Origin of the sequence: Kiritimatiella glycovorans, from assembly GCF_001017655.1 — a bacterium.
Taxonomy (GTDB): domain Bacteria; phylum Verrucomicrobiota; class Kiritimatiellia; order Kiritimatiellales; family Kiritimatiellaceae; genus Kiritimatiella; species Kiritimatiella glycovorans.
The window spans coordinates 1,205,354-1,261,313 of sequence record NZ_CP010904.1 but is presented as its reverse complement, the minus strand read 5'-3'; the positions used below and the strand labels follow the sequence as shown (position 1 = coordinate 1,261,313).

Sequence of the window (55,960 nt, the reverse complement as noted above, 5' to 3'; positions counted from 1 at the left end):
TCATATGCGACCTCCTTTCTTGCGCTCTACTCTAACCCTATAATGACACAAAGCAAGTGTTATTAAGGGCCGGCCCGGATTTCTCCTGGGGGTCATAAGAATCGGCATCCTTCAACTGCGGCGGAAAAGATGCAGCAGGCGATGGACCGCACGCAGCCGGAGGTCGTCCCATCGCAGCAGCAGATCGCCGATCAGGTCCCTGTGCGACCGGCGGTTCGCATTCGGCCGCACGATCCGGTCCTGCACGACAAACACCAATCGCCACATTCCGAGGTAATGGCGGGCCTGGCCGCGATAACGATGCGGTGAGCGTGTCAGATCGACGGTTTGCAAGCGCTGCCGGCTCTTTTCGATCGCGTATCTCCGCCGCCTCCGCAAGCCGAACACGCCCGCCAGCGAACCGCTCATGAGCACCATGCTGCCGGGTTCGGGAACGGTCTGGGTGATCCAGTCGTTATACTGCGTAAGATCCACCGCCTTCTGACCTGTATATCCGAATGTGCCGTCTTCCCGGATCGTGTTGATCCCGGCCAGCTTCCAGGTTCCGGTCACTTCCACGAATAACCCGCCGCCGGAATCGCCGAAGCCTACACCGCATTCATAGTCCGTGTCACTCAGATCAAATCCCATGCGGACCATTTCGTTGGTCCACCCGTCGCTGCCAATGGTGTAACTCACATTGGTTTCCCGTCCTTCAATAATATTGGACCCCCAGCGTTTGGTTCCCGCGGAGCCGGAGGAATTGTAGTAGTCATTGATTAAGGAAGTTACGGTGCCCGTCTGCCCGTAGCCGATCAGTACACCTGTGGGCTGAGATGAAAAGTCGTTCGTATACAGGGGATAATAGCCCGGAAACGCTTTGTCATAGCGGATGAGGGCAAGATCGGCCTGATTATGATAATTGGTCTGAACGGCGGTGTAGTTGGTCCCGCCGATCGTAAGCGCAGCATTCCCGTCATCGGCCACATGCGCGGCCGTCAGCAGCCAGTATTCGTCAATAGCTACCCCGCTGCCCGGCTGATTGACGTTATACACATAGTCCCACTCGATATCCCACGCGGCGCCGGCGTTCGTAGGTGCGGTTTCCGCCGTGGAGTTATCCTCCGTTACGATGGCAATCGCGGAGGACGCGCTCAGAAGAAAAGCCAAGCCGACCCGCAAAAAAGCTTCTGAAGACTTCATTGTAAATCCCCCCATTCGCAGGGGCATTCTAAAGCAAAAAAAACCTCTCGCCAGCGAAAAGAATCTCTTCGTTTCACTTATTCAAACCGCGGTCTGGCGGCCACGGCGGAGTGCAGGTAGAGGGGTTCCGGATCGTCGAAGGGGGCGTTCGCCGCTTTGCGGACGAGTGCCATTTCTCCGAGCGTCTGTGCCGAAGGGAAACGGGGTTGGGGTAACAGCCCCGCGGGCAGCCCGTCGACGGCAAGCCGTTCGAGCCGTGTCCGGTCGGGCGAGACGATCGGCAGATCGGAGTCAATCTGCGAAGCGACGTTTTCGTAGGGCACCAGGGCAGGGGGGGAGACCTCCTCCGGATTCTCGGCAGGACCGGTGTAGACGGCGAACCAGAGATGACCGCGGCGCGCATCTCCGCAGACCCCGACCCGCCCGGCGCCGGTCTCGGCCAGGAGTTCCGCTGCGAGTACGCGCGTGCTGTTCAGAGCAAACAGCGGGCGGTGATCGGGCAGGGCGGCGGACTGGAATACGGCGAAGGAGGTGCGCAGACCGGAAAAGGACCCGGGCCCGCGGCCGACCGTCAGGAAATCGACCCCCTCCAGACGCTTTCCCGTCTCTTCCAGCAGACGGCGGAGCTGATCGAAGAAGAGCCTGGGACCCCGTCTCTCCTCGGTCCAGGTGCGTTCGGCGCGAAAGCCGTCCTCGTCCGCGAGGGCGATGCTGCCATGCGAGGTGGAGCCGTCGGCGGTCAGCGTGAGCATGGCGCGCCTCCGCGGTCAAAACACAGGATCCGTTCTTCGGGTTCCTTCCCGTAATCAAAGCGAATATGGATGGCCGTGCCGGGAAACGCGTCCGCCGCACGTTCGGCCCACTCCACGACCGTGATGCCGTCCGGCTCCATGTACTGCTCCCATCCGAGGTCGCGCAGCTCCTCCGGGTCCGCGATCCGATAGAGATCGATATGGTAGACGCGCCGCCGGCCGCGGTACTCATTGATCAGCGTGAAGGTGGGGCTGGTTACGGGCTGGTCGACGCCGCACGCCCGGGCGAGTCCCTGCACGAAACAGGTCTTGCCCGCCCCGAGATCGCCGTGGAGGGCCAGCACCGCGCCGTCGGACAGTTCGCGCGCCAGTTCCCCCGCGATCTCACGGGTCTCCTCCGGTCCGTACGAGACCGTTCTGCCGACCGTGCGCTCCGCGTTTCCGTTCTTCATGAATCCACCGGTTTTTCTGCGCCTTCCGTCGCGCGGGGGCAGGGCCCCTTAAGCCGTTCCCTGAAGAAATCCGCCAGCAGGCCGATCTCCGGCAGGCGGAAGTCCGCCCGGGTCGTATCCGGGACGCCGATTCTCACGGTCCGGCAGCCGGCGGCGCGTCCGGCGTCGACATCGCTTTCTTTATCGCCGACCATCCAGGATCGGGACAGGTCGAGCTGCAGTTCGCGGGCCGCCCGGAGCAGCAGACCCGGAAGCGGCTTGCGGCAGAAGCAGGTCCCCGCCAGATGAGGACAGTGATAGACGGCGTCCAGTTTCAGCCCGCGCTCGCCCAGCCCGGCATGCATCTTTGCATGGATGCGGTCCAGATCCGCCTCCGTGATGAGGCCTTTACCGATCCCCTGCTGATTGGTCACCACCACGGCCGCAAAACCGCCGTGCCTGACCGCGCGCAGCGCCTGCACGAATCCTTCCTGCAGCCGGAATCCTGCCGGAGATTCCACGTAGCCGTCGCCGGGCGAGACATTGACGATGCCGTCGCGGTCGAAAAAGACACAGGGACGCCGATTATTCATCCGTCCCCCCGCTTTCCTCCTCCGCCGTCCGTTCCGGCTTCGGTTCGGGAAAGGCGATTTCGCACCTGGCCGGCGCGCTTCTGACCTCCGCTCCGTCTTCGAACCGGGCCACCGCCTGCAGAATATGAACCCCTTCACCGACCTCGCGTTCGTTGAACCGGAACTCGTGTTCGCCGCCGCCTTCCCGCTCGTCGAGAAGCAGCGACCCGCGCATAAGACACACCTTCTGCGGCGGCGTGTCCGAGCGCGTTTCGACGGTCACGGCCACCGCGCCGTCTTCCCGGCCCTCGATGGTGCGGATGACGGCCGAGCGCCCCGCGCGGTCGACCATGAACCCGCCGGTGGCCTCTATCGCGTGCACTACGGGTTTTTTGAGCCGCGCCGCGACCCGCAGTGTATGGAACCCGTCATTCAGTTCGCTTACCGGCAGGCGGTACGTCGAATCCGCATCGAAGTCGCGCCGCAGACGCCCGTCGACGTAGAACGCGAATTCGAAGGAGAGTTTCGGGTGCTGCGGGGCCGCCTGCCCGCGGAGCGTCACGTCCCCGTCCAGCGTCTCTCGGGGAAGTCCGGCGACGCCGACGCGGACAGGCAGCCGCCAGGGACGCGCGAACGGTTCGCCGAGGATAAGCGACTGAAAGGGGCACGCAATCGACTGGTAGAGGGCCTCCATCGCGGTGCATCCCCCGGCGTACATCACGAAGAGGCGGGCGTGCGGGAATTTCGTCCATACGTTGTACGGTTCGGTGACCGTACCGGCGGACGCGGTAACGCCGTTGTTGAGCCACGCGGTGAGCTTGGTCTGGGGGCGTTCGAAGACCGCGGCCCAGCTCGTGAGGTGTTCCGCGACAGCCCCCGGGGCGAACGACTCCACCCGGCCGGGATCGACCGTTTTCGCGCCGGTGAGCAGCCCGATCACGTTCTCCTCGCCGGCGGGAAAGTTGGTCGTGGTCGTCGCCTCGATCCCGAACCGAGCCAGTTCCGTCTGGACCGCCGCGTACTGCCACTCGCGCGGTTTGGATCGATGCTCATCATCCGTGCGCACGAAGTAGATGCCGGAGTCGGGACGGGAGCCGTCCGAGCGGGCTCCCCGGCGGAGGGTTTCCATGACCTGCTCCACGGTGCTTCCGCCCGGGCCGAGGTGGCCCAGCATCATGGCGGGCAGCGGCATGCGGTCGCCGAGCCCTGCGGCGGAGCGGGCGAAGGAAAGGGGAGGGCGGGACCGCTCGCCTTTCGGGGTCGGTCCGCAGAAGAGATGCGAGAGATACTGCCCCTTTTTCACCTTTTCACTCGCGGGGAGATCGTTGCGGGCGAAGGTCAGGCCCGTGATGGAGACATCCGGGGAGGCGGTGACCCGGATGGGGAAATCGACCGAGTACACCCAGGCGAGGAGGTGATCGGCGAGGCCGCGCCGGTCTGCCGCCGCGCGGGCGGGGTCCCAGATATGCCGGGTGAATTCTTCGGGGGCTATGGAGTAGGTGCCCTGCACCGCCTCGGCGGGGACGTCCAGGTACACGATGTTTTCGAAGGGCACCTTGCGGGTCCGGGCGAAAAAATGCCCCACCTTCATCGATGCCGCGGAGTTGCGGTTGATCAGCAGCAGGGTTTCCCCGGGCAGCTGGGCCCGGGCCGCGCCCGTGCAGCCGCAGACCAGGAGCACGGCGAACCACTTCAGCGCTGTCTTCTTGTCGGTCATTGGACTCGGTCCTCCGGCGTCCGCCTTTTGTTGCGCGGCGATCCCTTCACGGGTGCTTCAGCCTAGCAGTCGGTCTGCCGCCGATCCAGCCCCCATTGACTCAGAGAATCAGCATGCAGTCGCCGTAACTGTAAAACCGGTACTGCTCGCGAACCGCTTCGCGGTAGGCCGACAGGATGCGCTCACGCCCGGCGAACGCCGCCATCATCATCAGCAGGGTCGAGCGGGGCAGATGAAAATTGGTCAGGATGGCGTCGATCGACCGGAAGGGGTAGGGGGGATAGATAAACAGCCCGCTCCGGCCTTCCAGGTCGCCTCCGGCGGAGCCCTCCGGGCCCGGGTCAAGCCGGTCCGCCTCGCTCTCCAGCGTGCGAACGACCGTCGATCCGACGGCGATCACACGTCGCTGTGCGTTGCGCGCCGCGGCGATCATCGCCCGTGTCTGCGCCGGAATCCGGTAGCGTTCCTCGTCCATCCGATGCCGCTCGATCCGGGACTCCGTAACGGGGCGGAACGTGCCGAGGCCCACGTGGAGCGTAACCATGGCGCGCTGTACGCCGCGGGCCTCGAGCCGGTCGAGCAGTTCCGGCGAGAAGTGGAGCCCCGCCGTAGGGGCCGCGACGGCCCCGGGCTCGGCGGCGTAGACCGTCTGGTAGCGCGCGCGGTCCTGCCGCACCTGTTCCGATGACGCGTCGCTGCGGTCGATGTACGGCGGGAGGGGGGGCAGGCCGTACTCCTCCAGGATCTCCATCAGGGGGCGGCGATGACGGAGGCGGAGGCGTACGCGGCCGCGTTCGCCGTGTTCCAGCACCGCGGCACGGAGTTCGCCCCCGCAGCACTCCACATCCTCTCCCGCGGCGGGCCGCCGGGAGCATTTCAGCAGCGCCTCCCATTCGCCGGACGGCTGTTCCTCGAGCAACAGCAGCTCGACCTGTCCCCCGGTTTTCTTGTGCCCGAAGATGCGGGCGGGAATCACGCGTGTGTCGTTGAACACCAGCAGATCTCCGGCCTCGAGAAGATCGGGGAGGTCGGAGACCCTGCGATGCCTGAACTCGTCGCGGTCGCGGCGGACCTCCATCATCCGCGACTCGTGCCGGACGGGGGACGGATGCTGCGCGATCCGTTCCCGCGGCAGATCGTAATCGTAGGCCTCGAGCCGTCCCGGATCCGGTGTGGAGTCGTGCGATTTCATAGGGCCTGGCTGCGGACGGCGCGGGGGCGGCCGCACATCCGATTACGGGAACGAGGGCGACATCCTTTTGCGGTTCAGGGACGGAGACGGGTTGCCGACGATGGCCCTGAACGACGGGTGTTTGCGGAGCGCCTTGAAGCGCTCGTCCCTGCGGATCTTCTCGCGCGCGAGATCTCCTCCGGCCTGCACCGCACTGCGGAGCGGCTCCAGCACGGCGTTGAGCGGACGGCGGAGCTGCATGCGCAGCGAAGCGAGATCGAGCCAGACGGCCACGTTGCCCGGTTGTTTTTTCAGGTAGTCTGTCACGACTTCTTCGGCGAGATCGTAGCGCTTGATGCGGATCAGGGCTCCGGCCAGCTGGCCGGTCTGTTCCGGCGAGAGGCGGTCCTCTGAGAGCGCGAGGCGGGTCAGGCGGACCACCTCTCCCGTATGGCCGAGCGCCTGTTCGATACGTATGAGTTCGAGCAGGTCCAGCGATTTTCCCGCCTCGAGCCGTTTGCGGAGTTCGCGCCGCCGCGTTTCGAGCTGCTGCATCCGGTCCAGGTGTTCGAGAAACGAACGCGCCTTGTCGTTCAGCCGGTCCTGTTCCAGCAGCTCCGAAACCACCTGTTTGGCGTCCCCGTACCGATCCTGCGACTGGTAGAGATCGGCCAGGCGGAAGACCGCCTCCGGGCTGAGCGGGTAGAGGCGGATCGACTGGCGGAACACGCGTTCGGCCTCCTCGTCCATGCCCCGCGCGTGATACAGGCCGCCGATCGAACCACGCAGCTTCGAAAAACTCTTGCGGGCGACCACGTCGCGTTTGAATTTCGGGTCGGAGAGCAGGCGATCCTCGTACCAGTCCCAGAACACCATATCGTTGTGCACCATCTCCGGCGTCAGTTCCGTGGGCTCCTGGTTCAGTTTCATGATAATGCCGTTCGGGGTGAGGTAGGGATACATCCACGGGATGACGTAGCTCTCCTCGACATAGAAGGTCCGTTTCGGCGGGTGACCGGTTTCGGGGTCGATCCGCGGTTCGTGCGGCACGACGGCCGAACCCACGGGCCGGGTCTTCTCGTGCGTCTTCGCCTCCGTAACGTAAGGGTTATGCTCGAAGATATCCCGGGTCAGGATGCCGTTCACCTTCATCACGCCGCCCACGCCCTCGATGCTCACGCGGCCTCCCTGCACCTGCAGGTCGCCGCCGCTCTGCATTTTACCTTCCCGGACGGCGCGGATGTATTCCTGGAAGGCGAGGTTCGTGTCCTTCGGGGAGGGAATCCAGATCTGGTCGCCGTACAGGTCGCGCATCACCGCCATGTAGGTGTGGTCCGCCAGCGCGTTCTGGGTAATCAGGTAGACATCGGGGCGGACCTTCGCGCAGTAGATCATGTACGTCGGCACGAATCGTCCCGGATCGGTCCCGCCGAAGAAGATCGCGTTGGTGCCCATCGGTTCGGGATACCCCGGCGTGGGGTAGTCTTCCCAGACCCGGCGGAATTCTTCTTCGGGAAGCTCCGCGTTCAGGTCGTCGCGGATGCCCTTCCAGCCGCGCAGCGACCAGTTCCCGAACTGCCAGCCGAAATGGTGACCGTTCTGTTCGCAGCCGCCGACCACGCTGAACTGTTTTTCGCTGTAGTAGTTTTTCCAGATCAGGGAGAAGGGCAGGAGCAGCACGAGGGCGAGGCCGGTATAGCGGAACAGCGGCCGGTTATGGACCAGGGTCTGGAGAAAGGCCATCAGCAGGAGCAGCCCGTAGCCGAGCCAGATGGCGTAGATCGCGTGCGACTGGATGTACTGGACGCGGGCGATAAACAGGGTCTGGATGTCGAGCTTGGGATTCTGCAGGATGATGAACATGATCCCGACGGCGATGAACGCCACGGCGGAGGTGAGCAGCCAGAACGCCCCGGTACGGCCGAACCGGGAATAGACCTTCCACGTCCCGTCGTCGCGGCGGAAGACCGGCAGGGCGAGAAACGGGATCAGGGCGAGCAGGGCGACCGGTGCGAAAAACTGGCTGCGGAGGTCGTGGAGGTAGGCGCGGATCTGGAGCAGGAACTGTTTCGAGAACACGTCGCTCATCGTCACTTTTTCATACTGCCCGCGCGTGATGGCGTGCATGAACCCCTGCCAGGTGCGGGGATAGCCCCAGTTGATGGGCGGGTTCTGGTCGGAGGAGAGCGGCATGTAGAGATAGAACGAGAGCCCCAGAAAGGCCAGCAGGAAGGTGAAGCACACCGCCCGTCCGTTCGGCAGCACGAAGGCCGCGATGACCGGGATGATCAGCGAGTAGGCCGTCCAGAACCAGAAGCCCCATGATCCGGGGCCGCTGGTCCAGAGCATGCTCGCTTCCCCGTAGTTCGCGGCGATCATGTTCAGTGCGTACATCAGCACGAAGCAGAGCCCCGTCAGCAGGAAGTCGCGGAACAGGATCATCTGGCGCAGCATGCCCGCCAGTACGAACGCACCCAGCAGCCCGATCCAGATCAGCGGCTGCACATCGGCCTTGGATGCCCAGATCACTGCGGCGACGGCCGCCGCGGCGCAGATGCCGAGAATGAGGTCGCGGGGGGGGCGGAACCGAAGATCTTTACAGAAGACGGCGAACGCCAGCGCCACGCCCATGAAGATCAGGGTCTGGTGGTTGGTCAGTCCCAGCCCGAAGACGAACGCCATGACGAACAGGTACCGGTAGTCGGAGGGACGGCACATCCAGCGGTAGAGAAAGATCAGCACGAGACTCTGGAACAGGACATTGAGCGTGTAGACCTCGGCGATGACCGCCTGGGACCACATGCCCTGGCTGAAGGCGAGCAGCAGCCCGGCCGAGATTCCCGCGACCATACAGAAGACGCTGCAGGTGCGTTCGCCGAGCGCCCGGCTCTGCTTCTGCAGATGCTGCAGAATGTGGCGGCCGGAACAGCTCACGAGCATGGCGATCACGCCGCAGGCGAGCGCGCCCGCGAACGCGGAGAAGAAGTTCACCGCCCAGGCGGGGTTCGGGTGCCCGTGGAAGCGGACGAAATGAAAGACCCACTGAAAAAGCCAGGTCAGCAGCGACCAGCTCGGGTAGCCGGGCGGATGAGGGACTCCGAGGTAATCCGAAGCCGTGACCAGCTCGCCCGAATCCTCCAGGGTTACCGTCGGCGCCAGGGTGAGGGTGTAGACGGCGAGCGCCGCGACCAAGCCGACCGCCGCCGCAATCCAGTCCCCTCGTGTAAAAAAAGCCCCGCGCCGCGGGTCTGTACCGGTATTTTCCGTGACGTCCATCGCAGTTCCGCCTATACTGAAAAGCGTGATCCGAAAGAAGCGAACATCCGCACAATAAGCCGTTTTCGACTCGGATCGTCAAGCGCCGAACCGGAGGGAGAAAGACGATGAGCCGTATTCTGATCGTGCTGGCCGAAGGCTGCGAGGAAATGGAAGCCGTGATCGCCATGGATGTGCTGCGCCGGGCGGGGCTGGAGACGGTCGCGGCCGGACTCGAACCCGGCGTGGTCACCGCGTCGCGCGGAACCAAGCTCTGTCCGGACTGCGCGTGGAACGAAGCGGACCCCGGCGCGTTCGATATGCTGATTCTGCCCGGCGGGATGGGCGGCGCCGAACGCCTCTGCGGACACGAGGGCGTGCTGGAAACGCTGCGGGCCTTCGACCGCGATGGAACATGGATCGGAGCCATCTGCGCGGCGGCTCTCGTGCTCCATCGCGCGGGCATCCTGACCGGTAAACGGTTCACCTGCTATCCCGGCATCGAGGAGAAGATGAGCGGGGTGACGCGCTCCGCGGAGCCGGTGGTGGTCGACCGGCACCTGATTACGAGCCAGGGGCCCGGGACCGCGTTCGAATTCGCGCTCAGGATCATCGCCGAACTCCACAGCCCCCGGAAGGCGGATGAAGTGCGGCGTGAGTTATTGCTGGGAGGTGCGTTATGAACCCGGGACTTATCGGCGGAGTGGTCGGAACGCTTGTCGGCGTCGCGGGCGGGGCCGTCGGCACGTGGTGCAGCATCAAAAACACGAACGGGCCGCTGGAGCGCACCTTCATGATCCGCGCGTCCGTGATGATGTGGGTTTTCGCGCTCGTTTTTATCGCCCTGCTGTTCCTGATCCCGGCGCCGTACGGGTGGATGGCGACGCTTCCGTTTTCGCTGATGCTGCCTCTTCTGATCGTCTGGGGTAATCGCAAACAACAGCAGATCCGCAGCCTGGAATCGACCCTGCGAAAAGGCGCGGACGAGCCGGGGGAATGAACGCCGCGGCCCGATTCAGCCGAACCGGGGTTTCAACACGTCGTAGGTGCTCTCCAGCGCTTCGGGCACGACGCGCGTATCGCCCAGCACGGGCATGAAATTGGTGTCGCCCGTCCAGCGCGGAACAATGTGCTGATGGATATGACTTTCGAGTCCGGCGCCGCCGGCCGCGCCGAGATTGAATCCGACGTTGAACCCGTCCGGATACATCACGTCGCGAAGGATTCGGATGGCCCTCGCCGACAGGCTTGAAATCTCGGCATGCTCCGCGGCGTCCAGCTCCTCGTAGCCGGCCACGTGCCGGCGCGGGGCGACCAGGAGGTGCCCGCTGTTGTACGGGAAACGGTTGAGCATGATCATGGCGTGTTCCCCCCGGAAGAGTACGAGGTCTTCGCGGCTTTTTTCCGGCGGCGACTCGAGGACGCGGCAGATGAAGCATTCCTCTTCGCGGCTGCCGCGGATGTATTCGATGCGCCAGGGGGCCCAGAGGGGTCGCTGGTTCATAATAAGGTGCTCCGGTGATTTTCCGTGCGTGTCCTGTAAATGCCTTCTTTTGTTGCGGGCGTAAAAATACTAGAACGTTCAGACACAGACTTCAACGAAAGGACAGAGATGACGCCGCCAGCCGATGACGCCTCGGGAACCTCTGCCGTACTGTTCTGCGGCGACGATTACCTGGCCGACCGCGGAGCCCGGGATCTGGTGCATGAGCGCTGTCCTCCGGAGCAGCAGGCGCTCGGCCTCGAAACCGTGAGCGGCGATGTGAACGATTCATCGGAGGCCGTCTCCGCGATCAACGACGCGCTCGAGGCCCTGCACACGGGCGGGCTGCTGGGCGGCGCCAAAGTGGTCTGGATCCGCCGGGCACGGTTTATCGAAAAGAGCTTCCGCGCGTCCGAGGAGTTGAAGAAAAAGCTGTCCGCCCTCAGAGATGAGATCCGCCGGGGGCTGGACCCTCACATGCTCGTGATCAGCGCGGGCGCGGTCGACGGCCGTTCGGCCCTGGTAAAGGCCCTGCGCGAAGCGGAAGGCGTCCGCGATCTCGGACTGCCCGATAAGCCGTATAAGGCCCGGCCGGTCGTCGTAACCCGGGCCCGCGCGGCGGCGAAGAATCTGGGGCTGCGCCTCCCGGAACCGGTGGCGGAGCGGCTGGTCGACCAGGTGGGACTCGATTCGGGCGCCATCTCAAGCGAACTGCAGAAGCTGGACCTCTATCTCGGGGAGCGCCGCGAGGTCCGCACCGAGGATATCGGGGAAATCGTGACGCCCTCCCGCGAACTGCTCGCCTGGGATCTGGAGGACGCGCTCGGCGACCGGCGGCTGGATGCGGCCCTGGCGGTGCTCGACCGGCTGCGGCGGCAGGGGGTTCAGGCCGTGGCGCTGATGATGTCGATCGAGAACCGCCTCCGAATCCTGCGGCGCATGCGCGACTGCCTCGATCAGAAACTCGTGTCCCTGCGACAGTCGGGCCCCAAAATGTTCGTGAACTGGTCGGAGGGCCCGGAGACCGACCGGTTGCTGGGTGCTCTGGCGGAGGACCCGCGCAAAATCCACTGGTTTCGCGCGCAGCTTCTGTTTAAGCAGGCCCGCCATTACCGGACCGGGGAATTGAACGGGGCGATGGAAGACGCCCTGCAGACCCATGAACGACTCGTGATGAGTGGCCGCGCCGATCCCTATACCCTGATCGAACTCCTCCTCGTCCGGATCATGAGCCGCAGGAAAGGAGAAGGTGATGATGCCCGCTGAGGGGGAAACCATCGGAACCCGCATCGATACCGTGCGGCAGCGGATCGCCGAAGCCTGCGACCGGAGCGGACGGGATGTCGCCGGGGTGCGGCTGATGGCGGTGTCGAAAACGCGCACCCCGGAAGAGATCGCGGACGCAGCGGAATGCGGTCTGACGCTGTTCGGGGAAAATAAGGTCCAGGAGGCCGCCTCCAAGATCGTCCGCTGTCCCGGTACGCTCGAGTGGCACCTCGTCGGGCACCTCCAGCGCAACAAGGTCAGGCGCGCGCTGCCGCTGTTCACCTGTATTCAGTCGGTCGATTCCCGGAGGCTGATCGACGAACTGGACAAACACGCCACGGGCACGACCCCCGTTCTTCTGCAGATCAACATCGCGGGCGAGGCGGCCAAGCACGGGGCCGATCCGGCCGAAGCGCGCGAGCTGGTCGACGCCGTCAACGCCACCGCCCGGCTGGAGGTCCACGGACTGATGACCATCCCGCCCTTCGCTCCCGAACCGGAAAAATCGCGCCCGTGGTTCGCGCAGCTTCGGGAGCTGCGGGATCGGCTCACCGCGGAGACCGGCACCCCGCTGCCGGAACTCTCGATGGGCATGTCGAACGATTACGCGGTGGCGATCGAGGAAGGCGCCACGCTGGTGCGCGTGGGCACGGCTATCTTCGGGAAAAGGAAGTAGGGTTAGGGTCAGAGTCAGAGTCAGAATTAGAGTGAGAGTCAGAATCAGAGTCAGAGTGTGAGTCAGAGTCAGAGTTAGACGGGAGAGGTCGGGGTGGAGCTGTCATGAAACTGCAGGATTCGAATATCGCCTTCATCGGGGCGGGCAACATGACCGAGGCGATCGTCCGCGGACTGCTTGACGCCGGGGAAGTGGAAGCCGGGCGGATCTGCGTCAGCGACGTGGATCCCGGTCGCCGTGCATTGTTTTCGGAATCGATCGGGGTTGAGGCGTTGGAGGACAACCGGGCCGCGGCGGAGTCGGCGGACGCCGTACTGCTGGCGGTAAAGCCGCAGATCCTCGGGTCCGTGCTCGAGGAGCTGTCGGGATCTCCGGTCGAGGACAAGCTGGTCATTTCGATCGCGGCGGGGGTGCGCACGCGGACTATTGAAGAGGGCCTGCGCGCCCGCACGCGGGTGGTGCGGGTGATGCCCAACACGCCGGCGCTGATCGGGCGCGGCGCGGCGGCGTATGCGGCGGGACGCGCCGCCACGGAGGCGGACACCGCCTTCGCCGCCGCCGTGATGCAGTCGGTCGGCGTCGCCGTGCCGATGGGGGAAGAGGCGCTGGACGCCGTGACCGCGCTCAGCGGAAGCGGGCCGGCGTATGTGTTTTACCTGCTCGAGGCCATGCTCGACGCGGCGAAGACCATGGGGCTGCCGGACCCGGAATCGAGAAAACTCGCGCTGGCCACGGTCAAAGGCGCCGCCGATCTCATGGGCGAATCCGGCGAGGACGCTGCCGTTCTGCGGGCGCGGGTTACGTCGCCCGGCGGGACCACGGAGGCCGCGCTCGGCGAACTCGAGCGGGCGGGGGTGAAGGACGCCGTGATCAGGGCGATGCACGCGGCAGAGCAGCGTTCAAAGGAGCTGGCCGGTGACGGATAAGAAAAAGGCTTCGAAAAAGACGAAGCGGGAAGGGCCGGGACGCGGATCGGGGGTCGCCGGGGCACTGTTTTTTTTCGCGGCGGTCCTGCTGATCCTGTACATCACCGCACATCTCATGGTGCGCACGGACGGGTTTCGCACGATCGTGACCCGGCGCCTGGCGAAGCGATGTGGAATGCCGGTGCATCTCGACCGCACCCTGCTCACGGCGGATCTTAAACTTAAGATTACGGGGGTTTCAATGACCGCGGAGGGGCAGGGGGCCCAGCCCGCGATCCGGATCAGCGAAGCCACGGTCCGCCCGCGCTGGCTTAACGCATTTCGCAAACGGGACCCGTGGATGCGGACGCTCCGGCTTGACGGAGTCGAGGCTCAGTTCGTGCGGCGTGAGAACGGAACCTGGGCTCCGGACGGGCTGCGGCGCGCCGCGGAGGCGCTGGCCCCCGTATTCGGTCTCCCGGAAACGACCAAACCCGGAACAGAAGGAGCGTTGTTTGATTTCGCTCTGCTGCGCGACGCCCGGGTTGTGATGGAGCGCGGACGGCTGATCTGGAACAATCGCAACAGCGCGGCGGTGGCCTTTGCCGAAGGCGTGCGAGCCGAATGGGTTCCGCTGCAGCTTCCCGGAAGGATGCTCTACGGGCTGCAGCTCGAATCCGGCCGCGTTCAGCTGGCCGGAGGCGGAGTCGTGCGGGGACTGGAGACGGAAATGCTGTGGATGCCCGGGCGCTATGAAGTCCTGCGTTTCGCCGCCCGGAACCGGGAGGGGAACATGGTGGCGATGCGTCCTCCCGAACCTGAACCGCCGCTGAGCGACCGGGTCCGAATCAATCTGCGGGCGCTGGCCCGTGACGGCGAGTGAGCGCCGCATGGGCGTTGCGGTTCGACGGTGACGGGCGACAGACGGCGCGCCGCCGGAGAGAACCCGCTCCTTACTGCCGGCAGGCAGTTCAGGAGTAGAAAAGGCAGGGACCGATTACGCGTACCAGTACGATCTTCCCCCGGGTGTCCCAATGTGGAAATCAGGAAAATTGGTGGAGGCAAGGGGAATCGAACCCCTGACCTTCTGAATGCCATTCAGACGCTCTCCCAACTGAGCTATGCCCCCATGATCCACCGGTCCTCGGCAGCATTAAGGAAAGTCGGTTGCGCGCGTTCAGCTGCGCGCTGTCCGCATCGCACGGCTGCGGGCGCGGGCGGCCTTGCGCCGACGCTTGTCGCTGGGCTTTTCGAAATGACGATGAGCCCGCATGGACTTCATGACGCCTTCCTTGTCCAGCTTCTTCTTCAGGCGGCGAATCGCCTTTTCGACGGACTCGCCGCGGCGCACTTTCACTTCTACGGTCGTCGATGCCACGTATACCACTCTCCGTTCTCGTTGCCTGCAGGGTTCTCGTAAAGCGGACCCTTTTACGTGATTACGGGGGTAATGTCAACCGGCCGCAGCGCACATTTTATCGGCACGCTTGAATTCCGGGAACGGCCGGAATCTCGGTGGCTGAACCCGAAATCCGACCGCGCTACATCGTGCCCGCTCTCAGCGAAGCCGGGACCCAGCCGTTCTCATTATGGCCGCATTCCGACCGCGGACGGCGTGGCAGCCGTCCCTCCCGAGTCGATATCCGACGCATTTTCGGGCACTGGGAGGGTCGGGTGCCACCTCGACCGAAAAGGGTGAAGCCATAATGAGAATCGCTGGCCGGGACCACTTCATGATTGACCTCGCCACTAAAATATTGTATCCAAAGCCTTTATTGCGAACGGCAAAAGGAGATGAGCGGTGGCGGTCTGGGGTGTTATCATCGGTTGCGGAAAAAGTGAAGAGATCGGGCAGGGCATGGAAACGGCTTTTCTCAGCCTGGGGCCCCGTCCGGTGATCGGCCATTCTCTGGCGGCGTTCGAGCGCTGCCCCGATATCGACCGCATCATGCTGGTGGTCGACAAGGAACGCATCGAGAGGGCGGCGAATCTGGTCCGCATGATGGGATGCACCAAGGTCACCAACATTCTCGCCGGCCGGCGTCAGCGAAGAGCCAATCTGGAGCGCGTGCTCGAGCAGGCCGGGGACGAAAAAGGTGTGTACCTCCTGCACGAGGCTTCGCGGCCCATGGTCGATCAGGATGTACTCGGCCAGACGGTGAAGGCCGCCAAACGATACGGGGCCGCGGTCGCGGCGAATCTGATCACGGAACCCCTCAAGTTCACCGCCCAGGGCAAAAAAGTTAAGGCAACGGCCGAAAAGAATACGGTCTGGATCGCGCAGACGCCTCAGGCGTTCAAGCACACGGTGCTGTCCAAGGCGCTGGCGCACGCGGCCAGGAAAAAGATCAGCTGGACGGAAGACGAATCCGCCATTGTGGAATCGAGCAACCAGCCCGTCCACCTCGTCGAGTCACCCGCCTCAAACTTCAAAATCCGCTCTTCGGAAGACCTGCACCTTATGGCCCGCCACTGACGGTTCCCGGAATCTGAGCAGGCTTGACTTCACTCGCCGCATTTGACTCAATGCGCGCTTTTGCGCGGCCAACGTAGCTCAGCTGGTAGAGCAGCTCACTCGTAATGAGCAGGTCGTCGGTTCGAGTCCGACCGTTGGCTCCACTTCACCCGCCGACGCTTCCGGCCTCATCGTCCCGCCGAGAGCCGGATCGCGTTCTTGTGGGGCAGGCCGGCGGCAAGGATACTCTTTTTGGCCTTATTGATGTCGTATTCGATCCGCCGGAGTTCGATGGAGTTATCGAGCAGGTCCAGGATCCCGTAGGATGCGCGCGGATCGCCGTCGCGCGGCTGGCCTACGCTTCCCACGTTGATCAGGTAGCGGTATCCGCTCCGCAGCCGGACTTTGCTCAATCCCCCGACCTCGATCCGGTCGCTGCTGCGGAACTGCAGCGGGACGTGCGTGTGACCGTACAGGCAGAGCGCGGATTTCTGTTGTTCAAAGCATTCCGCGGCCATGCCCGTGTCCACGATGTACGGCCAGGAGCCGGGGTGGGTGAGGGATGCGTGGACGATGGAAAATCCTTCCACGTCGAGACTCAGCGGCAGATTCCCCAGATATTCGCGTTCCTCATCGGAGAGCTGTTCGCGGGTCCAGCGCACCGTTTCGGCCGCGGCGGGAGTGAAATGCTCCATACTGTCGTTCGACGCCGTGTAGCAGTCGTGATTGCCCTGCACGACCGGACAGTTCAGCTCGCGGACGATGTCCAGGCATTCCTTGGGTTCGGCCGCATAGCCGACGATGTCCCCGAGGAATACATAGTTCGTAATGCCCTCCCTGCGCACGTCCTCCAGCACCGCCCGGAAGGCGGGCAGGTTGGCATGGACGTCACCGAGAATCGCGTATCTCATCAGAACCGCACGTTGAATGCTTTATATTCGCCGGCCGGCTCGGACCAGACGGCTTGCTCGTCCCGGATGTGTCTGCCGGGAGGAGACGAGTGGATCCGCTGCCGAAACGTCTTCAACTGATCCTCCGGTCCTTCCGCCTCGACCAGCACCGATCCGTCCGGCTCGTTGCGGACATACCCCGTGAGGCCCAGCTCGCGGGCTATATTCACGGCGGCAAAACGGAATCCCACGCCCTGTACCCTGCCTTCGTAGCGAAGCTGCACGTGTTTCCCGTTCATGACCGACTGACTTCCTTCAGAGAGTGCACACATTCATTCCGCGGGAGCGAGCCCGTAGCGGATCAGTTCCTCCGGCTGCTTCCGTTCTTTAGGACGACCCGTATCATCGGGCATGCCCAGGGGAAGAAAGGCCAGCGGTTCCCACGGGTCGTCGCGCAGCCCGAGCGCCCGGCGGGCTTCCGCCGGATCGAACGCGCCGACCCAGCAGGTCCCGTAACCCAGATCCGCCGCGGCCAGCGTCATGTGATCCACCGCGATCGCGCAGTCGACGTCCACGTAATTGCGGCCGTCGGAACGTTTCCAGGCCGACTCCGTATCGCCGACCACGACGATGATCACGGGGGCGGTCCGGAACCATTCCCGGGGATAGGCGGCGGCCAGCCGGTTGCGCTCCTTTTCCGCTTCCACAACGATAAAACGGTACGGCTGGTAATTGACCGCGGAGGGTGCCAGACGCCCCGCTTCCAGGACCTGCTCGAGCACGGAGCGGGGCACGGGATCGGGCTTGAATCCGCGTACACTGATCCTCTTTCGGGCCAGATCGATAAAACTCACGCGTCACTCCGTTTCGTCTTTTTGCCTCGCCGTGTACTTGAGCGCATATTAAATAATCAGACGGGAAAGATAAAGGCTATTCCGGGTGCGGGGCCTATGGTGAAACCACGAAAAAGCGTTGAGTCCCGGAAAGGGCGTCGTCGCGAAGACCTTCTGCGCCGTTTTGCGGACTATCTTGAAGGGGAGTGCGACGCGTCCGCACTCACCATCGAAAATTACCTGAGCGACCTCCGCCAGTTCGCCCTGATCACCTGGGGCGATGATCCTGAAACCTGGGCGTGGGCGGGGGCGGACCGTTATAACGCCCGCGGTTTTCTGGTCACCATTCAGAAGCTCGGAGGCACCTCCGCGACCATCCGCCGCAAGCTGTCGGCGCTGCGCTCGTTTTACCGGTTCCTGCTGCGGGAACGCGAGGTTGCCGAAAATCCTTTCGCCGATGTCCAGCTGCCGCGCCGCGAGCGACCGCTGCCGAAAGTCCTCTCCGAATCGGAGGTCGCCCAACTGATCGAGGCCCCCCGCCTGTGGCTGGAGGATCCCCGGACCGAGAAGCGCGGCCCGCCGCGGCGGCGCGAGGCGATCGCCGCGCGGGATACGGCGATGATCGAAGTGCTTTACAGCACGGGCATGCGGCTGAGTGAGCTGACCGGCCTCCGCGAAACCATGGTGGACCTGATCGGGGGAGTGGTCCGCGTGCTGGGGAAGGGGCGCAAGCAGCGTCTCTGCCCGCTCGGAACCCCCGCGGTCCGCGCGCTTCGCGAGGCCCTTCGCCTGCGCCCCGAACTCGCCGCGCAGGGAAAAGGGAACAGGGCAGCGAACGCCGTTTTCCTGAATGTGCGCGGGGGCAGGCTGAGCGGCCGCTCGGTCGAACGCATCATCAGCAAATATGCGCAGTACGCCGGGCTGCCGGAATCGATGAGCCCCCACGTGCTGCGGCACAGCTTCGCCACCCACCTTCTCGACCGCGGCGCCGACCTGCGCAGCGTTCAGGAACTGCTGGGCCACTCTTCGCTCTCCACGACCCAGATCTATACCCACGTCTCCGTGGAGCGACTGAAAAAAGTCTACGCCTCCGCACATCCGCGGGCGTGAGAGCTACAAGGGCCACACATGGGCGCAGAAGAGTGAGGGGGGCAGGGAATCGGCCACAAAGGGGCGCGGGAGACGCAGAAGAAAGAGGGGGGAGGACGCGAGTTCGATCTGTTCGTTGGTTTCGCAATCCCACGCCATCGTTGCGCGGCGCGGCGTTTCATGTTTGAATCCCGGTTCCCATGGTCTGGATCCTGTACCAAATAATACTTCCCGCAGCACTGCTGCTGAGCGCGCCGTACTACCTGCTGCGCATGGTCCGCCGCGGCGGTTACCGGCGCGGGTTTGCGGAGCGGTTCGCGTTTTATCCGGCTCGCGCCAGGTCGCTGACGGCAAAAGCGCGGCGGCCGGTATGGGTTCACGCCGTGAGTGTGGGTGAAGTCAAGGTGGCCGCCGCCTTTATGGCGGAACTCCGGAGACGCGACCCGGAGGTGTGGTTTGTGCTGACCACCAACACCTCGACCGGACGGCGGCTCGCGGAGCGGGACCCCGACCGCGCCGAACTCATCGTGTACATGCCGCTGGATCTCTATCCGGTCATGAGCCGCGCGATGAACCTCTTCCGGCCGGAACGACTGGTGCTGGTCGAGATCGAGCTGTGGCCGAATATGATCAGGCTGGCCCGGCGACGCGGCATCCCGGTGTCGCTGATCAACGGCCGCATGTCCGACCGTTCCTGCCGCGGGTATGCACGCCTGCGCTTCCTGACCCGAAGGCTGCTTCCGGAGCTTTCCGCGGTGTGCGTGCAGGGCGACCGCGACGCCAAACGGTTTATCGATCTGGGGGCGCCGCGCGAGCGCGTGCACGTACTGGGATCGGCCAAATACGACGGCGCCCTTACGGCGGCGGAGGAGGGGGGGGAGGCGAAGCAACTTATCGCCGCGGCCGGGGCGGACCGGGACGCGCCCGTACTCGTCGGAGGCTCCACGTGGCCGGGGGAGGAGGAGACGCTCTGGAGTATCGCGCAACGCCTGCGGGAGGGGCATCCCGGGCTGTTTGTCGTCCTCGTCCCCCGTCATGCCGAGCGATCGACGGAGATCGCGGAGCGGCTGCGACGCCTGGGTGCGCGTGTAGCGCGCCGAAGCCGCCTCGAAGACGGCGACGGCGAAGCCGACATGCTGCTGGTCGACACGACCGGCGAACTGATTGATTTCTACGCCGCGGCGGACGTCGTATTTGTAGGCAAAAGCCTTGATCCCAACCGCGGCGGCCAGAACCCCATTGAACCCGCGGCCCTCGGCAAACCGGTCGTGGTCGGGCCTCATATGGAGAATTTTCCCGCCGTGATGAAAGACCTGCGGGAAGCGCGGGCCGTGATCGAGGTGGAAGCCGGGGCGGCGCTGGGAGCGACGCTGGAACGGCTTCTGAACGATCCCGGGGAACGAAACGAGCTGGGCCGACGCGCCTCGGAACTTGTGGCCGCGAAACGCGGGGTGCTCGCGAGGACGGCGGACGTCGTCATGCAGGCGGAGTGAACCGCCGGGCCCCGCCGTTCCGGACCGTCCTATCCGTCCCCGCGCGGATGCAGACCCAGCCGCCGGATCATCGCCAGATCCTGATCCAGCGCCCGGCCCTCCGTGGTGAGATAGTTCCCCGTCATGATCCCGCTCGCCCCCGCTTCGAAGATACGCTCCTGCGCCTCGCCCAGGTTGGCCTCGCGACCGCCGCACACCAGGATCTCGCGGTCGGGGAGGGCGAGGCGGAGGAGGGCTATGATCTTGAGGCAGCGCTGGGGGGTCAGCTCGCGCAGGCCTTCGAGCAGAGTGCCGGGCACGGGGGTGAGAAAATTGACCGGAACCGAATCCACCTCGAGCGCACGCAGCTCCAGGGCCAGTTCGACCACCTGCCGGTCGCTTTCCCCGAGCCCGAAGAGGCCCCCCGCGCATACGCTCATTCCCGCCGCCCGGGCCGCCCGGATCGTCGCCGTCCGCTCTTCGAACTGGTGGCTCGTGCATATCTTCGGGAAGAAACTGCGGGCCGTCTCGAGATTATGATGATATCGGCTGACGCCCGCGTCGCGGAGTCTGCGGAGACGGGCTTCGTCGAGAAGACCCAGCGAGGCGCAGTAGGCCACGCCCCCGTCCTGCGGCATCGCGCGGAAAGACCCGGTTATCGTATCGAGTTCCTCCGGGGAGGGGCCGCGGCCGCTCGTCACGATGGAGAACCGATGGACCGGGGGTTCGGTCTGGCGCGCCGCGCGGACCATCCATTCCGGATCGCGCAGCGCCCAGGTCTCGATCCCCGTGTCCGCCCCGCCCGCCTGGGCGCAGAAGGCGCAATTCTCCGTGCATCGCCCGGATTTGGCGTTGGCGATCATGCACAGATGCACGCCGCCGGCGAAGGTGTGTTCGCGCAGCCGACCCGCCACGGCGATCATCGAGTCCGCGAGTCGGCCATCGGCCGCAGACAGTTCGTAGAGGTCCCCGTCACGGACGGACTCGCCGTTCAGCAGGGCCTTCTCCATGTCGCGGAGGTCTCGCGTATTCATGATTGCGGGAGGATGAGTGGGACGGCCGTCGAAAAAAAATGGAGCGAGCGATGGGATTCGAACCCACGACAACCACCTTGGCAAGGTGGGGCTCTACCACTGAGCTACGCTCGCCCCGTCGATGAATCAGGCAAGATACCGGAATTGGATGATGACGCAAGCGGGAATCGGGGAAAAATAGTGTTATCAGATTGATTGGCCGGCGGTTTTTTACGATGGTGTCGGCGGTCGCACCATGGGGACCGGAAGCGGGAGAGGAGCGTTATGAATAAATTCAGGTTCGGAGTGCCGGAGGCGGGGCATGCCGTCTCGATCGCCTCGGGCGTGGCGTTTCTCTTTCTGCTGATGATGCTTCCGCTGGTCGGTCCGGCCGGTGCGAAGACCCCGCACGCAGCGACCAACGCGGCGGCGTTCGGGGCGGTGCTGCTGCTGGTCTTTTTGCTCGCCGCGGCGGCCGTCTTCCTCAAGCGACGCGATCCGGACACCCCGAAGCGCTGGCCCGCCTTTCCCACGCTGATCGGTGGTTTGTGCCTGTTTCTGGCGCTTGCATGGGCCTTCGGTCTGCTGCGCATCTGAGGGAACCGCCCGGCCGTTCACACCTTCCCGGACTACCGGCGCCAGGCTGGTTCACGAAGATGAGCAGCGGCGTTCAGAGCAGCGAGAGCTGATCGCCCCGTCCCCGGTACTGCGGCAGCCTGAGTTCGGCCGTGTTTCCCGTCCGCACCAGGTCCTCCACCGAGATCGGCTCCCCGCGCTGATGAAGCGTGCGGATCAGGTTCAGCATCACCTGTCCGCAGTACTCCGCGTCCTCGAGCGCGCGGTGGAATTCGCCCGCGGGGATGTCGAAGTAACGCACCAGGGTGTGGAGCTTGTGGTTGGCGAGACCGGTCAGCACGACTCTCGACAGGGCGCAGGTGTCCAGGAAGATCCCGGCCGGGGCCGGTGCGCGATGCAGATCCACCGCCGCCTTGAGAAAACTGAAGTCGAACGGCGCATTGTGCGCGACCAACGGATAGTCGCCGCAGAATTCCGCCAGCGGGGCGAGGCGTTCATGGATCGGCGGCGCGGACTCCACCATCGCGTCGTCTATGCCGTGGATCCGGGTCGCTTCCGCGGGGATCGGAACCTCGGGGCGGATCAGGCTCACGAAGCGCTCCGCCGGCTCCCCGTTGAGAAACAGGACCGCCGCCAGCTCCACGATGTGCGAATCCGACGGCCGGATGCCCGTGGTCTCGAGATCGAATGCGATAAAATCCATGCCCCTGTTCATACCCTGTACGGGGCCGGCTGGCAAGAGGCGAGCGCTCCCGGGCAGCGATTCTCATTATGGCTTCACCCTTTTCGGTCGGGTTCGGTCGGGGTGGAACCCGACCCTCCCAATGCCCGAAAAGGCGTCGGATATCGACTCGGGAGGGACGGCTGCCACGCCGTCCGCGGTCGGAATGCGGCCATAATGAGAACTGCTGGCTCCCGGGAGCCCATGAGGGGTGCGATGTTCTATTTAGCATTCCCAAGCGCGGCTCAAAACGATACGCTCACCCTTCGTCGCTGGAATGAAAACGTGTTTACGGGAGGAAAACCGATATGAAGAGTTGCGAGACACCATGGAGACGATGCCGCCGCCGGATCCTTTCCCTGCTGATTGCGATCCTGGCGGGATCTTCAATCCTCGCGCCGACGGCCGGGGCCGATGAGTCGAAGACAGAAGATCTTTTCGGAGAGAAATTCTGGACGCACGAGCAGGAGCAGACCGGGCCGGACCGGATCGAAGACCGGATCGTCGGCCTCTACTTCTCGGCACACTGGTGCCCGCCCTGCCGGATGTTCACGCCGAAACTGGTCGAGTTCTACGATGAACTGAAAGAGGACGAAGCTCCCTTCGAAATCGTGCTGGTCAGCAGCGACCGCTCCCGCGAGGCCATGTTCGAGTACATGGAAAAGACGGAGATGTCATGGCTGGCCCTCCCGCACCGCGGGAAACGCGCGCAGGCCCTCAGCGACCGCTACAAGGTCCGGGGTATCCCGACCCTTATCATCATCGGCCCGGACGGCGAGACCATTACGAAGGACGGGCGCAGGGATGTGACCCGTCACGGCGTGAAGGCGTTCAGTCAATGGCGCAAAGCAACGGAACTTTGAAACGGAGGGGTGCGTGAAGGAATCGATGGCGCAGCTGCTTGCTGTACAGCAACTGGACCGGAAACTGATGCGCTTCCGGCGTGAAATACGCGATATTCCTGCGCGTAAAGAGGCCCTGGATCAGGAAAAGGCCTCCGCCGAAGAGAGACTGAACGACATCGAGCAGCGTCAGCGACAGAACGCGGCGGAGCAGGGGAATCTCGAATCCGAAATCGAGTCGCTGCGGGAGCAGATCAAACGCTACAAACGCCAGCAGCTCGATGTGAAGACCAACGACGAATACCGCGCCCTGACGCACGAGATCTCCGCCGTCGAGCAGAAGATCTCGCAGCTCGAGGACCGGGAAATCGAATTAATGGAGACGGCGGAGCGACTGAATGCCGAGCACCGTGAGGCGCGCGAACGGCTGGACGACGAGGAAGATCGCATCGGAGCGGAAAAAGAGGCCCTGGACCGTCGTCTGGAAGAGGTTCAGCGGGATCTGGACGAGGTGAGCGCCAGGCGCGAGGAAAAGGCTGCGAAGGTCGATAAACGCACGCTGGCGCATTACAAGCGTATTTTTGATAATCGCGGCGACTACGCGGTTGTGCCGATCGAAAACGGGGTCTGTACGGGATGTCATATGAAAGTGACGCCCCAGACGGTCCACGACGCACAGGCGGCGCAGAAGCTGGTGGCCTGCAATTATTGCGGCCGCCTGCTGTATGTCCCGGCCGATCACCGCACCTCGTAAACAGCGATTCTCATTATGGCTTCACCCTTTTCGGTCGGGGTGGCACCCGACCCTCCCAGTGCCCGAAAATGCGTCGGATATCGACTCGGGAGGGACGGCTGCCACGCCGTCCGCGGTCGGAATGCGGCCATAATGAGAACTGCTGCCTCGTAAAAAGGTCCCGTTTACACGCGACCTTCAGACTGTTATGTTCACCGCGGTGAGGTTCGGTCGCTTTCCGGCAGTGCCGGGGAGAGGAAAGTCCGGACTCCGCAGGGCAGGACGTCCCGTGGTTAACGCGGGAGGCCCTTCGCAAGAACGAAGGGTACGGAAAGTGCCGCAGAAAACAGACCGCCCGCCGAAGCTTTAGCTGAGACGGGTAAGGGTGAAAAGGTGGGGTAAGAGCCCACCGCCCCGAGGGTGACCGAGGGGGCAGGGTAAACCCCGTCCGGAGCAAGATCGAATAGGGGACGAGAGGCGGCCCGTCTCGTCAGGAGTCCCGGGTAGATCGCACTAGATAAATGACCGATAACCGCTTTATGCGGGAGACAGAATCCGGCTTACCGCCTCACCTTTTTTTCCGGCTCTTTGAGGGCCGGCCTTTTTTATTTCCGCGTGAACCCTTTTTTCCGGCCGGGCGGCCCCTGGTGCCGCCCCTGCTTCCTTGGCGCCCCTTGCCGCCGCGCGATCCGGTGCGGCGTTCATCGGCAAACTGAAAATCCAGCCAGCGCCGTGCCGTGTCCACCTTGACCAGCAGGACGTCGATCGCCTCTCCGATGTGCATGCGCTTTTTGCCGCGCCGGCCCACCGCCCGGGTGCGCTCCTCGTTCAGGCGATAGAAGTCGTCGGTGATCCCGGAAAAGGCGACCAGACCGCGCTGGAGCGATTCTTCCAGTTCGACGATCAGGCCCTTCTTCAGGAATCGTACGATATGAGCGCGATAGGGTCCCGTATGGCCTTTCCGCAACTGATCGGCGTAATACTCGACCCGTTTCTGCTCTACGCTCTCTTTCTCGGCCTCTTCGGCCTCCCGTTCCGTCTGGCTGCAGTGGTCGGCGAGGTTGGCGAGTTGTTCCGCCGTGCAGGGCGGCGGCGCATTCTGCTCGAGCGCGGAGAGGAGCCGGTGGATCAGGAGGTCCGGATAGCGCCGGATCGGAGAAGTGAAGTGGGAGTAGCACTCGAACCCGAGCCCGAAATGACCGCCCGGTTCCGTGGTGTAATACGCCCGCTGGAAGTTCCGCAGCACGCACAGCATGGCCGCATAACGCAGCCATCCGTCGGGAAGCCGGCGCAGCATCGCGTTGATTTCGGACTGGTTGGAAGGGGGGTCGGTGATGCCCAGCGATTCCAGTTCGGCGGCCATCTGACTCCACTGGTCCGGTTCCGGGTCGCCGTGCACACGGTAGAGCGCAGGGCAGGGGGCCTCGTGCAGCCGGCGGGCCACCACGCGGTTGGCGAGCAGCATGCATTCCTCCACCAGGTGCTGAGCTTCGCTGCCCTCCCGGGTCTCGACCCCCTTGATCCGTCCTTCCGTATCCAGCCTGCATTCCACCTCCGGCAGGGCGAGGTCGATCGATCCGTGCCTGAGGCGGTCCCGGCGCCAGCGCATGGTGAGCGTGTGAAGCCGCGAGAGTCCCTTCTGCACTTCAGCCGGAATGCCCGCGGCGGTGCCTTCATCGAAATAGGCCTGGACCTGCCGGTACGTCAGTCTCGCGCGCGAACGGATCGACGCGGGAAACGTGTCGGAAGACAGGATCTCCCCTTCGTCGGTTATACGGCACTCCATGGTATGCGCGGCGCGCACCCGGTCGGGCTTGAGACTGCAGAGTTCGGCCGTAACCTTTTCGGGAAGCATCATGATCACGCGGTCGACCAGGTATACGCTGTTGCCCCGTTTGGCCGCCTCGACGTCCATCGCCGACCCCGGACGCACGTAGTGGGATACGTCGGCGATATGTACGCCCAGCAGCCAGCCGCCCTCGGGGTGCTCGCGGATCGATATCGCGTCGTCGAAATCGCGCGCCGTGTCCGGATCGATCGTAAACGCGACTTCTTCCGTGCGGTCACGACGATGCTCGTGTTCGACCGGGGGAGGCGAGGCCATCAGCCGCTGCTGCTCCTCTTCAACCTCCGCGGGAAACTCCTGCCGGTACCCGTGGCTTCTGATGATGCACTGCATGGCCACCCCCGGCGCGTCGCGGTGGCCGATGTCTTCAAGGCAGCGCCCGGTGAGCGGCCGCAGGGGATCGGTCCACTCGTCGAGTTCGACCACCACCTTGTGATCCTCGGGGGGAGGCTCGCCGCGCGGGTCCGTGTCGAGCTGCACGGTCTGATGCAGCCGCGGATTGTCCGGAACGACATACGCGTAATAAGGGGTATGACGCACGAGACCGACGACCTGCGTGAACCAGCGCTCCAGGACCCGCACCACGCGACCCTCGCCGCTGCGCCGGCCTGCTCCCGAGGGCAGCACTTCCGCTTCGACGAGGTCGCGGTGAAGACCGCACTGGAGATTCTCCGCCGCGACGTACAGCGCGCGGTCCCTCGTTTCTCCCTCGACCCGGATCATCCCGTTGCCGTCCGGGCTGACCGAGAGCCGGCCGCGTACCGTTTTCTGTGCTCGCGCCACAGCCCAGCGGTTATGGCGGATACGAACGATTTTTTCCTCCGTCTCCAGCGACTTGAGCGCCGTGCGGAACGCGCGGCGGCGGGAGGTGTCGATCCCGAGTTCCCGCGCCAGCTCCGAGGTGCGCATCGGGCGGTAGGCGGGATCGTTCATGAATTTATAGATTTGCTGCTCGAAGGAGGGACGAAACTCGCTCATAATGGTTCCCTTTCGCCTGGCGGCGTGAATCAATCCGGCAGTATCGGGGTTTCCGAGGGGATGCCGCAATGAAAATTCTTTTCGTCTCAAGCGAACTCGCTCCACTGGCTTCGACCGGCGGACTCGGCAATATCGCCCGGGCGCTGCCCGAGGCGCTTGCCGGACGCGCGAACCTGACGGTCAGCCGCATCATACCCATGTACCGAAGCGTCGCGGAACAGCAGTCCACGTCCTTTACCGGGACGCGATTCACCGTCCCGCTGGCCGACCGCCGTTATGAAGTGGAGATCTGGTCGCGCGAGGAAAACCATGTCGAAACCCTCTGGGTCAGGTGCGACGAGTGTTTCGACCGTCACGGCATCTACGGCTCGAACGGATCATCCTACGCGGACAATTTCGACCGCTTTGTTCTGTTTCAGAAAGCGGTGGTCGCATGGATCGACCTGACCGGACGCGCATTTGATGTCGTGCACGCCAACGACTGGCAGACCGCGCTGCTGCCCCTGTTTCTCCGTTACGGAACGGACGGCGAGGGCAGGGCACGGCATCCGGAGCGGACGGTGTTCACCATCCATAACCTCGCCTACCAGGGCATTTTTGAACCGGGAGATTTTGCGCGGACGAATCTCCCTCACGACTGTTTCCGGGTGGAAGTCTGCGAGTACTTTGGGAAAATCAACTGCATGAAAGCGGGTATCGTCCGCGCCGATGCGATCACTACAGTCAGTCCGAGATACGCGTCGGAAATCCTGACCCCGGAATTCGGTCACGGGCTGGAAGGCGTGCTCCGCGAACGCCGGGACTCCCTGCACGGCATCCTGAACGGCGTCGACGACCAGGCCTGGAATCCCGCCACGGATACCGCGATTGAGGCGAATTTCGACTGCGATCACACCGCCGGCAAGGTCCGCTGCCGGGAGTCGCTCTCCGCGGAGGCCGGGTTCGATTCGGGGTTCGAAGGTCCGCTGGCCGTAATGGTCACGCGTCTCGCCGGCCAGAAGGGCATCGATCTGCTGGCCTCCGTCCTGCCCGGTTATCTCTCGTCGGGCCGCCTGCGATTCTGTCTGCTCGGGAGCGGGGAGGAGCGGTACGAGCGGCTCTTCCGGGAGTGGAACGGGGAATACCGCGGTGCCTTTCATTCCGTACTGCGGTTCGACCCCCTCAGGGCGCGACGCTGGATTGCAGGCGCGGACCTGATACTGATTCCCTCCGCCTTCGAACCCTGCGGGCTGAACCAGATGTACGCCATGCGTTACGGCACGATCCCTGTGGCTCACGCCGTCGGCGGGCTCCTCGATACCATCAAAGACGCCGGTGCCTCGCCGTCCACCGGCACGGGATTCCTGTTCTCGCCGTTCACGCCGGAGGCGTTCGACGACGCCCTGAGACGCGCACTGCAGGTGTTCGGACGTTCAGGCGACTGGAGCGAACTCAGACGACGGGCCATGAAGCGGGATTTCTCGATCCGGCGCATGGCCGCGGAATATGCGGATCTCTATGAGTCGCTCTGACTGACCTGAGGACGGCTCAACCCCAACCCCCACATCTTGCGATGCGTGAGCCACGGGACTAGACATAAGATATATTATACGACGTTATATAAAACATGGGTCTGTACCCTGGGGATGTGCTCTCTGAATGGCGAAACTCGATTCGGAACCCGATCTCGATTCTGTATCCGTGTGATTCGTGAAATCCGTGGTGAATCTCTAAGCTTCGTGGTGGATAGCGTCCAGTTAAGGAATCCAGCCCCACTGGGAATCAAACGGCCAGTAGACGATGAAGGCCGGGCCGAGCAGCTGTTCGGTGCTTACGGGACCGAAATAGCGGCCGTCCCGGCTGTTGTCGGAATTGTCGCCCAGCGGCAGAAATTCGTCGGGACCGATGACGAGCCGGTCCGACGAATCGGCCAGCCGACCCTTGTTCCGGTATCCGACGTACGGCGGCCGTCGAAGCCGCTGAAATATCTCGGGGCGGTCGACGACTTCGCCGTCGGCGATCAGCCCGCCGTCATCGATCCCGACGGTCTCGTCCGGAACACCGGCCATTCGCTTGATGTAATACGAATCCTGACGCACGCCGCTCAGACCCTGGGTGTCGAATACGACCACGTCGCCGCGCTCCGGCGCGGTGAAATTGTAGACGATCTTATTGACGAGAATGTGGTCGCCGGACCGGACTTCCCCCGAGGCCAGGACTTCGCCGCGGCGCACCGGGCGGGTGGATTCGATCACGCCGCCGCGGCGGACGACGGGTACCCGGATATAGCGGGCCATGTCTTCGGGCACCAGGTGTCGGGTCCCGCCGACGTGAAAGACGAGCCGGTCGCGAATGCGCTCCCGGAGGTTGATTCTCAGATATCCGGAGGATTTACTGCGGATCTCTTTGTAGGATCGCCCGGTCACGAGCCACTTGGCGAACTTGAACGGCTGAACATCGATCCACGATCCGTCCGCTTTCGCCTCGACCGTGATGCCATTGAGCGTCGGCTCCATCGAGCCGGTCGGTATCTTAAACGGCTGGAAGAAGTACGCGCGGATGGCCATCGCCGCGGCGATCGCCACCACGAACACCTCCAGGTTTTCACGCAGCTTCGGCGCGGAGCGCGCAGGCGATACCGCCTCCATCGCTTTCCCGAGATCCTCCGACGCCCGCTCGAGTTCCCCGCGGGACGCTCTCTCCGACCCGCGCCGCCGCAGTTCGTCCGCGGCCGCATTCAGTCGCTCGATCTTCTCCGCGTCAACCACGTCCTCGCGCATCCGGCGCACATGCCGGGCGTCCTTGAGCAGATTTTTGATCCGCTTGCGCCATTGCCGTCGCTGCAGAATGTTCATGCTGATTCCCCGGTTGCGGTGAATGCCCCGACTGCCTCGATCTCTCCCGACTTCATCCTTTTCCCCGTCCCCCGACGGTCACGATCGGGGAAACGCTGCGCTCGGGGCAACGGCGCTTCGCGCCTCGAGACAACGCTTCGCTCGGGGGAACGACATATCCCCCGCCTGCCACGAGGCCCGCAAGGGCCGTTGACACGTTCTTCCCGATTGCCACGAGGCCCGCAAGGGCCGTTGACACGATGAGAAGAACGCTTCGCTCGTGCAACGGCGCTTCGCGCCTCGAGGCAACGCTTCGCTCGGGGGAACGACATATCCCCCGCCTGCCACGAGGCCCGCAAGGGCCGTTGACACGATGAGAAGAACGCTTCGCTCGGGGCAACGGCGCTTCGCGCCTCGAGGCAACGCTTCGCTCGTGCAACGGCGCTTCGCGCCTCGAGGCAACGCTGCGCTCGGGGCAACGACATATCCCCCGACTGCCACGAGGCCCGCAAGGGCCGTTGACACGTTCTTCCCGATTGCCTCGATCTCCCCCCGATTTCCACGCTTTCCCCACTCCCCTGCCCTAACTCGGCTCCGTTTTCAGCACCCGTATAAAGGCTTCCTGCGGGATGCTCACCTGCCCGATCTGCTTCATCTTTTTCTTCCCGGCCTTCTGTTTCTCCAGCAGTTTGCGCTTACGGGTGATGTCCCCGCCGTAACACTTGGCCGTTACGTCCTTACGGTACTGGCGGATCGTCTCCCGCGCGACGATGTTTCCGTTGATCGCCGCCTGCAGCGGGACGGAAAAGGCCTGGCGCGGAATGACATCCTTCAGCGCCTGGCAGATCCTGCGTCCCTGCGCCGGCGCCTTTTCGCGATGCACGATCGTCGCGAACGCGTCCACGGGTTCGCCATGCACGAGAATATCCATCTTAACCAGGTCGGCCTCTTCGTAACCGAGGTATTCGTAGTCCATCGAGGAATAGCCGCGGCTGACGCTCTTGAGCTTGTCGTAGAAATCGATGAGCACCTCGTTGAGCGGCAGCCGGCATGTGAGCATCAGGCGTTTCGCGTCGATCGTATCCGTATGCGTCACGGTCCCGCGCCGTTCCATCACGAGCTGCATCATGTCGCCGATGTGATCGTTGAGGCAGATAATGTAGACCTTGATCATCGGCTCATCGACGGAGGCGATCTGGGTGGTCTCGGGCCACAGGACGGGGTTGTCGATTTCCAGCGTCCGTCCGTCCGTGAGGTGCACGCGATACACGACGCCGGGATAGGTCGTGATAATGTCCAGATCGAATTCGCGGCGCAGGCGCTCTATGGTGACTTCCATATGCAGCAGTCCGAGAAAACCGCAGCGGTATCCGAGTCCCAGCGCGGCCGAGGACTCGTTCTGGTAGCTGAAGGCGCTGTCGTTGAGCCGCAGTTTTTCGAGCGAGGCCCCCAGTTTCTCGTAGTCGGCGGTGTCCATCGGGTAGACGCCGGCGAACACCATCGGGTGGATCTCCTGGAAGCCCGGGAGCGGCTTTTCCACCGGGCGGTTCGTGCGCGTAACGGTGTCCCCGATGCTGATCTCCGAGGCGTCCTTGATGTTCGCGGTCAGATACCCCACGTCGCCGGCCGAGAGCGCGTCGGTGGGACGCGGATCCGGCGAAAACAGGCCCACGCCTTTCACTTCGTAATCCCGGCCGGTGCTCATGGCCCGGATGCGGTCGCCGCGCCGCACCCGGCCGTTGAAAATGCGCACGTAGACCACGGCGCCCTGGTACGGGTCGTACTTGGAGTCGAACACCAGCGCCGAAAACGGGGCCTGCTCCTCGGCCGACCCCTCCGGCGGCGGGATGTCGCGCACGATCCGTTCCATGACCTCCCCTACCCCGCCGCCCGTCTTGGCGCTGACCCGGATGCACTCTTCGGCCTCGATGGCGAGAAGATCCTCCAGCTGCGCGGCCGACTCCTCGGTCAGCGCGCTGGGGAGATCGATCTTGTTGAGCACGGGAATGATGACGAGGTTTTCGCCCGCGGCGAGGAAGGCATTGGACACCGTCTGCGCCTCCACGCCCTGCGCGGCGTCGACCACGAGGATGACTCCCTCGCAGGCGGCGAGACTGCGCGAGACCTCATAGGAGAAATCGACGTGCCCCGGCGTGTCCATCAGGTTGAACCGGTACGTGTGCCCGTCCTGCGCCTTGTATTTCATTGTCACGGGGTGGGTCTTGATCGTGATGCCGCGTTCGCGCTCGAGATCCATCGCGTCGAGCACCTGTTCGCGCATCTTGCGTTCATCGACCGTATGCGTCAGTTCGAGCATGCGGTCGGCGAGCGTGGATTTGCCGTGATCGATGTGCGCGATAATCGAGAAGTTGCGAATGTGGGAAAGATCGCTCATGGGTGGGTATCAGAGATTCGCGCCGTACGCCTCCTGCGCAGCCCGGCGCAGCCGTTCCACGGCGGTCTGCATGTCGTCCTGTTTGAAAAGATGGCTGCCGGCGACGAGCAGATTGGCGCCGCAGGCCGCCGCGGAAGCCGCCGTCTCGTCGTTGATGCCTCCGTCGACACTGAGGCCGATTCCGGGATAGCGGCGGCGCAGATCGGCCATCTTGGTTTCCACGTATTCCAGATAGGACTGTCCCCCGAATCCCGGATGGACCGTCATGCAGAGGATCTCTTCGACCAGCCCCGCGTCGCACAGCGCGTAGGCGGACTCCGCCGGCGTCTCCGGGTTAAGGGTGATTCCCTGCTTCACGCCGCGGTCGCGGATTCGTTTCAGTTCGCGTGCGCAGTCGCAGCGCGCCTCGACATGAATGAGCAGCGTGTCGGTCCCTGCGTCGATAAAGGGGTCGATGTGGTGCTGCGGCTCCATCATCATCAGGTGCGTGTTCAGCGGGATCGACACCGCCTCGCGCGCCATCCCGACCGTCGCCGGGCTCATGCTCAGGTTCGGCACAAACCGCGCGTCCATGATATCGACATGGAGCTGGTCCGCGCCCGCCGCCTCCGCCCGCCGACAGCCGTCCGCGCGGCGACCCTCGTCCGCGGCGAGGATGGAAGGCATGATCTGGATGTCGGGTCGGGTTGTCATGATGGCTCACACCGTTGGAGACGTCATCCGGGTTGAAACCGGATAAACCTCATGACGCTACAGAAGAGCCCTGACAAGGTCAAGTTACCCTGCGCCGCGATCGTGGTCGTATCTCTGCGGTGAAGATCGATGCCGATCGCGATTCCTCTTCCCGAAGAACCAGCCTTCATGTCCTTTCCCGGACGACGCTCCAAATAAATCCACGAAGAACCGCGGCCCGCTCGAACTTGCCCGGAGGGACCGCCTGTCCTATGGTGTAGGCGCACCGCTTGAAGCCTGCGCCCGGGTGGCGGAATCGGTAGACGCAACGGACTTAAAATCCGTTTTCCGTATGGAAGTGCGGGTTCGAATCCCGCCCCGGGCAGAACCAGCTTCCTGCACCGCGAATGAATGCGAATACGCGCGAATGGGATACTGAATAAAATCTATCTATGCGCCGCGCCTGATGCACAAATTCGCACTACAGACCCACCGCGGCATTCAACGGCTTGCGGTCATCGGGCAGCCCTTCGTTGTTCGTCGCGGCGATCAAGCCGCGCGCGTGTCATACGCTCCCGCAGACCGCCCTCTTCGAGGAAAGCCTGCTCCTGTTGCCGAACAGACTTCAATGGTTATCAATCCGGCCCCTGTCACTTCGCCGCTCTTTTGCTTGAAATCTGGAACACGGGACTTAAATTATGACCGAAACAAGGAGGTATTCATGAGCACTCCGGTCACGCAGGTTCAGATCCCCGGCATCCCCGTCTGGAAGTCAGGCAAGGTCCGCGACATTTTCGATTTCGGTGACTGCTTTCTGTTTGTCGCCTCCGACCGCATTTCGGCCTTCGACTGCGTAATGCCGAACGGCATCCCCGACAAGGGCGTGGTGCTCAACTCGATCTCCGCCTTCTGGTTCGATAAGCTCCGCGACGTCGTCGATCATCACCTCATCACCTGCAACCCCGACGAGTATCCCGAGGAACTCGCGGCGCACCGCGATCTGCTCGCCGGGCGTTCGATGCTCGTGCGCAAGGCCGAGCTGCTGCCGGTCGAGTGTATCGTGCGCGGATACCTCGTGGGGTCCGGCTGGAAAGAGTATCAGCGTCAGGGCACGATCGGAGGCATGCCGCTGCGCGACGGATACCGCCAGGCCGACCGGCTGGACGAAACCATCTTCACGCCTTCGACCAAGGCCGAAGAGGGCCACGACGAGAACATCTCCGTCGAGCAGATGCGCGAAATCATCGGCCCCGAACGGGCGGAGGAAGTCATGCGCGCCAGCATGAATCTCTACGAGCGGGCCGCCGACTACGCGCGGGAGCGCGGGATCATTATCGCCGACACGAAATTCGAGTTCGGACTGATCGAGGGCAAGCTCACGCTCGTGGACGAGGTGCTCACGCCGGACAGTTCGCGGTTCTGGCCGGCCGACGAATACGCGCCGGGCCAGTCGCCGCCCTCCTTCGACAAGCAGTTCGTGCGCGATTATCTCGAGTGCCTGGACTGGGACAAGACCCCGCCGGCGCCGGAGCTTCCCGAAGAGATTGTCCGCAAGACCCGCGAGAAATACCTCGAGGCCTACCGGCGCCTGACGGGGGCGGAACTGCAAAGCGGCGGCAACTCCTGATGCTCCAGCCCCTCGCGGATCAGTTCCTGGATTATCTCACGCTGGAGCTGGGGGCGAGCGAACAAACGCGCTGCGCGTACGGGGCGGATCTCGAGGCCCTGCTCGACCATCTGGATCGGCAGGGGGTCTCCTCGCTCAACCGGGTGACCCGCGAAATGCTGCTCGACTTCCTGCTGGCCGAGCGTGAGCGGGGACTCGCCTCCGCCTCCGTCTCAAGGCGGCTCGTGGCGATCAAGATGTTCTTCCGCTACTGCCGGCGCGAGGGACTGCTCGCCTCGGATGTGACCGAGGTGATGGATTCCCCCCGCCTGATCCGCGCGCTGCCGGACGTCCTGACGCCGGAGGAGGTCGACCGCCTGCTCAATGCACCCGACCCGGAACAACCGCTGGGGCTCCGCGACATCGCGATCCTGGAACTCTTCTACGCCTCGGGACTGCGTGTGTCGGAACTGGCGGGCCTCCGCCTGACGGATCTGCATCTCGACGAGGGCTATCTGCGCTGCACCGGGAAAGGCCGCAAGGAGCGGGTCGTGCCCGCGGGCCGCCGTGCGATCGACGCACTGCGCCGCTATCTCGGAGAGGTCCGGCCGTCGCTCGACCCGGGCGGTGCGGAGGCCGTGTTCCTGACGCGACAGCGGCACCCCTTCTCGCGCAAGGGGCTCTGGTGGATGATCCGGCAGCATGCGCGCACGGCGGGCATCACCAAGAAGATCTCCCCGCACACGCTCCGCCATTCCTTCGCGAGCCATTTGCTCGCCAACGGCGCCTCGCTGCGGGTCATCCAGGAAATGCTCGGCCACGCCGATATCGCCACCACGCAGATCTACACGCATGTCGACTCCTCCCGCCTGAAATCGGTCCATCACCAGTTTCATCCCCGTGCATGAATGAGACGCATCCATTTCCCGACCTCGAGCAGCAGATCGGATATCGATTCGCCGATCCGGACCTGCTGCAGCGCGCCCTCACCCATCCCTCCTGGCGCCACGAACAGCCCGCGCCGGCCCGGGACAACCAGCGCCTGGAGTTTCTCGGCGACGGCGTGATCAATCTGCTGGCGGCGGAGTTCGTTTTTCATGACCAGCCCGACGACGATGAGGGCGAGATGACGAAACGGCGCAGCGCGCTGACCCGGGACGATATTCTCGCGGAACTCGGACGCGAACTCGGCCTCGGCGAGCTGCTGCGCCTGGGACGCGGCGAGGAGGAACACGGCGGCAGGAATCGCGCGTCCAGCCTGGCCGACGCGGTCGAGGCGATGTTCGGGGCAGTTTGGCTGGACGGCGGAACGGAGGCGGCCCGCGAGGTCTTCCGGCGCGTGCTGCCCGCGTTGCGCCGGATTCTGCAGCATCCCGAGTCGTGGTCCGATCCGAAAGGCATGCTCCAGCACTTCGCCCATCGCGGCGGCCGCGGCCTGCCGCAGTACCGGGTCCTCTCGCAGCGCGGCCCCGAACATCGGCCCGAATTCGAAGTCGAGGTCCGGCTGGACGGCGAACCTTGCGGACGGGGCTGCGGGCCGAGCAAGCGGGAGGCGGAAAAGGAGGCGGCGCGAGCCGCGCTGTCGGAAAAAACCCCCCGCGCGCCGCAGGATCTTTCCCGGCAAGGTGAAACGACCGGTCCGGAGCCGTCCTGAAGCCACCGTCGTCCTGCCGGGGTCAGGGCCGTCCTATTCGTGTCTCCTGACTTCAACATTACCCGAAGAAGCGCTCGAATGCCCCTGTGAACATTGAAGTGAGTTTTGAATCAGGGTGTCCCGGCGGAAAAGGGGTTATTCGTGGATTTTTATGGAAGGGCTCCCGGGAAAGGTGGGATGCGGCAGATCGGAGGGGGAGAGAGCATGGGATTCACCATGAAGGACCTGAAGGTTGGTTGAGGGGGGGGACATATACTCGTACTCGCACTCGTACGCGTACTCGGAGCGCCGAAGGCGCGATCCCATCCATCGATTCAAGGAATTCGAGTACGAGTACCGCTTCGCTGAGTACGAGTACGATATTCCCCCGGGTGTCCCCATGTTGAACTCAGGAAAGAACTCCCCGCGCGCCGCAGGATCTTTTCCGGCAAGGTCCGGAGCCGTCCTGAAGCCGCCGTCGGCGTGCCGGGGTCAGGGCCGTCCTATTCGTGTCTTCCCGCGCGCCGCAGGATCTTTCTCTCCCGTTCGTTCAATGCGTTCATACCCTCGCGGGCGACCTTATCGAGGATGCGGTCGACTTCGCCCTCCTGGGGTCGGGACGAAGTACGCCGCGGAGGCGTACGCCGCGAGGATGACGAGCGGCCGCCCATGAACAGGTCCATCCATCCGAAGCTTCTGCGGAAACGCCACGGCTCGTTCTTCCGCACCAGGTAAACCGCATAGAGGAACCCCGCGACCCCGCCGCTGAGATGGGCTGAATTGGCGACATGGCCGCCCTGCTGTCCGAGCACCGACATCAGCTCGATGAGGCTGAGAATGCCTACGAGCTGCCAGGCGCGCAGCACGACCGGCGGGAAAAGAAGCTGCATGCGGGCGTTGGGAAACAGGGCGGCATAGGAGGCCAGCACGCCGAAGATCGACCCCGAGGCGCCGACGCAGATGCCCCGCCCGGAGAGCAGCGACCAGCCCAGCCCGCCGAGGATGCCGCTGACGAAGTACAGCGTGAGAAACCGGCGCGACCCGAGCGCGTATTCGACCGCGGGCCCGAGCAGGAACAGGGCCAGCATGTTAAAGAAGAGGTGCCCCGTGCCGCCGTGCAGGAAAATATACGTGACCAGCCTCCAGGCGGCGAATCGGTCGTACCAGTGGGCGTCGAGCGCGAACAGCGCCTCGATCCGCCCGGCGAAGACAAACTGGAGCAGGAACGCGCCGACCGTGATCATCAGCAGGTTCTTCACCATCGGCGTGAGTTGGCCACCGGCCATGGGTCCGCTCTGCATGTATGGGGTCATCCGCTTTTTCCTTTAGCCGTACGGGTGTGTTGGTCTACTCTCTCGAGACAAGCAAATGGCGGTCGATATTAACGACTACACGATCATCCGGCAAGTCTACGGAGGGGGATTCACCCGACTCCACGTGGCCCGCGACGGCTTGGGCCGCCGGGTCCTCATTCGCCGCCTCCGCGAAAAATACTGCTTGAATCCACTGATACGCAAGCGTTTTAACCGCGGGGGGAGTATCCAGGCCGACCTGAGGCATGAGAACATCCCGCGGATCATTCATCGCAGCCCCCACGGCCGGCAGCCGTTCATGGTGGTCGAGTACATCGACGGGGGGAACCTGCGCTCGCTGCTGCTCTCGCATCATGAACTGCTGGAGGCCCATCCGCTGTGCATGATACGCGGCATCGCGCAGGCGCTGGCCTACGTGCACGCCCGCGGCTATCTCCATCTCGACTGCAAACCCGAGAATATACTGATCCGCGAGCCGGCCAGGCCTGTGCTGATCGATTTCGATCTCGCCCACCCGTACCGGGGACGGCCGATGAAGCAGCGCAAGCTCTCGGGCACCCCCGCCTACCTCCCGCCGGAGACCCTTCAGTGGCACCGCGTGGATTCGCAGACCGACATCTACTCGTTCGGAATCGTGTGCTTCGAGATCCTCTGCGGACGCAAGCCCTATGAGGCCGCGGACACGCGGCACGAGGTACGCATCGACGATGCGGAGCCGCCGCCGTCGGCGTGCACGTATAACCCGGATACGCCCCCCGCGCTGGACCGCATTATCAACAAATGCATTGCGAAAGACCCGCGAATCCGTTATCCGTCCATGAGTCTCGTGATCAACCACCTGAATGCTTTGTCATGACTGATATCTACGTCCGCAGATTCAACAGCGCACCGCGGGGGCGGCGCTGGTTCCCGTGGATCATCATCCTGATCCTGGCGGGGGTCGCCGCGGGCTGGTGGTTCATGCGCTCGCGCGAGGCGGTATCCGCGGACCCCGGTCCGGCGCCGGCGGCACCGGCGTCGACCGAAGAGGGATCCGCCGCGCCCGAACCCGCCGAACCATCGGCCGCAAAAAGCGCCCCGGAGAAATCCGGCCGGGAAACGCCCCCCTCGCCCTCCCCCGCCGTGGAGGCGCCCGACCCGGCCGCGATGGAGGTCTTCCGCGAGGCGATGGAGCTGGTGCGCGGCAACCGTCTTCGCGCGGCACGCGATAAACTCTACGGCCTGCTCGAGCGCGATCTCGCCGAACGGCTGGCGAGCAGCACGAAAAATCTGCTCGGACAGGTCAATTCGGCACTGGCCTTTTCTCCCCGGGATATGCGTGAGAAGTCGGAGTATATCGTGAAGTCCGGCGACAACCTCTGGGAACTCGCGCGCCGGTTCGACACCACGGTGGCCTATCTCCAGGAGAGCAACGACCTGGAGAACGACGCACTCAGACCGGGGATGCGTCTGCGTTATCTGGACGGCACGTTCCGCGTGGACGTGGACAAGTCCCGCTTCATACTCGACCTCTATCTCAACGAGCGGTTTTTCAAACGCTACCGCGTCGCGATCGGAAAGCACGACCGCACGCCGGAGGGGACGTTCAAGGTGGGCGATCCCGTTGTGCACCCGGACTGGTACAGCCCGGACGGGCTCATCCCCTACGGCCATCCGGACAATATCCTCGGCACCCACTGGCTGCCGCTCATCTCGAAAGACCGCCCCGAACTCAAGGGGTACGGCATCCACGGCACCCGCGATCCCGCCTCGATCGGCAGCGAGGCGAGCGCCGGGTGCGTGCGGATGATGAACAAAGACATCCGCGAGGTCTATATGCTCGTCACGCGCGGGACCCCCGTCGTCATTCACGAATAGGAGAGTACCCATGTCCGCTCCGCTTCCTTTTGAAAAACCGATTATCGATCTCGAAGAAAAGCTGCGCGAACTCGAGAAGTTCAGCGAGACCCAGAACATCGACGTCTCACTGGAACTCGAGCGCATGAAAGAGAAGATCGAGACGACCCGGCACAACATCTACAGTCATCTCACCCCCTGGCAGCGGGTCCAGCTCGCGCGTCATCCCGAACGGCCTCTGGCCATGGACTACGTGGACCGGCTGACCTCGGAGTTCATGGAGCTGCACGGCGACCGACGCTATCGCGACGACCGCGCGATCTTCGGCGGCCCGGCGAACATCGACGGCCGCCGCGTGATGGTGATCGGGACCCGCAAAGGCCGCGACACCAAAAGCAACCTGGCCTGCAACTTCGGCTGCGCCTACCCCGAGGGATACCGCAAGGCGCTGCGCCTGATGAAACTCGCGGACCGCTTCGGGCTGCCCATCGTGACCCTGATCGACACCCCCGGCGCCTACCCCGGCATCGAGTCGGAGGAGCGCCACATCGCCGAGGCGATCGCCGTCAATCTGCGCGAGATGTTCGCCCTCCGCGTCCCGATCGTGGTCACGGTCACCGGCGAAGGCGGCAGCGGCGGCGCGCTGGGCATCGGGGTCGGCGACCGGGTGCTGATCTTCGAAAACAGCTATTACTCGGTCATCTCGCCGGAGGGCTGCGCCGCGATTCTCTGGAAGGACCGGTCCTATGCCGACCGCGCCGCGGAGGTGCTCGGTCTTACCGCCGACCGGCTGAAGGAACTCGGGCTGGTCGACGAGATTCTGAGCGAACCCGTCGGCGGTGCGCATGCCGATGTCTCCCGGGTCTACGAAACGCTTAAGGAAGCGCTCCTGCGGCATCTGGACGAGCTGAGCGGCAAACCGACGGATGAACTGATCGAGGAGCGCTACCGTAAGTTCCGCGCCATGGGCCGGTTTACGGAAGAGGCGCGGCCGGCGACGCCGGGCGCGTAATCTCGTTACGTCCGACCGGGATCATCGTAATCCTGATCTGCGAGTTCGAGCTGGATTATGATTGAGCGTTGTGACTACCCGCAGATGGCCGCCGGATACGGATGTGCAGTTCGCGGAGCTGCTGTTCGCTCACGGCGTTGGGGGCGCTCATCATCAGATCCTGCGCGCGCTGGTTCATCGGGAAGGCGATGACTTCGCGGATATTCTTCGCCCCTGCGCAGAGCATGACGATGCGGTCGATGCCGGGGGCGATCCCCGCGTGCGGCGGCGCGCCGTAATGGAAGGCGCGCTGCAGCGCCGGAAAGCGGCGGTCCACTTCGCCCCGGTCGTACCCCGCGATCTCGAAGGCGCGGTACATCAGCTCCGGATCGTGATTCCGCACCGCGCCGGATGAGAGCTCGACGCCGTTGCAGACGATGTCGTACTGGTAAGCCAGCACGTCCAGCGGATCCTTCTCCTCCAGATCCTTCATCCCTCCCTGAGGCATCGAGAAGGGATTGTGACTGAACTCCACCTCGCCGGTGTCCTCATTGAGTTCATACATCGGGAAATCCACCACCCAGCAGAACCGGTAGATCGTTTCGTCGATCAGTTCCAAACGCCGACCCAGTTCGTCGCGCACCCGTCCGCCGATCCGCAGCGCGTCCTTTTCCGCGTCCGCGACGAAGAACATCACGTCTCCGTCGTCGACCTCGCCCGCGGCCTTGAGCCGGTCGAGTTCCTCCCGGCTCAGGAACTTGGCGATCGGGCTCTTCTCCCTGCCGTCCACCCAGGCGATATAGGCCAGCCCCTTCGCCCCGACCGACTGGGCGTAGCCGATCATATCATCGAAAAATTTGCGCGGCCGCCCGGCGCAGCCCTTCACCGCGATCGTACGCACCGTCCCGCCCTGGGCGACGGTATTCGCGAACGCGTTGAATCCGCTGTCGCGGAATATCTCCGTCACATCGCGCATCTCGAGCGGATTGCGCAGGTCCGGCTTGTCCGTCCCGTACTTGTCCATCGCCTCCCGGTACGGCAGCCGCGGAAACGGGACCTCGGTCATCTTCCTGCACCCGTACTTGCGGAACACCTGCACCATGACGTCTTCCACCGCCTCGAACAGTTCGTCCTGCGTGACGAAGCTCATTTCCATGTCGAGCTGGTAGAACTCCCCCGGCGAGCGGTCCGCGCGGGCGTCCTCGTCGCGGAAACAGGGCGCGACCTGGAAGTACTTGTCGAAGCCCCCCACCATGAGCAGCTGCTTGAACTGCTGCGGCGCCTGGGGCAGCGCGTAGAAACTGCCCGGATGCAGGCGACTGGGTACGAGATAATCGCGCGCGCCTTCGGGCGAACTGCTCGTCAGAATCGGCGTCTGGTACTCGCAGAATCCCCGTTCGGTCAACACCTTGCGCATCTCGGTGATAATCTGTGAGCGCAGCACGATGTTCCGGTGCAGCGAGTGGCGGCGCAGATCGAGGTAACGGTGTTCCAGCCGCATGAACTCGGAACAGTCGTCCTCCCTGGCGATCTGGAAAGGGATCGGTTCCGCCTCGGCCAGCACCCGCATCTCGTCGGCGCTCACCTCGATCTCTCCGGTCGCGAGGCGCGGATTCACGGTTTCCGGGCTGCGCGCCGTAACCGTGCCGGTGAAGCACAGAACGCTTTCCACCCGCCAGTGCTCGATGTCGCGGTAAAAGGGCTGGCGGGGATCGATCACGATCTGAGTGATGCCGTAATGATCGCGCAGGTCGATAAAGATGACTCCGCCGTGGTCACGGACGGAATGGACCCAGCCCGATAACCGTACGCGTTCGTTCACGTCCGCCTTCTTCAGTTCTCCGCAGTGATGGGTTCGATAGGGATGCATGGGGACTTTCCTTGTCGGGTTCCGGAATACTCAGGTTTCAGGTCTCTTACTCAGGTTTCAGGTCTCAGGTCTCTCACTCAAAACAGGTTTCAGGTCTCTCACTCAAAAACCTCTCTTACTCAGGTCTCAGGTTTCAGGTTTCCCACTCAAAAACCTCTCTTACTCAGGTCTCAGGTTTCAGGTTTCCCACTCAAAAACCTCTCTCAGGTTTCCAACCTCAAACAAACGCTCGTCTTTCACGGTCCGCTGTTCGCCGGTGGAGAGGTCTTTAAGTACGGCCGTGCCCTCGCGCAGCTCGTCTTCGCCGCGGATCACCGCGTGATTCGCACGCCGGCGGCCGGCCTTGCGCATCTGCGCCTTCATGCTTTTGGGCTCCAGTTCCATGCCGCAGCGGATGCCGGCGCGGCGGAGGCGGCACGCCAGCTCCATGTTCGCGTCGAGTGCGCTTTCGCCGAGAGAGATCAGCCAGACGCCTCCCGAGGGCGCATGGTCCTCGTCCCGCACCCCTTCGGCGCGGAGGGCGTCGATCACCCGTTCCATGCCGACGGCGAACCCGACGCCCGGAACGGTTTTGCCCTCGAAGGTAATCTCGTAGCGTCCGCCGCCGGCGATCGCGTTCTGCGCCCCCAGGGCGTCATGGGTGAGTTCCCAGACCGTGTGCGCGTAATAATCCAGCCCGCGCACCAGTTTCGCGTCCTGTTCTGCGTCCAGGCCCAGGGCCTCGAGCAGGGTCCGCACCTTGTCGAAATAGCTGCGCGACTCTTCGCGCATGAAGGTGACCGGCGCAGGGATCTCGGCCACGATCTTCCGGCAGGACTCCTGCTTGCAGTCGAGGACGCGCAGCACGTTCTGGTCGATGCGGCGCGCGCAATCTTCGCAGAGCTGTTCGCGGACGGGTTCAAGCGCCGCGCGCAGGCCGTCGGCGACGGTTTTTCGCTCGTGCGGGGCGCCCTGCGTATTGAGACGGACGCGGGCGCCCTTGAGTCCCATGGCCTCGAGCAGGGCGACCTGCAGGGCGATGCATTCGGCGTCGACCCTGGGGTTCGGCGCGCCGGTCGCCTCCACGCCCGCCTGGTGAAACTGCCGTTTGCGTCCCTTCTGGGTGCGTTCACAGCGGAACATCGGTCCGAGGTAATACACGCGGGCCTGCAGTCCTTCGGCCCCCTTCCCGGCGAGACAGCGGATCACGCCGGCGGTGCCCTCCGGCCGCAGGGCGAGGCGGCGGCCGCCGCGGTCCTCAAAATTATACATCTCTTTCGTCACCACATCGCTCGTCTCGCCCAGCGAGTGGAGATAGATGCCGAGGGGTTCAACGACGGGCGTGCGGAGTTCTTCGTAGCCGTAGCGCTCAAAGACCTCCCGTGCCGATGCCTCGAGTGCGCGCCAGAGGCAGACCTCCGGCGCTTCAAAGTCGCTCATCCCCTGGACCGGCTGGAAGGCGTCGGTTCCCATGGTCCCTGTCAACCGCCCGTAATATTGCGGCGCATGATGCGCCCGGGCTTGAATTTCACGACCTTGCGCGGGGGGATCGTGACCACGTTTTCCGGCTGATTCGGGTTGCGGCCGATACGCTGTTTGCGTTCACGAACTTCAAACACGCCGAAATTGCGAAATTCCACGTTCTCGCCCTGTTCGAGGGCCTCGATGATGTAATCGAGCGTCTTCTGGACCACCCCGTACACCTGCTTCTGCGTTAAATCCGTCTCATCGGCGATCCTTACCACGAGATCCCGCTTCGTCATGATCCGTCCCCCTTTTTTCGTCCGATTCCTAAAAAAATCTTAAGTGGTGAATGATAGGGCTTTGCGCTCACGCGTCAAATGGTTTGCCCGAAAAAGCCGTCCCCTGCGCCCCCGGGGCGCGCATGTTCATCGATTGGCCACCCAGTGCAGGTACATGAACACGAAGAACAGGATGCCGGTCAGAAAGGTGAGGCTCTTATTGAACGGGTAGAAATGATCGTGGGGGTGGATCACCACGGCGGTCTCGCCCGGTTTGACGCGGTACCCCTCCCGCACCTTGACCTCGAGCACATCCGCCACGGACAGATCGTTCTTCCCGTATTGATCGCCGACCTTCAGCTCGGCCTGCTCGAGAGCGGCGCGCGCCTCTCTCAGCTCTCCGAGCGCTTTGCGCTGATCCGCCTCCGTCCCCTGTTCCCGGACGCGCCGGTAGGCCTTTTCCGCTTCAAACACCGCCCGCTCCAGGTCGGTGGCCGCGATCTCGGCCACCACCTCGCCGGGACGGACCTCCTGCCCCTCCTCCACCTGCACCTCCGTCACCCGTCCGGCCCTCTCGAAGGACAGTTCCACGCGCTGCGGGTGCTTCTTCAGCACGCCCTCGGTGGGGAACCATCCGTCGCGGATCGCCCAGATACAGAAGATGAAGCAGGCGATGGCTATAATGAGGAAGTCCTTGGTGCCTTTGATCTTATATTTCTTTTTCGGGGACATATCCGCCTCCGTTTAATAGCTCTTCGCCATGACCACCCGGGTACGGCTTTCGTTCCCGCAGCAGATGCATTTACCCGGCTCGGTAAAGCCCTCCTCTTCGAGCGGCACCGAACGGATCGTCACGGAAAGCTCATCATTGATCCTCTTTTCACACTCTTCGCGGCCGCACCAGTGCGCCCTCGCGAAGCCGCCGTGAATGCCGGGCCGCGCCCCGTCGACAGGGGTGAAAAACGACTCCAGCTGCGAGAACGTATCGACCTCGCGCGTGTGCCTTTCGCGCCGGTCGAGCGCGCGCTCGAAGAGCGAACTCTGAATATCCTCCAGCTCGCTTCCCACGTTCTGAACGAACTGCTTCCACGGCAGCGAAGTCTTCTCCTTCGGTCCGCGGTCGCGCCGGGCGACGAAGACGGCGTCCTTCTCCATGTCCCGCGGTCCGATCTCGACCCGCAGGGGAACGCCGCGTCGCACCCACTCCCAGCCCTTTTCGCCCGCATTGACCTCGCGGTCGTCGATTTCGACCCGAACCGGCGCCCCGTCGAAGCGCTCCTGACGCAGCGCTGCGGCCACCTTGTGGACGTAGGCCATGATCCGCTCCCGGTCGCTGTCCCGGCGTATGATCGGCAGCAGCACTGCGTGAGCGGGGGCCAGGCGCGGCGGCATCACCATGCCGTCGTCGTCCGCGTGGGTCATGATGAGTCCGCCGATCAGGCGGGTCGACACGCCCCAGGAAGTCGTCCACGCGAATTCTTCGCGCCCTTCCCGGGACTGGTAGGTGATGCCCGAGGAGCGCGCAAAGTTCTGCCCCAGGAAGTGGCTGGTTCCGGCCTGCAGCGCCTTGCGGTCCTGCATCATCGATTCGATGCAGAGCGTGCGCACCGCCCCCGGGAACCGTTCACCGGCCGTCTTCTCGCCGGCGATCACCGGCATGGCCATGAAGGATTCCGCGAAGGTCTGGTAGACGTTCAGCATCCGCACCGTCTCCTCCCATGCCTCGGCCTCCGTCTCGTGGACCGTATGCCCCTCCTGCCACAGAAACTCCGCGGTCCGCAGGAAGAGCCGTGTGCGGAGTTCCCACCGCACCACGTTGGCCCACTGGTTGATCAGGATGGGAAGATCGCGGTAACTCTGCACCCAGCGGGCGTAGGTGGCGCCGATGATCGTCTCCGAAGTGGGCCGCACCACCAGCGGCTCTTCCAGTTCGCCGGCCGGCTGCAGGCCGCCTTCCGGCGACGCTTCCAGGCGGTGATGCGTCACGACGGCGCATTCCTTGGCGAAGCCCTCCACGTGCTCCGCCTCCTTTTCGAGATAACTCTTGGGGATGAAGAGCGGGAAGTAGGCGTTGCGGTGCCCGGTTTCCTTGAACATGGCGTCGAGCCGGTCGCGGATGTTTTCCCACAGGGCGTAGCCCCAGGGGCGGATCACCATGCAGCCGCGCACCGGGCTCGTCTCCGCCAGGTCTCCCTGACGGACGACCTGCTGATACCACTCTGCGTAGTCGTCTTCCCTCGTCGGGGTAATCGCCGTCTTGCGCCTGTTTTCCGCCATGGTCGCTCCTGAATCCCGAATTCGTCTCTTGTGAATGCAGCCGTTTATAGCGGATCAGGAGGAGCCTGACGAGTCCCCGTCCCGCCCGATTCAGGCATCCGGGGGCGCGAGTTCGGCGATCCGCGCCATCACCTTGCGTCCGACCTCCGCATAGCCCTCTTTGCCGCGTTTATCCGGCTTGAGTTCGGCCGGCGGGATCGGTGCGCCGTACCGTATCCGCACCGGTTTCGGACGGATCCCCTTCGCGCCGCGCGGGTAGGCCTGCCGGGTGCCGGAGATATAGGCCGGCACGACCGGTACTCCGCTGCGGGCGGCGATAAACCCGACCCCGCCCCGCGGCTCCTGGAGTTTCCCGTCGCGCGTGCGCGTGCCCTCGGGGAACATCCCGATCACGGCCCCCGCCTTCAGGCAGGAGATGGCCGACTTGAGCGCGGCGCGGTCGGCTTCGCCCCGCTTGACCGCGATCACGCCCACCGACTCCATCCACCACTTCGGAAAGCCGGGTTTGAACAGGGTGTGACGCGCCATGAAGTGGACCACCCGGCCCTTCACGCCGCTGCCGAGTACGGGCGGGTCGAGAAAGCTCGCGTGGTTGGCGGCGATAATGCATCCGCCGCGCTGCGGTACATGCTCCGCCCCGCTCGCCCGGAACGCGTTCCAGCAGCGGAGGAACCCGCAGAAGAGCGCCCGGCTGAAAAAATAGACGCCCGGCCGGCACCAGGGTTCGTATTCGATCCCCGTCCCCTCGTGGACCCGCCGCAGGATGGTCTCGACTTCCTCCTGCACGCTGAGGGCGGTGTTGTCGATCTCGATCGCGCCCCGGGGTACGCGCAGCGGGGCGGCGCGCCGGGTGCTGTCGCGCTGATCCCGCTGCTCCAGTTCCTCGAGAACCCGGTGGGCCTCGCCCTCTTCTCCCCGCGCGAGCAGCTCCTTCGCCCTGCGCTGCGCCCGCGCCTCGGGGCTGGCGTTGAGAAAAAACTTCAGCGGTGTCCGCGGAAACACGACGCTGCCGATGTCCCGCCCTTCCATCACCAGCGGACCCAGCCGCCGGAGACGGCGCAGGCGCCGGTTGACCCAGCGCCGCACGGCGGTCACGGCGGCAATGTCCGAGACGTGCGCGCGGACCTCCGGGCCCCGCAGCGCATCGCCGGGCCGCCGCCCGTCGACGGAAAACCGCACGGCGCCCTCTTCGACAAAAAAACGCCAGTCGGAGCGCCGGACCACACGCATGATCTGCCGGGCGTCCGCGGGATCGGCCCCCGCCTCCAGGGCCGACCAGGTGACCCCGCGATAGAGCGAACCGGAATCGACGTACAGGAACTGAAGCTCCATAGCCGTCTTCCGCGCCACGGTGGATTTGCCCGAGGCCGCGGGGCCGTCGATCGCAATGATCGGCATGGCATGAATCATGGGTTCACCTCGATCCCGCGGGTTGAGCCGCCGAGTGCGGCAAAGTGCTCCCAGAACTGAGGATACGAGGTGTCGACGCAGCCGACGTCGGCGATCTCGGCGGGGATGCCGCACGCCGCGGCGAGCACCGCGGACGCCATGGCGATCCGGTGATCGCCGTAGCCGGGGAGCGGAGCATCGGGGGTCTGGAGCCGGGCTCCGCCCGCGATGCTCATGCCGTCCTCGCGTTCGTCGACCTGCGCGCCGAAGGCGCGCAGATGGGCCGTCATCGCACTGATCCGGTCGCTCTCCTTCACCCGCAACTCTTCCGCGTCGCGGATCTCCGTCCGACCCTCCGCCAGCGCCCCGGCCGCCGCGATCAGCGGGAGTTCATCGATGACATTCGGGATCTCCGCGCCGGCCACCTCCGTGCCGTTCAGCGTCCGGCCCCGGACGAGGATGTCGCCGAGCGGTTCGCCTTCCGCCTCGCGCTCCGTGATTTCAATCTCCGCGCCCATCCTGCGCAGCACGTCGAGGATACCGGAGCGCCGCGGATTCAGTCCGACCCCCTCGATCGTCACCTCCGCGCCCGGCCGGGCGGCCGCGGCGACCAGCCAGAATGCCGCCGAGGAGATATCACCGGGGACCACGATCGGCCGCGCCCGGAGCCGGGGGCCCCCGGACGCCGGACCTTCGAGTTCGATGGTGTCGCCGTCCACGCGGATGTCCGCGCCCAGGTAGGCCAGCAGACGTTCCGTATGATCTCGGCAGGGACGGGGTTCCAGCACGCAGGTCGTGCCGCGGGCAAACAGGCCCGCGAGCAGCACGCAAGACTTGACCTGGGCGGACGCGACGGGCAGCGCGTATTCAATGGCCTCCAGCCCCCCGCCCCGGATGCGCATCGGGAGCGTGTCGCCCGGCGGGGTCAGTTCGACCGCCGCACCCATCCGCTCCAGCGGATCGCGGATGCGGCTCATCGGACGCCGCCGCAGCGAGGCGTCGCCGGTCACCACCGTCTCGAACGGCCGGGCCGCCAGCAGGCCGGCCAGCAGGCGGGCGCCGGTCCCCGAATTGCCGAGGTCGAGTTCGCGGTCCGGCTCGGAGAGCGCCCCTCCGGTGCCCTCGATCTCCAGCCGGTCGCCGTCACGCCGGACCCGGGCGCCCAGCACCGAGACGGCGTTAAGGGTCGCGCAGCAGTCGTCGGCGAAAAGATAGCCTTCGACGGTCGTCACACCCTCCGCGACCGCGGCCAGCAGCGCCGCACGGTGCGAGATGCTCTTGTCGCCCGGCGCGCTCAGCCTTCCCTGCAGGGGTCCTGCCGCATCGATCGCTCTGTTCATCCGTTCCTCGTTCCCGTTCCGCCGGGCCTCATTCGGCCGGCTGTTTCCCGGACGGCGCGCGGGTGTTCAGGGCGAGCACCGCCGCGCGCCGTTCGGCCGCGGTGCGCAGCCAGCGTTCGAGGTCGTCTTCCGCGCCGTCGGCGAGCAGGCGGCTCAGTGCGTCCAGTTCCTCGCGCGCGGCCCCGACCTCGGCCGCCACCGCTTCGCGGTTGGTCGTGAGGATGTCCCGCCAGACCTCGGGCGAACCGGCGGCGACGCGGGTGGTGTCGCGGAACCCGGTCCCGGAGTAGGCGGCCTTCTCCGGCTCACGGCCTGCGGTCCGCGCGAGCGCGGCGGCGACCAGGTGCGGCAGGTGACTGGTACGGGCCACGATCCGGTCGTGTTCCCCGGGGTCGAGCAGGTGCACCGTCGAACCGGCGGAGATCCACATATCCCTGACGCGCTCCACGGCCTCCGGCGCGGCGTCCGGAACCGGCGTTATGAGCGTCGCGGCGTCTTCGTACAGGTCTTCCCTCGCCGCCTCCAGCCCCTGTCGCTCGGAGCCGCAGAGCGGGTGGCTGCCCACAAAGACGGGACCCTCTTCCGGGAGCACCGGCGCGAGGATCCGCTGCAGCCAGCTCTTGGTGCTGCCCACGTCGGTCAGCACGGCATCTCCGCGCAACCCGGGCAGGCTCGCCCGGACCAGCTCGGGGATGGCCGTGATGGGGACGCAGTATACGACCAGCCCGGCCTCGCGCACCGCGTCGGCGGGGTCGGCGAACACCTCGTCCGCCACCCCGCGATCCAGCGCCGTCGTGCGGGTCGCTTCACGCCGGGCGTACGCCGAGACCCGCCGCCCTGCCCGACCGCGCAGCGCCATGCCCAGCGAGGCCCCCATCAATCCCAGTCCCATAAGCGCGACATCGGCCACGGTCTACTTGCCCTCCGGTTCCAGGCTGCGCTCCACCGCCCGGGCGACGCGCCCGGCCTCTTCGACCAGGCGCTCGAACTCCGCGGGGCGCAGCGACTGCGGACCGTCGGAGAGCGCCCGTTCGGGGTCGGGATGGACCTCGACCATCACGGCATCGGCCCCCGCGGCGATCGCCCCGCGCACGAGCGCAGGCACGAGGTCGGCGTGCCCGCAGCCGTGACTGGGATCCACCATGACCGGCAGATGGCTTTCGCGACGGACGACGGGCACGGCGCTGAGATCGAGCGTATTGCGCGTCAGGGTTTCGATGGTGCGTATGCCGCGTTCGCAGAGGATCACCTGCTCATTGCCCGCATTCATGATGTACTCGGCGCTCATCAGCCATTCCTCGATCGTATTGGCCATGCCCCGCTTCAGCACCACCGGCCGGCGCGACCGGCCGGCCTCCTTGAGGAGCGTGAAATTCTGCATGTTGCGCGCGCCGATCTGCAGCAGGTCGGCGTACTCCGACACCAGTTCCACATCCTTGGTGTCCATGACCTCGGTCACCACCGGAAGCCCGGTCTCGCCGCGGACGGCGCGCAGAATCTCCAGTCCTTCCCGGCCGAGCCCCTGGAACGAATAGGGGGACGTGCGCGGTTTGAAGGCGCCTCCCCGCAGCATGTGCGCGCCGGCGGCCTTTACGCGGCGCCCCACTTCGAGCATCAGGTCGTAGTTCTCGACCGCGCACGGTCCCGCGATCAGCACGACCCCCGTCCCGCCGATGAACAGCGGCGCGCCCTCGTCATGCACCGCCGGCACGCGGATACGGGTGCGCTCGGGCCGCATTTCCGCGCTGGCGCGCTTGTACGGCTTCAGCACCGGCATCACGTGCTCGACGCCCGGGAGCGCCTCCAGCGGCTTCGAACGCAGGATCGCCTCGTCGCCGATCACGCCGACGATCGTCCGCTCCGTCCCGCGGCTGACGTTGGGACTGAGCCCCCATTCCTCGACCCGTTCGATGACGTGCTCGATCTGCTGATCGCTCGCGTCCTTCCTGAATACAATAATCATTCCGAAATCTCCCGGAAGGCTTCGATGAGCCGTTCGTTCTGTTCGGGCGTTCCCACCGTCACGCGCACGTAATCCGGAAGCCCGTACGCGCCCATCGGGCGGACGATAATCCTGCGCCGCTGCAGCTGTTCAAAGACTTTTCCGCCGTCTCCCACGCGCACGAGCATAAAGTTGGCGACCGAGGGGACCGTTTCGCAGCCGAGTTCGGCCAGGGCGGCGGCGACGGTACGGCAGCCCTCGGCGGCGAGCGTGCGCGTGCGCTCCACGTGCGCGTCGTCGTCGAGCGCCGCCTCCGCAGCGGCTTGGGCGAGCACGTTCACGTTGAACGGCTGGCGGACGCGATTGAGCAGCCCGATCACGGCGGGCGCCGCCGCCGCGTAGCCGATGCGCAGACCTGCGAGTCCGTAGGCCTTGGAGAAGGTCCGCAGCACCAGCACGTTTTCCCGCCCCTCGCGCACGTAGCGCATCAGATCCGGCCGCCGGTCCTCCGGCATCATTTCGATATAGGCTTCGTCGAACACGGCCAGGCAATGACCGGGCAGGCGTTCGATGAAACGGTCGAGGTCCTCCTGCCCGACCGCGGTACCGGTCGGATTATTCGGGTTGCATACGGCGACCAGCCGGGTGTCGGGGGTTACGGCCTCGAGCAGGGCGTCGAGGTCGTAGGTGAGATCCGGCATCGGCGCCGCGACCACACCCGCGCGGTACAGGGCGGCGACGAGCCGATATACGGCGAAGGCGCATTCGCCGGTGACCAGATTGAGCCCCGGCCCCAGGAAGACGTGGCCGAGAAAGACGATAAGCTCGTTGCTTCCGTTGCCGAAGAGGAGATGCTCCGGGGTCAGATCCAGTTTTGCGGCCAGCTTGCGCTTGAGGTAGAAGCAGCCGCCGTCGGGATAGCGGTACACGCCGGCGGCCTGATTCCGGATCGCTTCCACCGCCTTCGGCGAAGGACCCAGCTCGTTCTCGTTCGACGCCAGCTTGAGAAAGTCCTCCACGTCGTCGAACCCCAGTTCGCGGGCCACCTCGGTGATCGGCCGCCCCGGTTCATAGACCTTGAGGTTCTCCACCCATTCGTTCCAGATAGGTTCCATCGGTGCTGTCCTTTGCGGTCGGTGCGTTCAGCTTTCCGTGCCGCCCATGTTCGGGTAGGAACCGAGCACGCGCAGCATCAGACAATGTTCCGAGAGTTTCTCCAGCGTCCGTTTCGCCTCTTCGTCTTCCGCGTGCCCTTCGAAGTCGACAAAGAAATTGTACTCCCAGGCCTTGGTGCGGTTCGGACGCGATTCGATGCGCGTCATGTTGACGCCGCTGCCGGAGAAGACCGAAAGGGCGTCGTAGAGAGCTCCGGCTTTGTGTTTTACGCTGAAGAGGATCGAGGTCTTGTCCTTACCGGTCGGCGCGCTGAAGGAGCGGCCCAGCACGAGAAATCGGGTCACATTACCCGAGACGTCCTGGATGTTTCGCTCGAGCACGGAGATGCCGTACAGGTCCGAGGCCAGCCATCCGGCAATCGCCGCGCTGTCTTCCTCGCGGGCGGCGCGCTCCGCGGCGGACGCGGTGCTGCCGACCGGGATCTGCTCCACGCCCGGCAGGTTCTCGTTGAGCCAGCGGCGGCACTGGCCGAAGGCCTCCTCCTTGCTGTAGACGCGGGCGATCGATTCGCGGCCCGCGCGGGAGAGGAGGTTGAGCGAGATCGGCAGAAAGATCTCCGCGCAGATCCGCACCGTCGTGTCGACGAAACGGTCCAGGGTATGCGTCACCGCGCCCTCCGTCGAGTTCTCGATCGGGACGACGCCGTAATCCACGTTGCGGTTCTCCACATCGCTGAATACATCCCCGATCGTGCTGCAGGAGACGTATTCGACGCTGCCGCCGAAACGCGAGCGGGCGGCTTCGTGGGTAAAGGTGGCGCGCGGGCCGAGATACGCGATTTTAAGGTCGCGTTCGAGCGCGAGCGAGGCGGACATGATTTCGCGGTAGATCGCCCGGAGCGACTCCGCCGGCAGCGGCCCGCCGTTCAGTTCCTCCAGACGCTGCAGCACCGCGCGTTCGCGCGAGGGCACGTAGATCTCCGCGCCGGCCTCTTTTTTCAGCTTCCCGATCTCCAGCGCGATACGGGTGCGCTCGTTCAAGAGCCGCACCAGTTCCGCGTCGATCGCGTCAATCTTCCCGCGCCACTGGTCCAGTGTCATGCTGCTCTCCCGCAGGTTCCGATTCCGCCGGCCGGGACGCTTCGTCCGCCCCGCCGTCTTCTGCGCCCCCGGACGGCTCCTGCGGTTTGCGTTCCCGCGCCTCCCGCTCCGCGCGGCGCAGCTCCTCCATATTCGGGAGATCGCCGAGGGTCTTCAATCCAAAGTGCTCCAGAAATTTCTGCGTCGTGCCGAACAGCCACGGCCGGCCGGGCAGTTCGCTGCGTCCCGTGGCCTTGACGAGCTGCAGCTCCACGAGGTTGCGGATCATCTGGTCGGCGGACACGCCGCGCACGGATTCCACTTCCGCCCGGGTGCACGGCTGGCGGTAGGCGATGATGGCCAGGGTCTCGAGGGCGGGCTTGGTCAGCTTCGGCGTCCGGTTGCGGTCGAGCATCTGGCGGATCCAGGGACCGCACTCCGGGCGGTTCTCGATCCGGAACCCGTGGGCCACCTCGGCGACCCGGAGTCCGAGCCCGGCCGCCTCGAGGTCGCGCACGAAAGACTCCACCGCCCCGGCGAGATCGCGTTCGGTGGCCTCGGCGTACTGCGCGTAGACGCCCCCCTGCACCTCCGCGGTCTCGCGCAGCACGCGGCGCATACGCTTGACTCCGAGCGGCTGCCGGGCGGCGAACAGCAGGGCGCCGACAATCTCCTTGAGTTCGGGCATCGCGCGGTGTTCGTTCATGGGGCCTCCTCAAGATCGCCCGGGACCGTCGCGGCGGCGGTCTCGGGTCCTTCGCGGCGGCGGATCACGATGCGCCCGAAATGCGCCTCCTGTTCGGCCACGAGTTCGTTGAGCTTGATCAGTTCGAGCACGGCCAGGAATGTGCAGACCATCTCCTGGCGCGATTTTCTTCCGGTGAAGAGCGACCGGAGTTCGATCTCCCGCCCCCCCCCGGTCTCCCGGAGCACCTCGTCGACCATGTCCGCCACGGAACAGGGTTCGGCGAAGATCTCGGCCACCTCTTCCGGCTCCGCGCGCTCCAGGGCCTCGTTGAGCGCCGAGATCAGGTCGAAAATACCGACGTCGCTGAAGGCGACTTCCGGCTGCGGGCCCAGTTCGAGATGCTCGCCCTCGGGCCCGAATACGTCGCCCTGCTCCTCTTCGCGCCCCTCCAGGTATCCGGCGGCGTCCTTGAATTTCTTGTACTCCACGAGCTGGCGCACGAGGTCCCAGCGCGGATCGTCCTCCTCTTCCTCCTCCTCTTCCGCGCGGTCGTCCTCGGGCAGCAGCATGCGGCTCTTGATCATCATGAGCGTGGCGGCCATGACCAGGAACTCGCCGGCGATCTCCAGATCGAGAATCCGCATCAGTTCGAGGTATTCGATGTACTGGCGCGTGATGGTCTCGATGGGGATATCGTAGATATCCAGCTCGTTCTTCTTGATCAGGTAGAGCAGCAGGTCGAGCGGGCCCTCGAATATCTCCAGCCGGACCTTGTACTCCTTCGATTCGGCAACGGGAGCCGCTCCGCTGTCGATGTCCCCGCTCACGGCGTATCCTCCCGGCCGATCGCCCCGGGCGGCAGTCCCACGGCCTCCCGGGCCCGGCTCAGCGTCCGGCGCGCCTCTTCGCGCGCCCGCGCCGCGCCGCGCGCCAGGACGGCCTCGACCGCCTCCGGATCGCGCGCGAGTTCTTCGCGGCGCGCGCGCATCGGCGCGAAATACGCCTGGATCCTTTCGAGCAGATCTTTTTTCACGGTGCCGTAGCCCAGGCCGCCGGCGCGGTAGCGTTCCGCCAGCGCCTCCGTCTCGTCCCCGGCGGCCAGAAGCCGGTAGAGCGCAAACAGATTGCAGGTGTCCGGGTCCTTGGGCGCCTCCAGCGGCGCCGAATCGGTTACGATACGCATGACGTTCTTCTTCAGGGTCTTCTCGTCGCCGAAGATATCGAGCGTGTTGCCGTAGGTCTTCGACATCTTTTTCCCGTCGATCCCCGGCACCACGGCGACGGAGTCCCGGATCTCGGGTGCGGGGAGGCGGAAGACCTCGCCGAACTGGTGATTGAATTTGGCGGCCACGTCGCGGGTGACCTCGACGTGCTGTTTCTGGTCGCGGCCGACGGGCACTTTGTCGGACTGCACGCACAGGATATCGGCCGCCATGAGCACCGGGTACGCGAACAGGCCGTGGCTGGGGGTCACGCCCCGCGCGGTTTTGTCCTTGTAGGAGTGGCACCGTTCGAGCAGCCCCATCGGGGTGACGACGGAGAGCAGCCAGGCCAGTTCATGGACCTCCGGCACGTCGCTCTGCCTGTAAAAGGCGGTCCGCTCGGGGTCGAGTCCGCAGGCGAGAAAATCGAGGGCCACATCGCGGGTCCATTCACGCAGCCGGGCCGCGTCGTGCACGGTGGTCAGGGCGTGGTAATCCGCGATGAAGAGGTAGGCCTCGCCCTCCTCCTGCATCTCCAGCGCCGGCTTCATCATGCCGAAGTAGTTCCCGAGATGTAATTTACCCGAGGGCTGCACCCCCGAAAGAATTCTCGAACCCGCCATGGCTGCTCCTCTCCCTTTGACGGACCACGCCGATTGCGCGCAAAGCGCATACGGTAGCGAAACGGCGGCCAATGTGAAACGAGAAACTGAACCCGGAGCCGGTTTCCCCGACTTCAGGGGACGGACTCCGTAATACTCAGACATGCACTGGCGGGCAGCCAGGCTTCCCGGCCGTCGGGAAACCGGGCGCGGACCCAGCGTTTCCTGCGGCCCAGCCAGTCAAATTCGACGGCTTCGTGGAGGGGCGACTCGTAGGCGGCGTCGTAGGCGTAGCCCGGTCCGAGCCGGGCTTCAGCCGTGCGGATGAGGACCCCGCGCGGGGGCTGAAGGGCGGAGGTCAGCAGCGAGAGCAGCAGCGTCGCGGCGACGAGACCGCCGGCTATGCAGGCGGCACGCGGCACCCGGCGGCCGGCGAAACGGGCCGCGATGAACACCCCCCAGCCCAGCAGGTAGACGGCGATCAGCGCACCGCCGCGCAGCAGGGGACTCCAGCGCGAGAACCGGCTCCAGAGCGCCGCCAGTCCGGACCCGGGGGATTCCGGTTCCGGGAACCGGTCCTCGCGCCGGGCGCGGATGACGGCGAGGCTCTCACGGAT

General features: G+C 64.7%; 54 protein-coding genes, 4 tRNA genes and 1 other RNA gene (2 of these 59 cut by a window edge). 22 read left to right on the top strand and 37 right to left on the bottom strand.

The genetic code is table 11. The annotated features are described in order from the left end of the window. The 8 genes from L21SP4_RS05245 to L21SP4_RS05210 all read right to left on the bottom strand — a co-directional run. On the bottom strand, positions 1-4 hold the 5' portion of the coding sequence (locus L21SP4_RS05245) for a DUF378 domain-containing protein (protein ID WP_052881674.1). Its footprint begins 188 nt before the window's first position; the window shows 4 of its 192 coding nt (coding positions 1-4); it begins with the start codon at positions 2-4; its stop codon lies off the left edge, out of view. Positions 5-111: 107 nt separating this feature from the next. Continuing rightward, positions 112-1,182 carry a trypsin-like serine protease gene (locus tag L21SP4_RS05240; protein ID WP_160300686.1) on the bottom strand — a complete coding sequence of 357 codons (1,071 nt, stop codon included), beginning with the start codon at positions 1,180-1,182 and terminating at the stop codon, positions 112-114. 77 nt (positions 1,183-1,259) lie between these two features. Next, on the bottom strand, positions 1,260-1,934 hold the full coding sequence (gene tsaB, locus L21SP4_RS05235; protein ID WP_052881672.1) for a tRNA (adenosine(37)-N6)-threonylcarbamoyltransferase complex dimerization subunit type 1 TsaB: 675 nt from the start codon (positions 1,932-1,934) through the stop codon (positions 1,260-1,262). Further along, positions 1,922-2,386, bottom strand: a complete 465-nt coding sequence (gene tsaE, locus L21SP4_RS05230; RefSeq protein WP_052881671.1) for a tRNA (adenosine(37)-N6)-threonylcarbamoyltransferase complex ATPase subunit type 1 TsaE — start codon at positions 2,384-2,386, stop codon at positions 1,922-1,924. Before tsaE ends, tsaB begins: the two co-directional genes overlap by 13 nt. Further along, positions 2,383-2,958 (bottom strand): D-glycero-alpha-D-manno-heptose-1,7-bisphosphate 7-phosphatase, encoded by a 576-nt coding sequence (locus L21SP4_RS05225; protein ID WP_052881670.1) that lies wholly within the window; start codon positions 2,956-2,958, stop codon positions 2,383-2,385. Before L21SP4_RS05225 ends, tsaE begins: the two co-directional genes overlap by 4 nt. Then, positions 2,951-4,654, bottom strand: coding sequence for a TIGR03790 family protein (locus L21SP4_RS05220; protein ID WP_052881669.1), 1,704 nt, complete (start codon positions 4,652-4,654; stop codon positions 2,951-2,953). The genes L21SP4_RS05225 and L21SP4_RS05220 overlap by 8 nt, the downstream gene beginning before the upstream one ends. A gap of 100 nt (positions 4,655-4,754) precedes the next feature. Further along, on the bottom strand, positions 4,755-5,846 hold the full coding sequence (gene queA, locus L21SP4_RS05215; protein ID WP_052881668.1) for a tRNA preQ1(34) S-adenosylmethionine ribosyltransferase-isomerase QueA: 1,092 nt from the start codon (positions 5,844-5,846) through the stop codon (positions 4,755-4,757). Between the two features lie 42 nt (positions 5,847-5,888). Next, a complete protein-coding gene (locus L21SP4_RS05210; RefSeq protein WP_052881667.1) occupies positions 5,889-9,101 on the bottom strand; it encodes a glycosyltransferase family 117 protein in 3,213 nt (1,070 codons plus the stop codon). 107 nt (positions 9,102-9,208) lie between these two features. On the opposite strand from L21SP4_RS05210, the gene L21SP4_RS05205 reads away from it, so the two are divergent. Next, positions 9,209-9,763 carry a DJ-1 family glyoxalase III gene (locus tag L21SP4_RS05205; RefSeq protein WP_052881666.1) on the top strand — a complete coding sequence of 185 codons (555 nt, stop codon included), beginning with the start codon at positions 9,209-9,211 and terminating at the stop codon, positions 9,761-9,763. Further along, the gene (locus L21SP4_RS05200) at positions 9,760-10,080 is read left to right on the top strand and encodes a hypothetical protein (protein WP_052881665.1); all 321 of its coding nucleotides are present in this window, start codon (positions 9,760-9,762) and stop codon (positions 10,078-10,080) included. Before L21SP4_RS05205 ends, L21SP4_RS05200 begins: the two co-directional genes overlap by 4 nt. Before the next feature lie 15 nt (positions 10,081-10,095). Here the strand turns inward: L21SP4_RS05200 and L21SP4_RS05195 are convergent, their stop codons facing one another. Next, complete coding sequence (locus L21SP4_RS05195; RefSeq protein ID WP_052881664.1) at positions 10,096-10,584, bottom strand: HIT family protein; 489 nt, start codon at positions 10,582-10,584, stop codon at positions 10,096-10,098. 108 nt (positions 10,585-10,692) lie between these two features. Here L21SP4_RS05195 and holA point away from each other — a divergent pair, with 108 nt between their 5' ends. From holA to L21SP4_RS05175, 4 genes are all read left to right on the top strand, one after another. Beyond that, a complete protein-coding gene (gene holA / locus L21SP4_RS05190; protein WP_052881663.1) occupies positions 10,693-11,829 on the top strand; it encodes a DNA polymerase III subunit delta in 1,137 nt (378 codons plus the stop codon). Next, positions 11,816-12,505: a YggS family pyridoxal phosphate-dependent enzyme gene (locus L21SP4_RS05185; RefSeq protein ID WP_074041389.1), complete on the top strand. Its 690-nt coding sequence runs from the start codon at positions 11,816-11,818 to the stop codon at positions 12,503-12,505. The genes holA and L21SP4_RS05185 overlap by 14 nt, the downstream gene beginning before the upstream one ends. A 104-nt stretch (positions 12,506-12,609) precedes the next feature. Further along, positions 12,610-13,431, top strand: a complete 822-nt coding sequence (gene proC, locus L21SP4_RS05180) for a pyrroline-5-carboxylate reductase (protein WP_052881662.1) — start codon at positions 12,610-12,612, stop codon at positions 13,429-13,431. After that, entirely contained in the window at positions 13,421-14,293 is an 873-nt protein-coding gene (locus L21SP4_RS05175) for an AsmA family protein (protein WP_052881661.1), read from the top strand. The genes proC and L21SP4_RS05175 overlap by 11 nt, the downstream gene beginning before the upstream one ends. A gap of 170 nt (positions 14,294-14,463) precedes the next feature. Here the strand turns inward: L21SP4_RS05175 and L21SP4_RS05170 are convergent. After that, a tRNA-Ala gene (locus L21SP4_RS05170) sits at positions 14,464-14,539 on the bottom strand. 48 nt (positions 14,540-14,587) lie between these two features. Next, positions 14,588-14,788, bottom strand: a complete 201-nt coding sequence (gene rpsU, locus L21SP4_RS05165) for a 30S ribosomal protein S21 (RefSeq protein WP_052881660.1) — start codon at positions 14,786-14,788, stop codon at positions 14,588-14,590. 423 nt (positions 14,789-15,211) lie between these two features. Between rpsU and L21SP4_RS05160 the strand changes: the two genes are divergently transcribed. Continuing rightward, positions 15,212-15,886 (top strand): IspD/TarI family cytidylyltransferase, encoded by a 675-nt coding sequence (locus tag L21SP4_RS05160; RefSeq protein ID WP_052881659.1) that lies wholly within the window; start codon positions 15,212-15,214, stop codon positions 15,884-15,886. A 67-nt stretch (positions 15,887-15,953) separates the two neighbouring features. Continuing rightward, positions 15,954-16,029, top strand: a tRNA-Thr gene (locus L21SP4_RS05155). A gap of 24 nt (positions 16,030-16,053) precedes the next feature. On the opposite strand, the gene L21SP4_RS05150 is transcribed toward L21SP4_RS05155, so the two are convergent. The 3 genes from L21SP4_RS05150 to L21SP4_RS05140 are packed head-to-tail and all read right to left on the bottom strand — an operon-like array spanning position 16,054 to position 17,609. After that, entirely contained in the window at positions 16,054-16,776 is a 723-nt protein-coding gene (locus L21SP4_RS05150; RefSeq protein WP_052881658.1) for a metallophosphoesterase family protein, read from the bottom strand. Beyond that, positions 16,776-17,054, bottom strand: coding sequence for an acylphosphatase (locus tag L21SP4_RS05145; protein ID WP_052881657.1), 279 nt, complete (start codon positions 17,052-17,054; stop codon positions 16,776-16,778). The genes L21SP4_RS05150 and L21SP4_RS05145 overlap by 1 nt, the downstream gene beginning before the upstream one ends. Positions 17,055-17,087: 33 nt before the next feature. Next, positions 17,088-17,609: a nitroreductase family protein gene (locus L21SP4_RS05140; RefSeq protein WP_052881656.1), complete on the bottom strand. Its 522-nt coding sequence runs from the start codon at positions 17,607-17,609 to the stop codon at positions 17,088-17,090. Positions 17,610-17,705: 96 nt separating this feature from the next. Here L21SP4_RS05140 and L21SP4_RS05135 point away from each other — a divergent pair, with 96 nt between their 5' ends. Then, a complete protein-coding gene (locus L21SP4_RS05135; RefSeq protein ID WP_052881655.1) occupies positions 17,706-18,698 on the top strand; it encodes a tyrosine recombinase XerC in 993 nt (330 codons plus the stop codon). A gap of 179 nt (positions 18,699-18,877) precedes the next feature. Further along, entirely contained in the window at positions 18,878-20,170 is a 1,293-nt protein-coding gene (locus L21SP4_RS05130; protein WP_052881654.1) for a 3-deoxy-D-manno-octulosonic acid transferase, read from the top strand. 29 nt (positions 20,171-20,199) lie between these two features. Here the strand turns inward: L21SP4_RS05130 and bioB are convergent, their stop codons facing one another. Both bioB and L21SP4_RS05120 read right to left on the bottom strand, forming a co-directional pair. Then, a complete protein-coding gene (bioB, locus tag L21SP4_RS05125; protein WP_052881653.1) occupies positions 20,200-21,183 on the bottom strand; it encodes a biotin synthase BioB in 984 nt (327 codons plus the stop codon). A 39-nt stretch (positions 21,184-21,222) separates the two neighbouring features. Further along, positions 21,223-21,297 (bottom strand) — tRNA-Gly (locus L21SP4_RS05120). 150 nt (positions 21,298-21,447) lie between these two features. Between L21SP4_RS05120 and L21SP4_RS05115 the strand changes: the two genes are divergently transcribed. Further along, positions 21,448-21,759, top strand: a complete 312-nt coding sequence (locus tag L21SP4_RS05115) for a hypothetical protein (protein WP_052881652.1) — start codon at positions 21,448-21,450, stop codon at positions 21,757-21,759. 73 nt (positions 21,760-21,832) lie between these two features. Here L21SP4_RS05115 and L21SP4_RS05110 read toward each other — a convergent pair whose 3' ends face one another. Next, positions 21,833-22,441, bottom strand: a complete 609-nt coding sequence (locus L21SP4_RS05110) for a 3'-5' exonuclease (protein ID WP_052882967.1) — start codon at positions 22,439-22,441, stop codon at positions 21,833-21,835. Positions 22,442-22,767: 326 nt separating this feature from the next. Between L21SP4_RS05110 and L21SP4_RS05105 the strand changes: the two genes are divergently transcribed. The 3 genes from L21SP4_RS05105 (at position 22,768) to rnpB (ending at position 24,613) form a co-directional block, all read left to right on the top strand. After that, a complete protein-coding gene (locus L21SP4_RS05105) occupies positions 22,768-23,322 on the top strand; it encodes a thioredoxin family protein (protein ID WP_052881651.1) in 555 nt (184 codons plus the stop codon). A gap of 13 nt (positions 23,323-23,335) precedes the next feature. After that, positions 23,336-24,055 (top strand): zinc ribbon domain-containing protein, encoded by a 720-nt coding sequence (locus L21SP4_RS05100; RefSeq protein ID WP_052881650.1) that lies wholly within the window; start codon positions 23,336-23,338, stop codon positions 24,053-24,055. Between the two features lie 196 nt (positions 24,056-24,251). Beyond that, positions 24,252-24,613: RNase P RNA component class A (rnpB, locus tag L21SP4_RS12185), an RNA gene on the top strand. Here the strand turns inward: rnpB and L21SP4_RS05095 are convergent. Then, positions 24,603-26,858: a ribonuclease R family protein gene (locus L21SP4_RS05095; RefSeq protein WP_052881649.1), complete on the bottom strand. Its 2,256-nt coding sequence runs from the start codon at positions 26,856-26,858 to the stop codon at positions 24,603-24,605. The two genes, rnpB and L21SP4_RS05095, sit on opposite strands and share 11 nt — an antisense overlap. Before the next feature lie 68 nt (positions 26,859-26,926). Between L21SP4_RS05095 and L21SP4_RS05090 the strand changes: the two genes are divergently transcribed. Then, entirely contained in the window at positions 26,927-28,369 is a 1,443-nt protein-coding gene (locus tag L21SP4_RS05090; RefSeq protein WP_052881648.1) for a glycogen synthase, read from the top strand. 225 nt (positions 28,370-28,594) lie between these two features. Here the strand turns inward: L21SP4_RS05090 and lepB are convergent, their stop codons facing one another. The 3 genes from lepB to L21SP4_RS05075 form a co-directional block, all read right to left on the bottom strand. Continuing rightward, on the bottom strand, positions 28,595-29,692 hold the full coding sequence (gene lepB, locus L21SP4_RS05085) for a signal peptidase I (RefSeq protein WP_052881647.1): 1,098 nt from the start codon (positions 29,690-29,692) through the stop codon (positions 28,595-28,597). A 562-nt stretch (positions 29,693-30,254) separates the two neighbouring features. Continuing rightward, the gene (gene lepA, locus L21SP4_RS05080; RefSeq protein WP_052881646.1) at positions 30,255-32,066 is read right to left on the bottom strand and encodes a translation elongation factor 4; all 1,812 of its coding nucleotides are present in this window, start codon (positions 32,064-32,066) and stop codon (positions 30,255-30,257) included. Between the two features lie 9 nt (positions 32,067-32,075). Further along, entirely contained in the window at positions 32,076-32,759 is a 684-nt protein-coding gene (locus tag L21SP4_RS05075) for a ribulose-phosphate 3-epimerase (protein WP_052881645.1), read from the bottom strand. Positions 32,760-33,039: 280 nt separating this feature from the next. On the opposite strand from L21SP4_RS05075, the gene L21SP4_RS05070 reads away from it, so the two are divergent. The 4 genes from L21SP4_RS05070 (at position 33,040) to rnc (ending at position 35,998) form a co-directional block, all read left to right on the top strand. Next, positions 33,040-33,123 (top strand) — tRNA-Leu (locus L21SP4_RS05070). 336 nt (positions 33,124-33,459) lie between these two features. After that, the gene (locus L21SP4_RS05065; protein ID WP_052881644.1) at positions 33,460-34,365 is read left to right on the top strand and encodes a phosphoribosylaminoimidazolesuccinocarboxamide synthase; all 906 of its coding nucleotides are present in this window, start codon (positions 33,460-33,462) and stop codon (positions 34,363-34,365) included. Further along, positions 34,365-35,252, top strand: coding sequence for a site-specific tyrosine recombinase XerD (xerD, locus tag L21SP4_RS05060; protein WP_052881643.1), 888 nt, complete (start codon positions 34,365-34,367; stop codon positions 35,250-35,252). Before L21SP4_RS05065 ends, xerD begins: the two co-directional genes overlap by 1 nt. Then, on the top strand, positions 35,249-35,998 hold the full coding sequence (gene rnc, locus L21SP4_RS05055; RefSeq protein ID WP_052881642.1) for a ribonuclease III: 750 nt from the start codon (positions 35,249-35,251) through the stop codon (positions 35,996-35,998). Before xerD ends, rnc begins: the two co-directional genes overlap by 4 nt. A gap of 482 nt (positions 35,999-36,480) precedes the next feature. Here the strand turns inward: rnc and L21SP4_RS05050 are convergent, their stop codons facing one another. Next, entirely contained in the window at positions 36,481-37,290 is an 810-nt protein-coding gene (locus L21SP4_RS05050) for a rhomboid family intramembrane serine protease (protein WP_082116543.1), read from the bottom strand. A gap of 55 nt (positions 37,291-37,345) precedes the next feature. On the opposite strand from L21SP4_RS05050, the gene L21SP4_RS05045 reads away from it, so the two are divergent. Genes L21SP4_RS05045 through L21SP4_RS05035 form a run of 3 tightly spaced genes read left to right on the top strand, consistent with a single transcriptional unit; the run spans position 37,346 to position 40,138 of the window. Further along, positions 37,346-38,146 carry a serine/threonine protein kinase gene (locus tag L21SP4_RS05045; protein WP_052881640.1) on the top strand — a complete coding sequence of 267 codons (801 nt, stop codon included), beginning with the start codon at positions 37,346-37,348 and terminating at the stop codon, positions 38,144-38,146. Beyond that, positions 38,143-39,147, top strand: coding sequence for a L,D-transpeptidase family protein (locus tag L21SP4_RS05040; RefSeq protein WP_052881639.1), 1,005 nt, complete (start codon positions 38,143-38,145; stop codon positions 39,145-39,147). The genes L21SP4_RS05045 and L21SP4_RS05040 overlap by 4 nt, the downstream gene beginning before the upstream one ends. A gap of 10 nt (positions 39,148-39,157) precedes the next feature. After that, positions 39,158-40,138: an acetyl-CoA carboxylase carboxyltransferase subunit alpha gene (locus tag L21SP4_RS05035; protein ID WP_052881638.1), complete on the top strand. Its 981-nt coding sequence runs from the start codon at positions 39,158-39,160 to the stop codon at positions 40,136-40,138. Between the two features lie 55 nt (positions 40,139-40,193). On the opposite strand, the gene aspS is transcribed toward L21SP4_RS05035, so the two are convergent. The 15 genes from aspS to L21SP4_RS04960 form a co-directional block, all read right to left on the bottom strand. Further along, a complete protein-coding gene (aspS, locus tag L21SP4_RS05030; RefSeq protein ID WP_052881637.1) occupies positions 40,194-41,987 on the bottom strand; it encodes an aspartate--tRNA ligase in 1,794 nt (597 codons plus the stop codon). A gap of 177 nt (positions 41,988-42,164) precedes the next feature. Further along, positions 42,165-43,439: a histidine--tRNA ligase gene (hisS, locus tag L21SP4_RS05025; protein WP_052881636.1), complete on the bottom strand. Its 1,275-nt coding sequence runs from the start codon at positions 43,437-43,439 to the stop codon at positions 42,165-42,167. A gap of 8 nt (positions 43,440-43,447) precedes the next feature. Further along, positions 43,448-43,729, bottom strand: a complete 282-nt coding sequence (locus L21SP4_RS05020) for an HU family DNA-binding protein (protein ID WP_052881635.1) — start codon at positions 43,727-43,729, stop codon at positions 43,448-43,450. 126 nt (positions 43,730-43,855) lie between these two features. Further along, positions 43,856-44,440: an HlyD family secretion protein gene (locus L21SP4_RS05015; RefSeq protein ID WP_052881634.1), complete on the bottom strand. Its 585-nt coding sequence runs from the start codon at positions 44,438-44,440 to the stop codon at positions 43,856-43,858. Positions 44,441-44,452: 12 nt separating this feature from the next. Further along, positions 44,453-45,985, bottom strand: a complete 1,533-nt coding sequence (gene proS, locus L21SP4_RS05010; protein ID WP_052881633.1) for a proline--tRNA ligase — start codon at positions 45,983-45,985, stop codon at positions 44,453-44,455. A 90-nt stretch (positions 45,986-46,075) separates the two neighbouring features. Continuing rightward, positions 46,076-47,395, bottom strand: coding sequence for a (d)CMP kinase (gene cmk, locus L21SP4_RS05005; RefSeq protein ID WP_082116542.1), 1,320 nt, complete (start codon positions 47,393-47,395; stop codon positions 46,076-46,078). Next, a complete protein-coding gene (gene aroA, locus L21SP4_RS05000) occupies positions 47,392-48,714 on the bottom strand; it encodes a 3-phosphoshikimate 1-carboxyvinyltransferase (RefSeq protein WP_052881631.1) in 1,323 nt (440 codons plus the stop codon). Before aroA ends, cmk begins: the two co-directional genes overlap by 4 nt. Positions 48,715-48,742: 28 nt before the next feature. Next, positions 48,743-49,624 carry a prephenate dehydrogenase gene (locus L21SP4_RS04995; RefSeq protein WP_144413760.1) on the bottom strand — a complete coding sequence of 294 codons (882 nt, stop codon included), beginning with the start codon at positions 49,622-49,624 and terminating at the stop codon, positions 48,743-48,745. Positions 49,625-49,627: 3 nt separating this feature from the next. Further along, positions 49,628-50,677, bottom strand: coding sequence for a 3-deoxy-7-phosphoheptulonate synthase (aroF, locus tag L21SP4_RS04990; protein WP_052881629.1), 1,050 nt, complete (start codon positions 50,675-50,677; stop codon positions 49,628-49,630). Beyond that, positions 50,674-51,771, bottom strand: coding sequence for a histidinol-phosphate transaminase (gene hisC / locus L21SP4_RS04985; RefSeq protein WP_052881628.1), 1,098 nt, complete (start codon positions 51,769-51,771; stop codon positions 50,674-50,676). Before hisC ends, aroF begins: the two co-directional genes overlap by 4 nt. Before the next feature lie 27 nt (positions 51,772-51,798). Continuing rightward, complete coding sequence (gene pheA, locus L21SP4_RS04980) at positions 51,799-52,872, bottom strand: prephenate dehydratase (protein ID WP_052881627.1); 1,074 nt, start codon at positions 52,870-52,872, stop codon at positions 51,799-51,801. Continuing rightward, a complete protein-coding gene (gene scpB / locus L21SP4_RS04975) occupies positions 52,841-53,557 on the bottom strand; it encodes an SMC-Scp complex subunit ScpB (RefSeq protein WP_052881626.1) in 717 nt (238 codons plus the stop codon). Before scpB ends, pheA begins: the two co-directional genes overlap by 32 nt. After that, a complete protein-coding gene (locus tag L21SP4_RS04970; protein ID WP_096335059.1) occupies positions 53,554-54,366 on the bottom strand; it encodes a segregation and condensation protein A in 813 nt (270 codons plus the stop codon). Before L21SP4_RS04970 ends, scpB begins: the two co-directional genes overlap by 4 nt. Beyond that, a complete protein-coding gene (trpS, locus tag L21SP4_RS04965) occupies positions 54,363-55,364 on the bottom strand; it encodes a tryptophan--tRNA ligase (protein ID WP_052881625.1) in 1,002 nt (333 codons plus the stop codon). The genes L21SP4_RS04970 and trpS overlap by 4 nt, the downstream gene beginning before the upstream one ends. Positions 55,365-55,477: 113 nt before the next feature. After that, on the bottom strand, positions 55,478-55,960 hold the 3' end of the coding sequence (locus L21SP4_RS04960; RefSeq protein ID WP_052881624.1) for a BatD family protein. 1,782 nt of this gene lie beyond the right edge of the window; the window shows 483 of its 2,265 coding nt (coding positions 1,783-2,265); its start codon lies beyond the right edge, outside the window — the gene reads right to left on this strand; its stop codon occupies positions 55,478-55,480.

Coding starts and splice junctions, on each gene's coding strand:
- L21SP4_RS05240 (WP_160300686.1), bottom strand. CDS start 1,182: ATGAAGTCTTCAGAAGCTTTTTTGCGGGTCGGCTTGGCTTTTCTTCTG.
- tsaB (WP_052881672.1), bottom strand. CDS start 1,934: ATGCTCACGCTGACCGCCGACGGCTCCACCTCGCATGGCAGCATCGCC.
- tsaE (WP_052881671.1), bottom strand. CDS start 2,386: ATGAAGAACGGAAACGCGGAGCGCACGGTCGGCAGAACGGTCTCGTAC.
- L21SP4_RS05225 (WP_052881670.1), bottom strand. CDS start 2,958: ATGAATAATCGGCGTCCCTGTGTCTTTTTCGACCGCGACGGCATCGTC.
- L21SP4_RS05220 (WP_052881669.1), bottom strand. CDS start 4,654: ATGACCGACAAGAAGACAGCGCTGAAGTGGTTCGCCGTGCTCCTGGTC.
- queA (WP_052881668.1), bottom strand. CDS start 5,846: ATGAAATCGCACGACTCCACACCGGATCCGGGACGGCTCGAGGCCTAC.
- L21SP4_RS05210 (WP_052881667.1), bottom strand. CDS start 9,101: ATGGACGTCACGGAAAATACCGGTACAGACCCGCGGCGCGGGGCTTTT.
- L21SP4_RS05205 (WP_052881666.1), top strand. CDS start 9,209: ATGAGCCGTATTCTGATCGTGCTGGCCGAAGGCTGCGAGGAAATGGAA.
- L21SP4_RS05200 (WP_052881665.1), top strand. CDS start 9,760: ATGAACCCGGGACTTATCGGCGGAGTGGTCGGAACGCTTGTCGGCGTC.
- L21SP4_RS05195 (WP_052881664.1), bottom strand. CDS start 10,584: ATGAACCAGCGACCCCTCTGGGCCCCCTGGCGCATCGAATACATCCGC.
- holA (WP_052881663.1), top strand. CDS start 10,693: ATGACGCCGCCAGCCGATGACGCCTCGGGAACCTCTGCCGTACTGTTC.
- L21SP4_RS05185 (WP_074041389.1), top strand. CDS start 11,816: ATGATGCCCGCTGAGGGGGAAACCATCGGAACCCGCATCGATACCGTG.
- proC (WP_052881662.1), top strand. CDS start 12,610: ATGAAACTGCAGGATTCGAATATCGCCTTCATCGGGGCGGGCAACATG.
- L21SP4_RS05150 (WP_052881658.1), bottom strand. CDS start 16,776: ATGAGATACGCGATTCTCGGTGACGTCCATGCCAACCTGCCCGCCTTC.
- L21SP4_RS05145 (WP_052881657.1), bottom strand. CDS start 17,054: ATGAACGGGAAACACGTGCAGCTTCGCTACGAAGGCAGGGTACAGGGC.
- L21SP4_RS05135 (WP_052881655.1), top strand. CDS start 17,706: ATGGTGAAACCACGAAAAAGCGTTGAGTCCCGGAAAGGGCGTCGTCGC.
- L21SP4_RS05130 (WP_052881654.1), top strand. CDS start 18,878: ATGGTCTGGATCCTGTACCAAATAATACTTCCCGCAGCACTGCTGCTG.
- bioB (WP_052881653.1), bottom strand. CDS start 21,183: ATGAATACGCGAGACCTCCGCGACATGGAGAAGGCCCTGCTGAACGGC.
- L21SP4_RS05115 (WP_052881652.1), top strand. CDS start 21,448: ATGAATAAATTCAGGTTCGGAGTGCCGGAGGCGGGGCATGCCGTCTCG.
- L21SP4_RS05110 (WP_052882967.1), bottom strand. CDS start 22,441: ATGGATTTTATCGCATTCGATCTCGAGACCACGGGCATCCGGCCGTCG.
- L21SP4_RS05105 (WP_052881651.1), top strand. CDS start 22,768: ATGAAGAGTTGCGAGACACCATGGAGACGATGCCGCCGCCGGATCCTT.
- L21SP4_RS05095 (WP_052881649.1), bottom strand. CDS start 26,858: ATGAGCGAGTTTCGTCCCTCCTTCGAGCAGCAAATCTATAAATTCATG.
- L21SP4_RS05090 (WP_052881648.1), top strand. CDS start 26,927: ATGAAAATTCTTTTCGTCTCAAGCGAACTCGCTCCACTGGCTTCGACC.
- lepB (WP_052881647.1), bottom strand. CDS start 29,692: ATGAACATTCTGCAGCGACGGCAATGGCGCAAGCGGATCAAAAATCTG.
- lepA (WP_052881646.1), bottom strand. CDS start 32,066: ATGAGCGATCTTTCCCACATTCGCAACTTCTCGATTATCGCGCACATC.
- L21SP4_RS05075 (WP_052881645.1), bottom strand. CDS start 32,759: ATGACAACCCGACCCGACATCCAGATCATGCCTTCCATCCTCGCCGCG.
- L21SP4_RS05065 (WP_052881644.1), top strand. CDS start 33,460: ATGAGCACTCCGGTCACGCAGGTTCAGATCCCCGGCATCCCCGTCTGG.
- xerD (WP_052881643.1), top strand. CDS start 34,365: ATGCTCCAGCCCCTCGCGGATCAGTTCCTGGATTATCTCACGCTGGAG.
- rnc (WP_052881642.1), top strand. CDS start 35,249: ATGAATGAGACGCATCCATTTCCCGACCTCGAGCAGCAGATCGGATAT.
- L21SP4_RS05050 (WP_082116543.1), bottom strand. CDS start 37,290: ATGACCCCATACATGCAGAGCGGACCCATGGCCGGTGGCCAACTCACG.
- L21SP4_RS05045 (WP_052881640.1), top strand. CDS start 37,346: ATGGCGGTCGATATTAACGACTACACGATCATCCGGCAAGTCTACGGA.
- L21SP4_RS05040 (WP_052881639.1), top strand. CDS start 38,143: ATGACTGATATCTACGTCCGCAGATTCAACAGCGCACCGCGGGGGCGG.
- L21SP4_RS05035 (WP_052881638.1), top strand. CDS start 39,158: ATGTCCGCTCCGCTTCCTTTTGAAAAACCGATTATCGATCTCGAAGAA.
- aspS (WP_052881637.1), bottom strand. CDS start 41,987: ATGCATCCCTATCGAACCCATCACTGCGGAGAACTGAAGAAGGCGGAC.
- hisS (WP_052881636.1), bottom strand. CDS start 43,439: ATGGGAACCGACGCCTTCCAGCCGGTCCAGGGGATGAGCGACTTTGAA.
- L21SP4_RS05020 (WP_052881635.1), bottom strand. CDS start 43,729: ATGACGAAGCGGGATCTCGTGGTAAGGATCGCCGATGAGACGGATTTA.
- L21SP4_RS05015 (WP_052881634.1), bottom strand. CDS start 44,440: ATGTCCCCGAAAAAGAAATATAAGATCAAAGGCACCAAGGACTTCCTC.
- proS (WP_052881633.1), bottom strand. CDS start 45,985: ATGGCGGAAAACAGGCGCAAGACGGCGATTACCCCGACGAGGGAAGAC.
- cmk (WP_082116542.1), bottom strand. CDS start 47,395: ATGATTCATGCCATGCCGATCATTGCGATCGACGGCCCCGCGGCCTCG.
- aroA (WP_052881631.1), bottom strand. CDS start 48,714: ATGAACAGAGCGATCGATGCGGCAGGACCCCTGCAGGGAAGGCTGAGC.
- aroF (WP_052881629.1), bottom strand. CDS start 50,677: ATGATTATTGTATTCAGGAAGGACGCGAGCGATCAGCAGATCGAGCAC.
- hisC (WP_052881628.1), bottom strand. CDS start 51,771: ATGGAACCTATCTGGAACGAATGGGTGGAGAACCTCAAGGTCTATGAA.
- pheA (WP_052881627.1), bottom strand. CDS start 52,872: ATGACACTGGACCAGTGGCGCGGGAAGATTGACGCGATCGACGCGGAA.
- scpB (WP_052881626.1), bottom strand. CDS start 53,557: ATGAACGAACACCGCGCGATGCCCGAACTCAAGGAGATTGTCGGCGCC.
- trpS (WP_052881625.1), bottom strand. CDS start 55,364: ATGGCGGGTTCGAGAATTCTTTCGGGGGTGCAGCCCTCGGGTAAATTA.